Below are 57,671 nucleotides of genomic sequence, written 5' to 3'. Positions count from 1 at the left end.
ACGTCGATATGCGGCGTGACGCGATAGGTGCCGACCACCATGTCCTTGCCGTAAGCGAGGGCAAGCGGCGTCTTGCCGCCGGTGATGGTCAGCGGCGTGACGTTCTGCGCGGTGATCTCGACCAGCGGCACGTCCTGCAACCAGCTGCCCTTGTTGCCCGGCTTCAGGCCCGCCTTGGCGAATTGCTGTTCGAGATAGGCGAGTGTCTTCTCCTCGCCGGCGCTACCCGGCGCGCGACCTTCGAAGGCGTCCGACGACAGCGTCCTGGTGACGGCCTTCATCGTCTCGACCGAGATCGGCGGCGCGGATTGGGCGAGCGCCATGCCGGGCGTGGCAAGCAGGGCCGCAAGAACGAAACGACGCATCGATTACTCCGCATGGATGGCAGCGTGGCCGGTCTTTTGCCGCCGGTGGGCGGGCTTGTCCACGGTCCGGGCCGCGGGACGGTACAGGTTTCGCGCGCAGAGACGCAGAGACGCGGAGGTGTGCCGCAGCCGCGCCGAAGGCGCTTCTCTTCCAGAGGCGAAAAGCAGGCAACGAAGCCTCCCGCGGATCACCTCCGCGTCCCTGCGCCTCTGCGCGCAAAATCGATTCACGCGAAGACGCGAAGACGCGAAGAGAAAGAACGAGGGCCACACCCGCGGTGATCGATGCGTCCACCCCCAAGCGGAACACCGTCGCGTCTTCGCGCCTTCGCGTGAACCAAAAAGAGCGGCCCGCATGGACCGCCCCTTCCAAATCTAAAAATGGCAGCAGGCCGGTCTTCTGCCGCCGGTCGCGTGCTTGTCCACGATCCGGGTCACGGGACGGAGAAGGTTTTGCGCGCAGAGACGCAGAGACGCAGAGGTGTTCCGCCAGCGGCGCCGAAGGCGCTTCTCCTCCGACGCGAAAAGCAGGCGACGAGGCCTCCCGCGGATCACCTCCGCGTCTCTGCGCCTCTGCGCGCAAAATCGATCCACGCGATAACGCGAAGAGAAAGAACGAGGGCCACACCCGCGGTGATCGATGCCTCCACCCCCAAGCGGAACACCGTCGCGTCTTCGCGTCTTCGCGTGAATCAAAAAGGGCGGCCCGCAAGGACCGCCCCTTCCAAATCCGAAACCGGAAGACCCGAAAATCAGCGCGAGTAGAACTCGACGACCAGGTTCGGTTCCATCTTCACCGGGTAAGGCACCTCGTCGAGCGTCGGCACGCGGACGAAGGTGATCTTGGCGTTGCCGTCCGGCGCGACGTAATCGGGGATTTCACGCTCGGCGAGGTTCTGCGCCTCGAGCACCAGCGCCATTTCCTTGGCCTTGCTGCCCAGGGTGATCTCGTCGCCGACGAAGCAGCGGCGCGACGCGATGTTGCACTTCACGCCGTTGACGCGGATGTGGCCGTGGCTGACGATCTGGCGCGCGGCGAAGATCGTCGGCGCGAACTTGGCGCGATAGACGATCATGTCGAGACGCTGCTCGAGCAGGCCGATCAGGTTCTGGCTGGTGTCGCCCTTCATGCGGGCCGCTTCCGTGTAGCAGGCCTTGAACTGCTTCTCGGTGACGTCGCCGTAATAGCCCTTGAGCTTCTGCTTGGCGCGCAGCTGGATGCCGAAGTCCGACACCTTGCCCTTGCGGCGCTGACCGTGCTGACCCGGGCCGTATTCGCGCTTGTTGACCGGGCTCTTCGGCCGGCCCCAGATGTTCTCGCCGAGACGACGGTCGAGCTTGTGCTTGGCGCTATGGCGCTTCGACATGATATTTCCTTGGCAACTGAAACGACGTGATCCCGCCCCATGGCAAGCCATGCGGCGGGGTTGATCCCGGTATCGCTCTGCTGATCCCTTGCGGGGGCAGGCCGTCCGCTTCACCGGGGTGCGGGGGCTGTTGCGAAGGCGGCCGCCTAGATGCTGGCGCTTATCCTGTCAAGGACGCAGCGCCTGCGGGATCGTCATGTTGCGCGCGGCATTGGCCCGGCGCGCCGTGTCCCAATTGTCGCCGTTGCGGGCGTCGATGACGGCCCATTCACCACGGGTGAAACAGGTCTGGTGCGGCATGATCGATCCGATCGGTGCTTCGCGACGACAGATCCGCTTGGCCTTCGCCGTGGGCGCGGGCGACGGCGTCGCCGCTGGCGCGGCATCCTGCGCGCCGGCAGACAGAATCATCGCGGCAATGGCGAAAGCGAACATGGCGACCCTCCCTGATACGGCAGCAAAGGTGACACGATCCGTCCGGCAAGGGAAGATGGCGACGCCACGAACTCGACATCCGTGGCGGCGGCGATAAGGAAGCGCGATGACCACGCCCCCTGCCCCGGCACTGGCCGGCCCCGATTGCACGACGATGATCGAGGTGCGCGCCGGCGTCGACGCGCTCGATCGCGAGCTGGTCGCGCTGCTCGCCCGCCGTTTCGCCTATATGGACGCCGCGGCGCGCATCAAGCCGGAGCGCGGCCACGTCCGCGACGAGGCCCGCAAGGCACAGGTCATCGCCAATGCCCGCGCCGAGGCGGAATCGCTCGGCCTGCCCGGCGCGGTCATCGCCGATCTGTGGGAGCAGCTCGTCGAGGCGTCGATCGCCTACGAACTGGCGTCGTTCGACCGGCGCTGAGCCTCGACCCGGCGTTCCTTGGCGCCGTCCAGCGCCGACAGCACGCCGCGCACCGTCCGCACCTCCTGCGACGACCAGCCCGGCTTGGTCAGCAGCGTGCGCAGCGTCCGCCGCGTCTGGAACACGCGCTCGGGCGGGAAGAAGAAATTGGCGCGCTCCAGCATGTCGTCGAGCTGGAGGATCATCCCCTCCAGTTCCTCATGCGGTGCGGGCGGCTCGATCGGGTTGATCGACGGCTGCGCCAGCGCCTCGCCCTTCGACCATTCATAGGCCACCAGGATCACCGCCTGCGCGAGGTTGAGACTGCCGAACTCCGGGTTGATCGGCACGGTGACGATCGTCCGCGCCAGCGCGACGTCGTCGGTCTCCAGCCCCGATCGCTCCGGGCCGAACAGGATCGCCGACCGCTCCGGCGCGGCGTGAATGTCGCGCGCCGCGATCTCGGGCGTCACCACCGGCTTGGTGATGCCGCGCTTGCGCACCGTCGTCGCATAGACGTGCGCGCAATCCGCCACCGCCTCGGCGACGCTGTCGAACACCTGCGCATCGGCGAGCACGCTGTCGGCGCCGCTCGCCGCCGGCCCGGCCTGCGGATTGGGCCAGCCGTCGCGCGGGCTGACCAGCCGCATGTCGGTGAGCCCGAAATTGAGCATGGCGCGCGCCGCCTTGCCGATGTTCTCGCCCAATTGCGGGCGAACGAGGACGATGACCGGCTTCATTCGGCGCGCCCCGCCTGCTCGACCGTGCCGGCGAATTCCTCGAAGTCGCGCGCCTCGCTGAAATCGCGATAGACGCTGGCGAAACGGATATAGGCGACCGAATCGAGCCCCTTGAGCCCGTCCATCACCATCTCGCCGATCCGCTTCGACGACACTTCGCTCTCGCCCTGCGTCTCGAGCTGGCGCTGGATCCCGCTGACCAGTTTCTCGATCCGCACCGGCTCGATCGGCCGCTTGCGCGTCGCGATCGAGACCGAGCGCAGCAGTTTCTCGCGGTCGAACGGCTCGCGCCGCACCCCGCCGCTGCCGGTGCTCTTGATCACCCACAGGTCGCGGAGCTGGATGCGCTCGAAGGTGGTGAAGCGCGCCGCGCAGCCCTCGCACTGGCGCCGGCGCCGGATCGCCGCCCCGTCTTCCGTGGGGCGGCTGTCCTTCACCTGGCTGTCTTCATGGCCGCAGAACGGGCAACGCATTCAGGCGATCAATCCTTGCGCTTGGCATAAGCGACGCCCGCGCCGACCAGCGCACCGAGCACCGGGCCGACGAAGGGGATCGGGATCGCCACGACCGCGCCGATCGCGCCATATTTGGCCATCTTCTTGCCGAGGCCGGGGGTGTTCTTGACGGTCGCCTGGACCTCTTCGATCTTCGACATGGTGTTATCCTTCGTAGATGGGGAAGCGTGCGCACAGCGTGCGTACACGCTGCCGAACGTTCGCCTCGACCTCGGGGTCCCCATGTTCGCCCTTCTTGGCCAAACCGTCGAGCACGTCGGCGACCATGTTGCCGATCTCGCGGAATTCGGCGGGGCCGAAGCCGCGCGTCGTGCCGGCGGGCGAGCCGACGCGGATACCGCTGGTCTTGACCGGCGGCAGCGGATCGTTGGGAATGCCGTTCTTGTTGCAGGTGATGCCGGCGCGCTCCAGCGCCTCGTCGGCGTCCTTGCCGGTGGTGCCGAGCGGGGTGAGGTCGATCAGCGCGAGATGCGTGTCGGTGCCGCCCGAGACGACGTCCGAGCCGCGCTCCTTCAGCGTCGCGGCGAGCACCTTGGCGTTCTCGACCACCGCGGCGATATAGCTCTTGTAGCCCGGCTGGAGCGCCTCGCCGAACGCGACCGCCTTGGCGGCGATGACGTGCATCAGCGGCCCGCCCTGCAGCCCCGGGAACACCGCCGAGTTGATCTTCTTGGCCAGCGCCTCGTCGTCGGTCATGATCATGCCGCCACGCGGCCCCCGCAGCGTCTTGTGCGTCGTCGTGGTGACGACGTGCGCATGGCCGAACGGTGTCGGATGCAGGCCGGCGGCGACGATGCCGGCGAAATGCGCCATGTCGACCATGAAATAGGCGCCGACCTTGTCGGCGATCTCGCGGAAGCGCGCGAAGTCGATCGTGCGCGGATAGGCGCTGCCGCCGGCGATGATGAGCTTCGGATTATGCTCGACAGCGAGGCGCTCGACCTGATCGTAATCGATCAGATGCGTCACCGGATCGACGCCGTACTGGATTGCGTTGAACCACTTGCCGCTCATCGCCGCGCGTGCGCCATGGGTGAGGTGGCCGCCGGCGTCGAGGCTCATGCCGAGGATCGTCTCGCCCGGCTTGACCAGCGCGAGCATCACCGCGCCGTTCGCCTGCGCGCCCGAATGCGGCTGGACGTTGACGAAGCCGCAGCCGAAGATCTGCTTGGCCCGCTCGATCGCGAGGCTCTCGACCTCGTCCGACGGCGCGCAGCCCTGATAATAGCGCTTGCCCGGATAGCCCTCGGCATATTTGTTGGTGAAGACCGAGCCCTGCGCCTCCAGCACCGCCTTGGAGACGATATTCTCCGACGCGATCAGCTCGATCTGCGTCTGCTCGCGCTCCAGTTCGTGCGCGATGCCGGCGAACACCGCCGGATCGGCGTCGGCGAGCGCTTGGCTGAAGAAGCCGGTGTGGCGGATATCGCTGAAATCGGTGGGCTGGGTGCTCATGGGATCAGTCCTTTCGCGACAATTTGTCGACGCGGTTCTGGTGACGGCCACCCTCGAACGGGGCGGCGAGGAAGGCCTCGAGACAGGCCTTGGCGAGATCGGGACCGATCAGCCGCGCGCCCATCGCGAGGACGTTGGCGTCGTTGTGCTGGCGCGCCAGCGCCGCCGACAGCGGTTCGGAGACGAGTGCGCAGCGGCAGGCCGGCTCGCGGTTGACCGCGATCGAGATGCCGATCCCCGATCCACACAAAGCGACGCCGAAATCGGCCTCGCCCGCCGCGACGGCGCGGGCCAGCTTGTAGCCGTAATCGGGATAATCGACGCGCGCATCAATGTCCGGCCCGAGATCGATCGCCGCATGGCCGAGCGTGCCGGCATGATCGACCAGCAGCGCCTTCAGCGCGACGGCGGCGTGATCGGAGGCGAAGGCGATGCGCAAGGGTGACGTCCCGTGACGATGATGGGCGGTCAGGGCGCCTTAGCGGGGGACACCGGCAAATGCCACACCTGTTGCGGAACGTAGCGCGTCGCTCGCGCGCTAAGCCAACCACGCAATGCAGGATAAGAATATGCCGCAAGTTCCTCGCTCCCGCGCTCGCCGGCATGGCTGATCCCGTCTCCGCCCGCGGCAGCGTCGGCGAATCGCCGCTGATCCTCGGCTATGCCGGGCTGTTCCCGCAGATCGCCGCGGTCGCCACCTGCTTCTTCGCCGCCGAAAGCGATGTCGGGCCGATGTTCGCCTTCGCCTATGCGGCGCTGATCCTCAGCTTCCTCGGCGGCATCTGGTGGGGTTTCGCGATGCGCAGCGGCCGCGATCAGGGCCGGATCGCGACGCTGGCGGTACTGCCGTCGCTGTTCGGCGCGCTGCTGATCCTGCTGTCGATCGCCCATGTGCTGCCGCTGGGCCTCGCGCTGGTGTTGATGGGCTCGGCGGTGATCACCACCCTGCTGATCGACCGCCGCCTGGTCGAGTCCGCCCACGCCCCCACCGGCTGGATGACGCTGCGCGTGCCGCTGTCGATCGGGCTCGGCGGGCTGACGATCCTCTGCGGGATCATCTGCGGCCTGTCGGCCAGCTGATCGCGCGGGCGGCTCCACGCCGTTGCCCGACTTCGCCGAGCTCCGTCGCATGGGCCGGACGCTTTCCCAACCCACCCCGTCACCCCGGACTCGTTCCGGGGTCCGCCGGGCCGCGAGGGTAAGGTGTATTTCTTAGCCGTTCCCCTCGCCGCGGAAGGGAACCTCGACTTGTTCGAAACCTCTACGAAAGTCGCCCAGTGCTCCTGCGAACGCAGGAGCCCAGGAGTCCCGAGCGCCATGAAGCGTTGTTCAGCTTGGCTCTGGGCTCCTGCTTTCGCAGGAGCACTGGGCTGATTCATCTGAGATCGGGACTTTCACAAAAACCTCGACAAGTCCGGGGTAACGGGCCTCATGAGGAAACCGATCGAACCTCGCTGCCGCCGCGATATTGATAGTCCTGAACCCCGCCGAACACCGGCGACTCCCGGACGCCGCGTCAGGCCGCCTTGCGCAAGGCGAGCCGGCTCCAGATCTCGACCAGCGCGTCGGTCAGCTCGCGCATCATCTCGGGCGTGTGGCTCGGGCCGGGGGTGAAGCGCAGCCGCTCGGTGCCGCGCGGCACGGTGGGATAATTGATCGGCTGCACGTAGACGCCATATTCGGCGAGCAGGATATCGCTGATCCGCTTCGCCTTGACCGGATCGCCGACGAGGATCGGCACGATATGCGTGCTGCCGAGCATCACCGGCAGCCCCGCCTCGCTCAGCATCGTCTTGAGCAGCGTCGCCGACGCCTGCTGGCCCTCGCGCTCGACGCTCGACGCCTTGAGGTGGCGGACGCTGGCGAGCACGCCCGCGACCAGAACCGGCGACAGCGAGGTGGTGAAGATGAACCCCGGCGCATAGCTGCGGATCACGTCGATGATCGTCTGGTCGGCGGCGATATAGCCGCCCATCACGCCGAACGCCTTGCCGAGCGTGCCCTCGATGATCGTCAGCCGGTCGGCGACGCCCTCGGCTTCCGAAATGCCGCCGCCGCGTGCGCCGTACATGCCGACCGCATGGACCTCGTCGAGATAGGTCAGCGCATTGTATTTGTCGGCGAGGTCGCAGATCGCCGCGATCGGCGCGACGTCGGCCTCCATCGAATAGACGCTCTCGAACGCGATCAGCTTCGGCACCGTCGGATCCTCGGCGGCGAGCAGTTCCTCGAGATGCGCGAGATCGTTGTGGCGGAAGATGCGCTTCTCGCAGCCGGCGTTACGAATGCCCGCGATCATCGAGGCATGGTTGAGCTCGTCCGAGAAGATCACGCAGCCCGGCAGGATCTTGGCGAGCGTCGACAGCGTCGCCTCGTTCGAGACATAGCCGCTGGTGAACAGCAGCGCGCCTTCCTTGCCGTGCAGGTCGGCGAGTTCGTGCTCAAGATCGACGTGATAATGGGTGTTGCCGCCGATGTTGCGCGTGCCGCCCGAACCGGCGCCGACGTCGTGCAGCGCCTCTTCCATCGCCGCGATCACCTTCGGGTGCTGGCCCATCGCGAGATAGTCGTTCGAGCACCAGACGGTGATCGGCTTGGGCCCGTTATGGCCGGCGAAGCAGCGCGCGTTCGGGAAGGCGCCCTTGTTGCGGAGGATGTCGATGAAGACCCGATACCGGCCCTCGCTGTGCAGGCGATCGATCGCCTGGGTGAAGACGCGCGAATAATCCACGCGTACGTCGGTACCGTCGCTGCTCATGGGCACCATGTACCGATGCGGCGACGGGCTTGCCAGTGGATAAAAGCGCTCAGCGTGATCGTCAGGCTGGACATTTTGTCCCACCCTCGCCGGGCCGGCGCGGCACGACCCGTCGACCGGCACAGGGCTGGATGCTGGTAGAAGGGAAACGCCCGCCCCACGCTCCACCGTTCGCGCTGAGCCTGTCGAAGCGCCCGTGCCACAGGCGGTCGTTCCGTACATGGCACCGTCCTTCGACAGGCTCAGGGCGAACGGTGGGACGAAAAAGCCGGCGCCCAACCCGCCGGCCGGCACGACTCAAAGCCCCTCGATCGTCCCGATCCCGTATCCCGCCAGCGCCGGCGCCAGCGCCCGCTCCGCGTCGCCCAGCCGCGTGAACACCGCACGATGCACCGACCCGTCCGCCGGCCAGCCCTGCCCCTCGGTCAGGAAGGCGATCCGCCGCGCGATCCCCGGGCCGCCATCGACGAAGTGCAGCCCGGCCGGCGCCGCCGCCGCCAGTTCCGCCGCGACCAGCGGGAAATGCGTGCAGGCATTGACGATCACGTCGATCCGCGCCCCCTCTGGCTGATCGAACAGCCCGCCGAGCACCGCGCGATAGCGCGCCGGATCGGCCGTCGCCCCCGCCAGTTTCGCCTCCGCCAGCCGCACCAGCTCCGCCGAGCCGTGCCGCAGCACCGTGCAATCCCCGGCGAACCGCGCCGCCAGATCGTCGACATAGGCCTGGCGCACCGTCGCCTCGGTGCCGAGCACGCCGATCACCCGGCTGCGGCTCAGCGCCGCGGCGGGCTTGATCGCCGGCACCGTGCCGACCACCGGCACGTCGAGTGCCGCGCGCACCACCGGCAGCGCGATCGTCGAGGCGGTGTTGCAGGCGATCACCACCAGCCGCGGCCGGTACCGCTCCACCAGCCGCCCGAGCAGCGCCGGCACCCGCGCCGCAATCTCCGCCTCGCTCTTGATCCCGTACGGGAAGCCGGCGGAATCGGCGGCGTAGACGATCGGTGCGCGCGGCAGCAGCACGCGCGTCGGTGCGACCACCGACAGGCCGCCGACACCCGAATCGAAGAACAGGATCGGCGCATCATCCATCGCCGCGTCCATAAGCCGCCGCCGCGCGACGCGCCAACCTTGATCGAGATCAGGAAGCGCCCATTGGCGAAACCGCCCCGGACCCGCTATGATCCGCCGGGGAGGACGGGGCAGCTTTGGATACGCACATACTCTGGATCGCGCCGGCGTGCGCGCTGCTGCTCGGCTATGTGCTGGGATCGATCCCGTTCGGCGTCATCCTCACCCGGCTGGCGGGCGCGGGCGACCTGCGCAGCATCGGCTCGGGCAATATCGGCGCCACCAACGTCCTGCGGACCGGCCGCAAGGGGCTGGCGGCGGCGACCTTGCTGCTCGATCTCGCCAAGGGCGCGGCGGCGGTGTGGCTGGCGGAATGGCTGTTCCCCGGCGACGGCATGATCGCTGCAGCGGCGGCGTTCGTCGGCCATTGCTACCCGATCTGGCTGCGCTTCAAGGGCGGCAAGGGCGTCGCGACGCTGATGGGCATCGTCCTCGCGCTGCACTGGCCGATGGGCCTCGTCTATGCGGCCGTCTGGCTCGGCCTGCTCGCCAGCCTGCGCATCTCCTCGGTCGCCGGCATGGCCGCGGCGGTCAGCGCGCCGGTCAGCGGCGCGCTGTTCGGGCGGTTCGATCTCGTCATGCTCCTGCTCGCGCTCGCCGCAATCGTGCTCTGGAAGCATCGCGACAATATCGAGCGGCTGCTCGCCGGGACCGAGCCGCGCATCGGCGGCGCGCGCGACGGCGAGGACACGAATGCGCTCCGCGATGGCTGAGCGCGATGTCGCGCGCCTCCGTCTCCTTCGTACCACCGGGATCGGCCCGGTCACCTGGCGCCAGTTGCTCGCCCGCTTCGGCACCGCCGAGGCGGCGCTCGACATGCTGCCGACGCTCGCCCGCCGCGGCGGCGGCGCCCCGCCGCGCATCGCCGAGCGCGCCGCGGTCGAGCGCGAGATGGCGGCGACGACGCGGCTCGGCGCGCGCTATCTGTTCCTCGACGATCCCGACTATCCGCCGCTGCTCGCCCAGATCGACACCGCCCCGCCCGCGCTGATCCTGCGCGGCGACCTCGCGCTGGCAAGTCGAACGACGGTGGCGATCGTCGGCGCGCGCAACGCCTCGGCGGCGGCGTGCCGCTTCGCGCGCAGCCTCGCGCACGACCTCGCCGCGGAGGGTGCGACGATCGTCTCCGGCCTCGCCCGCGGCATCGATACCGCCGCGCACGTCGGCGCGCTGCCACGCACGATCGGCGTCATCGCCAGCGGCATTGACGTGGCCTTCCCGCCAGAAAACGCCGCATTGCAGGATCAGGTGGCAAGCGACGCGCTGCTGATCGCCGAACAGCCGCCCGGCACCCAGCCGCTCGCCCGCCATTTCCCGTCGCGCAACCGGATCATCGCCGGCCTCGCGCTCGGCACCGTGGTGGTCGAGGCGGCGCCGCGCTCGGGCTCGCTGATCACCGCGCGGCTGGCGGGCGAGATGGGCCGCGAGGTCATGGCGGTGCCCGGCAGCCCGCTCGACCCGCGTGCGCAGGGCTGCAACCAGTTGATCCGCGACGGCGCGACCTTGATCCAGACCGCCGCCGACGTCCTCGAACAGCTCCGCCCCATCGATCCCCGCGCCGTCCGCGCGCCCGCGTCGTCCTATGCCGCCCCGCCCCCGGCGGATGCGAGCGACGCCGACCGCACCCGCATCACCGCCTTGCTCGGCCCGGCGCCCGTCCCGGTCGACGAGCTGCTCCGCCAGAGCGGCCTTGCCCCGGCGATCGTCCAGACGGTGCTGCTCGAACTCGAACTCGCCGCCCGGCTGGAACGGCATGCCGGCGGCCGGGTCAGCCTCATCGCCTGACGCCGGCGGCCCCCGCCTCCCCACCCGTTGACGTTTCGCCCCACGCCCCCGACTTGACGCAAGCCCCGACCGCTCGCCACCCTCGCGCGTACACGTAAGGACGCTATTGAACCGCCATGCAGCTCGTCATCGTCGAATCGCCCGCCAAGGCGAAAACCATCGAAAAGTATCTCGGCTCGGATTTCCGCGTCCTCGCCTCCTACGGTCACGTCCGCGATCTGCCGGCGCGCGACGGCTCGGTGAACCCGGACGAGAATTTCGCGATGGAATGGGAGAATTATGCGGACAAGTCCAAGCAGCTGAAAGCGATCGCTGATCTCTCGAAGACTGCCGACCGCCTGATCCTCGCCACCGACCCCGATCGCGAGGGCGAGGCGATCAGCTGGCACGTGCAGGAGGTGCTGCGCGGCCGCAAGGCGCTGCCCAAGGACGTCCAGCGCGTCACCTTCAACGCGATCACCAAGCCGGCGATCCTCGCCGCGATGAAGGCGCCGCGCGAGCTCGATACCGACCTGATCGACGCCTATCGCGCCCGCCGCGCATTGGACTATCTCGTCGGCTTCACGCTGTCGCCGGTGCTGTGGCGCAAGCTGCCCGGCGCCAAGTCGGCGGGCCGCGTCCAGTCGGTCGCGCTGCGGCTGATCGTCGGCCGCGAGCGCGAGATCGAGGCGTTCAAGGCACAGGAATATTGGTCCGTCACCGCGCAGATGGAGCAGGACGGCACGCCCTTCGTCGCGCGCCTCGTGCAATGGGACGGCAAAAAGCTCGACCGCCTGTCGATCGGCACCGAGGGCGACGCGCTCAAGGCCAAGACCGCGGTCGAGGAGGGCCGCTTCTCGGTCCAGACCGTCGAGACCAAGCCGGCGACGCGCAACCCGCCGCCGCCCTTCACCACCTCGACGCTCCAGCAGGAGGCGGCGCGCAAGCTCGGCTTCTCCGCCGACCATACGATGCGGATCGCGCAGGGCCTCTACGAGGATGGCGCGATCACCTATATGCGCACCGACGGCGTGCAGATGGACGGCAGCGCCATCTCCGCCGCGCGCCTCGCCATCGCCAACCGCTATGACGCGAGCTACGTCCCCGATTCGCCGCGCCAATATCAGACCAAGGCGAAGAACGCGCAGGAAGCGCACGAGGCGATCCGCCCGACCGACTTCACCAAGGACCGCGCCGGCTCGGGCGACCACAACCGCCTGTACGAGCTGATCTGGAAGCGCGCGCTCGCCAGCCAGATGGCCTCGGCCCGGATGGAGCGGACCACCGTCGAGATGGCGGACGGCACCGGCCGCAACGTACTGCGCGCGACCGGCCAGGTCGTGCTCTTCCCCGGCTTCCTCGCGCTGTACGAAGAGGGGTCGGACGACACGCAGGATGAGGAGGCGCGCCGCCTGCCCCGCCTGCGCGAGGGCGACGCGCCGGCGAAAAAGGCCGTCGACGCCGAACAGCATTTCACCCAGCCGCCGCCGCGCTTCTCGGAAGCGAGCCTCGTCAAGCGGATGGAGGAACTCGGCATCGGCCGCCCGTCGACCTATGCCTCGATCATCAAGACGCTGAAGGACCGCGCCTATGTGCGCGTCGAGAAGAACCGCTTCTTCGCCGAGGAAAGCGGCCGCCTCGTCACCGCCTTCCTCGAGCGCTTCTTCGAGAAATACGTCGGCTTCGACTATACCGCGGAGCTGGAGGAGGAGCTCGACGACGTCTCGGGCGGCCGCGCGCAATGGCAGGCGGTGCTCGAAGCCTTCTGGCGCGACTTCAAGCCGCGCACCAACGAGGTGATGGATCAGCAGCCCAGCGCGATCACCGCCGAGCTCGACGTCTTCCTCGCGCCCTATCTGTTCCCCGACAAGGCGGACGGATCGGACCCGCGGCTGTGCCCCAAATGCGAGGAGGGCAAGCTGGCGCTGCGCGGCGGCAAGTTCGGCGCATTCATCGCCTGCTCCAACTATCCCGAGTGCAAATACACCCGCCGCTTCGCCCAGCCCGGCGGCGAGGAAGGCGACAGCGGCCCCGAGGGGCTCGGCAAGGACCCGGCGACGGGGCTCGAGGTCGAGCGCAAGTCGGGGCGGTTCGGCCCGTATATCCAGCTCGGCGAGGGCAAGGAGGCCAGGCGCGCCTCGATTCCCAAGGACCTGCCCGGCGAGCTCGACCTCGAATGGGCGCTCAAGCTGCTCAGCCTGCCGCGCACGATCGGCAACCACCCGGAGACGGGCGAGCCGATCACCGCGTCGATCGGCCGCTACGGGCCGTATCTGGCGCACAGCGGCAAATACGCGCGGCTGCAATCGACCGCCGACGTGTTCGAGACGGGGATGAACGCCGCGGTGGTCAAGCTCGCCGAGGCGGCGGCGGGTGGCGGCCGGCCGGCACGTGGCGCCGCGCGTGCGCCGCTCAAGGAGCTCGGCAAGCACCCGCGCACCGAGGCGGAGATCAAGCTGATGGAGGGGCGCTACGGCCCCTATGTCACCGACGGCGAGACCAACGCGACCCTGCCCAAGTCGATCACGCCCGAGGCGCTGACGCTGGAAGAGGCGGCGCAGCTGATCGACGACCGCGCGGCGGCGGCACCGGCGAAGAAGAAGAAGGCGCCCGCCAAGAAGGCCGCGGCGAAGAAGCCCGCGGCCAAGGCGGCGGGGACGAAGACGACGGCGAAGCCCGCGGCGGCCAAGAAGGCGCCGGCGAAGAAGCCCGCGGCGAAGAAAGCCGCGGCGGAGTGAAGCACGGGGGATCGGGGGACTGCCCCGATCCCGTCACGCCTAGAGCTTGACGCTGGCGTTCAACCTGACCGTCCGGGGCTCACCCACGAAAACATAGCCCGACCCGAGATAGCCCCAATGGTGGAGGTTCGCGACGTTGTCGACTTCGGCCCGAAGCGTCACGGCATGGGCGGCGGAGCCGATGTCATAACCGGCCCGCAGATTGATCAACGTCGTCGAGGGAACGCGGAAACTGTTGACCGCATTGCCCCACAATCTGGCGGTATAGGATAGTTCGGCGGTGGCGCTGAAACCGGGCAGACCGGTTGGCCGCTCGGTGACCTGCACGGTGTCCTTGAATCGCGGAACGCCCTCGACCTGTCGCCCTTGCAGATCCCGTTCCGACTTCAGATAGGTTGCCTCCTCGATCGCGACACTGTTGGCGACGAACAGATCGAGCGGTAGCCCGACGCGTCCATTGGCCTCGACGCCCTGATAGCGTTGCGTGCCGTCGGACACGTAGACGTTGGCGGCATTGGCATATTGGGCGCCCCGATCGATGCGGTACAATGCCGTCGAAAGCAACCACGTCGGTCGTTCGACCTTGGCGCCGACCTCGATCTGGTCGGACATCACCGGTGGCAGCGTCTCGCGGGCATTCGCGAAGCTATCGGGGACCGTTATCCCGCTTTCGAGCGCCTGAACGTAGCTGACGTAGACGGTGGCGCCCTGCAAGGGATGGTACAGGATCGCGGCGACGGGCGTCACCGGCGTCTTGGCATAGGTCTTGGCAACGCCCGATTTGCTGTATTGATGCTCGACGTAGCGCGTTACCCGCAGGCCGCCGATCACCGACACGTCGCCGAGGCTGATCGTGTCGCTGGCAAACGCGCCTTCCTGTATCGAATGATAGCTGCGGTAGATCGCATCGGTGAATGCGCTGGGATAGTTCACCGGCGTCACTGGTCGATACAGGTTCTGCGACCCGATGACCGTGTTCAGCCGATCGCGCGGCAGATAACGCTTGAGGTCCTGCCACGTCGCGCCGAGCGTCAGCTGATGGGCGAGCGGTCCGGTGGTGAAATATCCGTCGAGCGTGACCTGTGCCTGATTGTAGCGCGACCATGACCGGGGATTGGTGTTCAATTTCACCCCATAGTCGCCATTGCGGTTGATCAGCGGCATCCATTCCGCCTTGTAGGTCCGCCAGTCCAGGCTGTTGCTATAGTCGGCCTTGACCGTCCAATGCGGGTCGGCGGTCCAGTGCAGGCCGGTGGCGCCGTAGAAGACGTGGCTGTTGAAGAACAGATCGGGATAGGCGGCGAGATTGGTGGTGCCGCTGATCGGTCGCGGCAAGGCGTTCGCGCCATAAGCGACGGGATCGTCGATGAAGAAATCCTCCGTTCCACCCTTGATGCGGCGATCCTGATAGATCAGGTCGCCGGTCCACAGCAGCGTGTCGGTGAGATGCGCATCGAGACCGAGCGATCCCGAATAGCGCAGGACGTGCGACCCGCTGTAGGTGCCGCCCTGTTCGTGCGTCAGGTTGAGACGATAGCCGAGGCCTGCGGCGATGGGGCCGCCGGTGTCGATATGCTGCAGGAAGACCGTGTTCGACGAATATCCCAGATCCGCGGCGACGAAAGCGTCCGGCGTGGGTCGCTTCGTCTGATAGTTGACCAGTCCTCCCGGCGCGTTGAAGCCATAGAGGAAGCCGGAGGCGCCCTTCAGCAACTGCACCGCCTGAAACGATTCGAGGGGCAGCTCCACCGTCGTCATGTAAAACGGATCGCCGTTGATCCGGTAGCCGTAAAGGTCGTCGAGCGGGATGCCGCGGACCGTCTGCGAATAGCTGTTGAACGTATAGGTGTCGCCGTTGGCGACGACCGACGCATCCTGGCTGAATACCCGTGCCAGCGATCTGACCTGACGTTCCTCGATCTCGTCCGCACTCACCACGCGTGCGGAGAACGGCGTATCGAGGTCGGACCGCACGCCCAAGGCTCCCCCCGTCACCGCATCGTGATGTGCCGTCCCGGTAACGACGATGGTCTGTGACGCGGCATTGTCCTCGCTCGTCGTCGAGGCGGTGCGGGATGCCTTGGCCTCCGCATTTGCCCCCACCTTCGATTTGCGATCGGGTGTCTTTTTCTCGACCTGCTCCGCGCCGGCTGGCGAAGCCATTGCAATCGAAACAGAAAGTACAAATGCCCATTTTGCAATTATCACGACTGCATACACCAGTTGACTAGGATTTAACCCGCCTACCTATTCTGCACACGATCTATGCCATTACTTTTTATGGGCTGATCTAAACATTAGATTATATTAGCGGTAACAGGGATAAAAAGCCTTTAGCTGCCATTACTTACCCGCGTGCCGTCGCGGTTAAAGGCCGAATTGCCGTGTGCGGGAGCGTGCGAATGTGTCCGACGGGCGCGCCAGCAGGGGCCGTGTTCCTCCGCCCATGACTGCCGACACCCTGACCCCACAAAAACGTCAGCCTTCCCCACCAATTGCCCGCCCCCTCTTGCACCGCACGCCCGACCCTGCGACGGAAGCGCCAAAGCCGACCAAAGCGGCACGAAGGAGCGAGGATGCGTATCATCGATCATCTCATCGTCGGATCGGCCGGCGGTGATGCCACGCGCTACGGCGACGTGTTCGATCCCAACAGCGGCGAGATCCAGGCGCGCGTGCCGCTCGGCAGCGCGGCCGATCTCGACCGCGCCGTTGCCGCGGCGCAGGCCGCGCAGCTTGGCTGGGCCGCCACCAATCCGCAGCGCCGCGCCCGCGTCATGTTCCGCTTCAAGGAACTGGTCGAGGCGAACATGGACGCGCTCGCCCATCTGCTCTCCTCCGAACACGGCAAGGTGATCGCCGATTCGAAGGGCGACATCCAGCGCGGGCTGGAGGTGATCGAATTCTGCTGCGGCATCCCGCACATCCTGAAGGGCGAGTACACGCAGGGTGCAGGCCCCGGCATCGACGTCTATTCGATGCGCCAGCCGCTCGGCATCGGCGCGGGGATCACCCCGTTCAACTTCCCGGCGATGATCCCGATGTGGATGTTCGGCGTCGCCATCGCCACCGGCAACGCCTTCCTGCTCAAGCCGTCCGAGCGCGATCCGTCGGTGCCGGTGCGGCTCGCCGAGCTGATGCGGGAGGCGGGCGCGCCCGAGGGCATCCTGCAGGTCGTCCATGGCGACAAGGCGATGGTCGACGCGATCCTCGATCACCCCGCGATCAGCGCGGTCAGCTTCGTCGGGTCGAGCGACATCGCGCATTACGTCTACCGCCGCGGCGTCGAGGCGGGCAAGCGGGTGCAGGCGATGGGCGGCGCCAAGAACCACGGCATCGTCATGCCCGACGCCGATCTCGACCAGGTCGTCGCCGATCTATCGGGCGCGGCCTTCGGCTCGGCGGGCGAGCGCTGCATGGCGCTGCCCGTGGTGGTGCCGGTCGGCGACAAGACCGCCGATGCGCTGCGCGAGAAACTGATCCCGGCGATCGCCGCGTTGCGCGTCGGCGTGTCGACCGATGCGCAGGCGCATTACGGCCCGGTGGTCAACGCCGCGCACAAGCAGCGCGTCGAAAACTGGATCCAGACCGGCGTCGACGAGGGCGCCGAGCTGGTCGTCGACGGCCGCGGCTTCACGCTGCAGGGGCATGAGAAGGGCTTCTTCGTCGGCCCGACCTTGTTCGACCGCGTCACGCCCGCCATGTCGGCGTATAAGGAGGAGATCTTCGGCCCCGTCCTCCAGATCGTCCGCGCGCCTGATTTCGAGACCGCGGTGCGGCTGCCGAGCGAGCATCAGTACGGCAACGGCGTCGCGATCTTCACCCGCAACGGCCATGCCGCGCGCGAATTCGCGGCGCGGGTCAATGTCGGGATGGTCGGGATCAACGTGCCGATCCCGGTGCCGGTCGCCTATCACAGCTTCGGCGGCTGGAAGCGCAGCGCGTTCGGCGACACCAACCAGCACGGCATGGAAGGCGTCAAATTCTGGACCAAGGTCAAGACGGTGACGCAGCGCTGGCCCGACGGCTCGGCGCTCCCCGGCGGCAGCGAGGATGGCGGCCCGAGCCGCATCCAGGATGCCTTCGTCATCCCGACGATGGGCTGACCGGCATGCGCAGCACGATCCTCCTCGCCGCCGCGCTCGGCCTCGCCGCCTGTTCGGGCGGCGAATCGGCCAACAACGAATCGTCGGGCGGCAGCGCCGCGGTCGAGCCGACGCCAAACGACCTCACCGTCGATCCGCAGAACAGCGTCGTGCCGATCCCCGCGGTCAGCCCCTCGCCGATCGCCGCGATTCCCGGCGGCTTCCAGGGCCATTGGGGCATGGTGTCGGGCGATTGCGACCCGGCGAGCGGTGCCGACAAGGGCACGCTGACCATCGCCGGCAACCGCCTGTCCTTCTTCGAATCGCGCGGCACCGCGGCCACGATCCGCCAGACCCGCCCGGACCAGATCGCCTTCGACCTGCCGATGAGCGGCGAGGGCATGACCTGGTCCGAACCGACCACGCTCACCCTGCTCGACGACGGCAAGACGCTGGTGCGCGAGGCCAGGGGCGACGCCAATCGCGCCGGCTCGTTCCGCTACAGCCGCTGCCCGGCCTGAGGATATCATGGACAACCAGTTCGACCTGACCCCCCAATTTGATCTCACGGGCGACCAGCGCGAGATCCAGGAGCTCGCGCGCCGCTTCACCGCCGACCGGATCACGCCCCATGCGGCGGAATGGGACGAGAAGCACATCTTCCCGCGCGACACGATCAAGGCGGCGGCCGAACTCGGCTTCGCCGCGATCTACGTGTCGGAGGAGAGCGGCGGCATCGCGCTCGGCCGGCTCGAGGCGGCGCTGATCATGGAGGCGATGGCCTATGGCTGCCCGTCAACCAGCGCGTTCATCTCGATCCACAATATGGCGAGCTGGATGATCGACCGCTTCGGGTCGCAGACGGTGAAGGACAAATATCTCCCCAGCCTCGTCACGATGGACCGGCTCGGCAGCTATTGCCTCACCGAACCCGGCTCGGGCAGCGACGCCGCCGCGCTGAAGACCAAGGCGGTGCGCGACGGCGATCATTACGTCGTCACCGGCTCGAAACAGTTCATCTCCGGCGCCGGCGAGAACGAGGTCTACGTGACGATGGTCCGCACCGGCGAGGAGGGGCCCAAGGGCATTTCGGCGCTGGTGATCGAGAAGGACATGGCCGGCGTGTCGTTCGGCGCCAACGAGCGCAAGCTCGGCTGGCATTCGCAGCCGACGCGGCAGGTGACGTTCGACAACGTCCGCGTGCCGGTGGCGAATCTGGTCGGCGCCGAGGGCGAGGGCTTCCGCATCGCGATGATGGGGCTCGACGGCGGCCGCCTCAACATCGGCGCGTGCAGCCTCGGCGGCGCGCAGCGCTGCCTCGACGAGGCGATCCGCTATACCAAGGACCGCAAGCAGTTCGGCACGGCGATCGCCGACTTCCAGAACACCCAATTCACCCTCGCCGACATGGCGACCGAGCTGGAGGCGGCGCGTGCGCTGCTCTACATGGCGGCGGCGAAGGTGACCGCCAACGCCCCCGACAAGACGCGCTTCGCGGCGATGGCCAAGCGGCTCGCCACCGATACCGGCAGCAGCAGCGTCGACCGCGCGCTGCAATTGCACGGCGGCTACGGCTATCTGATGGACTATCCGATCGAGCGCTTCTGGCGCGACCTGCGCGTCCATTCGATCCTCGAAGGCACCAACCAGGTGATGCGGATGATCGTCGGCCGCGACCTGATCCGGCAATAGGAGAGAGACATGGCACGCGTCGCCTTCATCGGCCTCGGCAACATGGGCGGCGGCATGGCCGCCAACCTCGCGAAGCACGGCCATGACGTCCGCGCCTTCGACCTCAGCGCCGCGGCGCTCGACAAGGCGCAGGCGGCCGGCTGCCTGCCCGTCGCCGGCGCTGCCGAGGCGGTTGCGGGTGCCGAGGCGATCGTCACCATGCTGCCCGCCGGCGCGCATGTCGAAAGCGTCTATGCCGATGCGGTGTTCGGCCACGCCGAGCCGTCCGCGATCCTGATCGACTGTTCGACGATCGACGTCGCCACCGCGCGCCGCGTCGCCGGGACCGCGGCGGCCAAGGGCCTCGCCGCGGTCGACGCGCCGGTGTCGGGCGGGATCGGCGCCGCCAATGCCGGCACGCTCACCTTCATGGTCGGCGGTCCCGACGATGCGTTCGAACGCGCGCGCCCGTTCCTCGCCGACATGGGCAAGGCGGTGATCCACGCCGGCGCGAGCGGCGCCGGCCAGGCCGCCAAGATGGCCAACAACATGCTGCTCGGCGCGACGATGATCGCGACCTGCGAGGCGTTCCGGCTCGCCGAACGGCTGGGGCTCGATGCGCAGACCTTCTACGACATCTCGTCGGTCAGCTCGGGCCAGAGCTGGTCGATGACGAGCTATTGCCCCCTCCCCGGCGTCGGCCCGGAGACGCCCGCCGACCACGATTATCAGGGCGGATTCGCCGCCGCGCTGATGCTCAAGGACCTGCGGCTTGCGATGCAGGCGGCCGACGGCGCGGGCGCGACGACCCCGCTCGGCGCGCATGCTACCGCCTTGTACGAGGCGTTCGTCGCCGCCGGGAACGGCGGAACGGATTTCTCGGGGATCATCCGGACGCTGTGATGTGCGGAGGGCGACGGCGCCCGCCAAACACTCCGCTTTCATTGTCATCCCCGCGAAGGCGGGGATCCATACACGCCGCCGTCGCGGCTCAAGCGAAGATCCGCGCGTCTGGATCCCCGCCTCCGCGGGGATGACGGTGGAGGGGCGCGCAACCCCCGCCCTTATCGTCATCCCGGCGAAGGCCGGGACCCATGGACACGCGCGGCGGATGGCAGCACGCACCACTGGCCGCACCGTAACCATGGGTCCCGGCCTGCGCCGGGATGACGAAGGGGGCTACCCCCCAAACCTCAACCCTCGCCTCGCCCACGCCGCCCGCGGCGCACCGCGCCCACCGCGGCGGACCACAGCAACGTCTCGCCGCCCGCATAGCCCAGCCCGAGGTGCGCCGGCCGCGCCGCCAGCACGTCGCGCAGCCGCACCGCGCCCGAGCGCAGCCCCGCCCGCCCGATCCGCGCCCAGCGCCGCGCCGTCTCCCAGCGGATCAGCTTGCGGCTCTCCGCATCGGGCCGCTCCTGCGCGAGGAACGCCGCCTGCAACGTCGCGATTCCCGCGCCCAGCCGCTGCAGCGTCGCGCGGTCGGGCACCGGCACGCCGCCCATATTGTGCAGCACCAGCAGCCGCGCCATCGCCGCCGCCTCCTCGACGCCGAGCACCCCCGCATGCCGCTCGGCCAGCACCCGCATCGCCGAATCGCGCATCGTGTCGGTGAACCGTTTCGAGGCGCCGCCGGCATGCTGGCGATAGCGCAGCAGCGGCACGTCGATCCGCGCGATCCGTCCGAATGCGCCGACGCGGTGATACAGGTCGAAATCCTCGGCATAGAGGATCTCGGGCCGGGTGAACGGATCGAGCGTCCGCGCCACCTCGGCACGCACCATCACCGTCGACCAGACCAGCGGATTTTCGATCCAGCTCAGCCACGCGATCAGCTCGGGCGTGGTATGCGGCGCATAGTGCATCGCCGAGACCTTGCCGTCGCGCAATTGCTCCGCCTGCGTGCCGACCAGCACCACGTCGGGATGCGCGTCGAGATAGGCGACCTGCCGCGCCAGCCGCTCGGGCAAACAGAGGTCATCCTGGTCGAGCCCGGCGATGAACCGCCCGCGCGCCGCGGCGACGCCGCGGTTGCGGGTGCGCACCGGCCCGCCGTTGACCTCGTTCTCGATCAGCCGCACGCGCGGGTCGGGCCAGCCGCGCACCAATTCGCGGGTGCCGTCGCTCGAGCGATCGTCGACGACGATCGCCTCCCACGCCGCCAGCGTCTGCGCGGCGAGCGACTCCAGCGTCGCGCCGATGAACGCCTCGCCGTTATAGCCGGGGATGACGACCGAGACGACCGGCGTGGTCATGCCGCCTCTTGCGCCTCCCGGTCGAGCAGCTGGTCGACGATCATCTGGCCGACGTCGTTCTGCCACAGCCACAGGCCGTTGGCCTGGCCGCGGAAGCTCGCCTCGCCGCCCAGCCGGCCCCATGGCACGAAGCCCGCCGACAGGCCGATGCCATAGGCGCCCGGCACCGGCCGGTCCTGTGCGTCGAGGATGCGGCAATGGCGATCGACCATCGGCCGGCCGGCATGATGCGCCAGCGCCAGCGGCGCGCCGTCGACGCCGAGCAGCGACACCGCGCGCGGCCGGTAGCCGAGCGCGCCGATCACCAGATCCGCCTCCGCGATGATCGCCCGCGCCGCCGCATCCTCGTCGCCGGCGATGCGGTGCGAGGCGACGCGCGGATCGGGCGTGCGCCCGCCGAGCGACAGCATGCGCAGCACCAGTTCGCGCGATTCGAGCCGCAGCCCGGCGAGCCGCAGCACGAAGCCGCTGACCGGGCAGATGTCGTTGTCGTCGAAATCGTGGAAGCCGTCGGCATGCGCCGCGGCGACGTTGGGATAGAAGGGCTTGAGCGGCTGGCGATGCAGCAGCGTCACCGCCCCCGCGCCGAAGGCGAAGCCCGGCTGGCTCTTGAGCAGCAGCACCGCTGCGGCGATCGCGCTGGTCGAGGCGCCGATGATCGCGACCCGCGGCGACGGGATGCCGCGCAGCCGCTCGTGCACCTGCTCGACCCCGCCGAGCCGCAGCACCGTATCGGAGCGGATCAGCCGCTCGCCCGCCAGCGCGCCGAGCGCGACGCCGGCGACGCGCTTGGCGGAGACCTGGTCGTCGGTCTGCACCCCGCCGGTCGCGACCACGACGTTGCGCGACACCAGCGCGCGCGTGACGCCCGCACCGTCGCTGACCGTCGTCTGCCAGCGGCCATCGGAAGTGCGCTGCACGCGCTGCGCCGCATGGCCGGTCAGCACCGCGCCGCCGTGCCGCACGACGATGTCGCGCAGCCGGTCCGCGGTCGCCGACAGCAGCGGCGCGGTATCGACCAATGGCGCGCCGAGTTCGGCGACGTAGCGGCCCATCAATTGCCCGGCGGGGTGATGCTCCAGCTCGGCGAGTTCGGGATGCGGATTGTTCTTCACCGCCGACAGGAAGGTCTCGGCGGTGGTGTCCGAGCGGATCGCATAGGAGCCGAGCTCGCCGGCGCCCATCCGCGCCCTCTGCTCGACGATCGCGAACCCCGCCTCGACCAGCGGCGCCAATTTGCCCTGTTTGCTCGCCGAGGTCAGCATCGCGGTGCCGGCGGGGCCGCCGCCGATCACCACCGTCGTCAGATCCTGCATCGCCGTCCCCATCTGCCGCGTCGCGCCGGTCGCGGACACCCGCGCGACCGCGCCCGCCAGCCGCGCGGCGATCACCGGCGCGTCGGCGGGGGTCATCGCATCGGTGATCGGCAGGCTCAGCATGCGGCCGCCGATCGCGTCGGCGACCGGCGTCGGCTCGATCAGCGCGCTGTCCCGGAACAGCGGCTGTTCGCCGAGGTGCGGGCTGAAATACTGGCCGACGCCGACGCCGTCCGCAGCGAGCGCCGCGACGATCGCGTCGCGCTCTCCCGCCAGTTCGGGCGGCAGCAGCACCGGCATGAACTGCGTCGCCTGCCGCCGCCCCGATGGCCGCTGCATCGCGAAGCCGGGCAGCGCAGCGCGATAGGCGGCGTCGATCGCGGCGCGATGGTCGCACACCGCATCGATCTCGGCGAGCTTGGCGCGCGCCATCAGCGCGATCACCTCGGGCAATTTGCCGTTGATGCCGGGCAGCGTCGCGCTGCGCCCGCGTTCGAAACCGAAATTGATCATGCCGCGCAACTGGTCGATCCTGGCGACGTCGCCGCTGTGGATCAGCCCGCCCTCCGCGACCGAGAAGGTCTTGGTGGCATGCATCGAATAGACGAGGGTGAACGGCGCGCCGCTGCCGAACCCGCGCCCGTCGCCGTCGCGCGTGCCGAGCGACGCCGCCGCATCGATCACCACGCCGACGCCGTGACGGTCGGCGAGCCAGGCATAGCGGTCTAGGTCGATCGCGGTGCCGAACGTCGCATAGGGCACGATGACGCCGATCCGCGCGCCGTACCGCGCGAGCAGCGCCTCCTCCTGCCGCGGATCGGCGGTCCAGCCGTCGGCCTCGATGTCGCAGATCAGCGGCGTCAGTCCCGCCCAGAGCGCCGCCTGCGCGGTCGCCGCGAAGGTCAGCGCCGGCATCAACGCCAGCGTCCCCGGTCGCAGCTGCATCCCCGCGGCCTGCCGCAACGCGACGATCAGCCCCAGCGTGGCATTGCCGACCGCGAGGCAGGCGCCGGTGCCGCCGAACAGCCGCTCGGTCGCCTCCGCCTCGAACGCGCGCACCTCGGGCCCGTTGTTGCTGAACACGCCCGACGCCTCGATGCGGCGCAGGCCCTCGGTAAGCTCGCTCAGCCGCGGCGGCCGCGGCGCGATCAACGGAAATTCCATGAGATGCCGTCCTGACAATCGAACCGCGGAGGTACCCCACCCCCCCTAAGAACCGGTTAGCGCGCGTCATTCTCTACGCAGGACGCAGTCGCGACCGGCGATGAAATACCGTTCGGAGAAACACTTCGCAACATTCGATTGACTGCCGAAGCAACCATTGCCATGGCAACGACATGGATTATTATTCCGAGTCGAACTTCACTCCGGAAAACTCGATCGGCTATCTCCTGCGCCGGTCGGAGCAGCTCGGCGCGGCCGTGCTCGAGCCGATCTTCGTCGCCGCCGGCATCACCAAGACGCAGTGGAGCGCGCTCGCCGCCCTCCACTTCAACCGCGCGTCGACCTGCGCCGAGATCGCGCGCGACCTCTGTCACGACAAGGGTGCCACCACCCGGCTGGTCGACACGCTGGAGGAGCGCGGCTGGGTGATGCGCGACCGCGACGGCGGCGAGGATCGCCGCGTCGTCCGGCTCACCCTGACGCCTGCCGGCGAACACATCGCCGGCACCGTCCGCGATGCCGTCATCCGCGTCTGGAACCACTGGCTAAGTGATTGGGAGGAAAGGGATATTTTGGACCTGATCCGCCTCCTCCAGCGGCTCCGCGACACCGTCCAACAGACCCCCGACGAAGGCGTCTTTGCGTGAAGATAGCGAATTTATCCCCCGCCGCGCTGCTGCTGCTCAGCGCCTGCGCCATTCCGGCCAGCCCCCCCGCGGTCGCGCCCGTCGCGCCCCCGACGCTCGGCCTCACCGGCGCCGCGACCCCGGCGATCGCCGACGATTGGTGGACCGGCTTCGGCGACCCGCAGCTCGACCGGCTCGTCGCCGATGCGACCGCGGGCAATCCGACGCTCGACGCCGCGCTCGCCCGCATCGCCCAGGCGCAGGCGGTGCTCTCCAGCCGCCGCGCCGACACCGGCCCCGACGTGACGCTGGATGCCAACGAGCAGCTCCAGCGCCTGTCCGGCCGCTACATCATCCCGCCGCCCTATGGCGGCTCGGTCCGCTTCGTCGGGCAGGCGCAGGCCAATCTGACCTGGAACCTCGATTTGTTCGGGCGGCAGAAGGCGGCGATCACCGGCGCCCGCGCCTCGGCGCGCGCCGCCGCGCTCGACCTCGCCGCCGCGCGCCTCGCGATCGCCGGCTCGGTCGCGCAGACCTATATCGACCTCGCCCGCGCCGAGGCGGAGGCGACGATCGCCCGCCGCACGATCGCGACCCGCCAGGACTCGCTACGCCTCGTCAACATCCGCATCCGCAACCGCCTCGCCAGCAATCTGCAGGCGACCGCGGCGCAGACGCTGCTGGCGCAGGCGCAGACCGCGTTGGTCCGCGCCGACGGCGCCCGCGCGCTCGCGACCAATGCGCTCGCCGCGCTCGCCGGGCGTGGCCCCGATTATGCCGCAACGATCCGCCCGGCGATGCTGCGCCTCGACGCGGCGCTGCCGCTGCCCGCGCAGGTCCCCGCCGACCTGCTCGCCCGCCGCCCGGACATCGCCGCGGCGCAGGCGCGGATCGAGGCCGCCGCCGCCGGCCGCCAGGTCGCGCGCCGCGCCTTCTATCCCAACGTCAACCTCACCGCGCTCGCCGGTTTCCAGGCGATCGGGCTCGGCAATCTGGTCAGCCTCGATGCCGGCACCGCCGGCGCCGGGCCTGCGATCCATCTGCCCCTGTTTGACAACGGCCGGTTGAAGGCCGACCTCGCCGGCGCAACCGCGGCGCTCGATCTCGCCACCGCCGACTATAACGACCGCGTCATCGGCGCGGTGCGCGACGCGGCGGACGCGATCGCGCTCGTCGCCAACCTCGGCGAACAGCGCGCGCGCACCGCCGAGGTCGTCCGCGGCTTCGGCGAGACCAACCGCCTCAACGCGATCCGCGTCTCGAGCGGGCTCGATAGCAAGCTCGACCTCGTCGACAACGACGTCCGCCTGCTCGATGCCGAACTGACGCAAGCCAATCTCGTCGCCGATGCGGCCCGCCAGCGCGTCGCGCTGGTGCTGGCGCTCGGTGGCGGCTTCTCCTCCTCCCAGGAACCCCGCCGATGACCGACACGCAAGCCCCAACGCCCCAACCCGCGAGCGCCGGCGGCAAGCCGCGCACGCGTCGCCGCGGCTTCCTGATCCTCGCCGTGATCGTCGTGATCGCGCTGATCGTCTGGGCGGTGTTCCACTTCCTGCTCGCCAAGCCCGAGCAGGAGACCGACGACGCCTATGTCGCCGGCGACGTCGTCGCGATCACCGCGCGCGATCCCGGCCAGATCACCGCGATCCATGCCGACAATACGCAGACGGTGAAGGCCGGCGCGCCGCTGCTCGACCTCGATCCCGCCACCGCCGACGTCGCGCTCGCCTCTGCCGAGGCGGAACTCGCCCGCGCCGTCCGCTCGACCCGCGCCGACATCAGCAAGGTCAGCGAGAGCGGCGCCGCGGTCGTCCAGGCGCAGGCGCAGCTCTCCGCCGCCACCGCCGACTATGCGCGTCGTCAGGGCGCCGCGGCGCAGGGCGCGATCTCGGGCGAGGAACTCGCGCATGCCGCCGACGCGGTGAAGGTCGCGCGCGCCAACCTCAACCTCGCGCGCAGCCAGCAGGCGCAGTCGCGCTCGACGGTACAGGGCACCGACACCACCACCAATCCGGCGGTGCTCGCCGCCGCCGCCGCCTATCGCCGCGCCGCGATCACGCGCAGCCACATGCATATCGTCGCGCCGATCGACGGCGTCGTCGCGCAGCGCACCGTGCAGATCGGTCAACAGGTCGCCGCCGGCACGCCGCTGATGGCGGTGGTGCCGCTCGCCAAGGTGTGGGTCGACGCCAATTTCCGCGAGACGCAGCTCAAGGACCTCCGCATCGGCCAGCCGGCGACGGTGACCGCCGACATGTACGGCGACGACGTGGTCTTCCACGGCCATGTCATCGGCGTCGGCGCCGGCTCGGGCAACGCCTTCGCGCTGCTGCCGCCGCAGAACGCCAGCGGCAACTGGATCAAGATCGTCCAGCGCGTGCCGGTGCGCATCGGCCTCGACCCGCGCGAGCTGACCCGCAATCCGCTGCGCGTCGGCCTGTCGGTCAACACGACGGTGGACACCGCCAACCGCTCGGGCGCGCTGCTCGGCAAGCCCGCAGCGCAGGCCTATGCCGGCGGCGGCGGCGATGGCCGCGACCCCGCGGTCGAGGCGCGCATCCGCCAGATCATCGCCGCCAATCGTTGACGCCCGCGTCGTCCTCACCCCTCGCCGCCTGCGGCGGAGGGTGAGGACGAACCGATATCCCGGAAGATACGCTGATGGCCGCCCCCACCCAAGCCCAAGGCCCCGCCCCGCTCGTCGGCGGCCAGCGCGCGCTGATCGCCTTCGCGCTCGCGCTCGGCACGTTCATGATGGTGCTCGACAGCACGATCGCCAACGTGTCGCTGCCGACGATCGCGGGCAATCTCGGCGTCTCGTCCGACAATTCGACCTGGGTGATCACCGCCTTCGCGGTCGCCAACGGCGTCGCGGTGCCGCTGACCGGCTGGCTGATGGGCCGGTTCGGCGTGGTGCGCACCTTCTGCACCGCGGTGGCGGCGTTCACCGTCGCCTCCTTCCTGTGCGGGATCGCCTGGGACCTGCCCTCGCTGATCGTCTTCCGCATCCTGCAAGGCGCCTGTTCGGGGCCGATGATGCCGGGCAGCCAGGCGCTGCTCATCTCGATCTTCCCGCCCGACAAGCGCTCCACCGCGCTCGGCGTGTGGTCGATGACGACGCTGGTCGGGCCGGTGATGGGGCCGATCCTCGGCGGCTATATCAGCGACAATTACCATTGGAGCTGGATCTTCCTGATCAACATCCCCTTCGGCATCTTCACGACGCTGATCTGCTGGAACGGATTGAAGAGCCGCGAGACGCCGACGCGCAAGCTGCCGATCGACACCGTCGGGCTGCTGCTGCTCGTCGTCTGGGTCGGCTCGCTGCAGATCATGCTCGATCTCGGCAAGAACGCCGACTGGTTCAACGACCCGGCGATCTGCGTGCTCGCCGTCGTGGCGGCGGTCGGCTTCGTCGCGTGGATCATCTGGGAATTGACCGACGCCAATCCGGCGGTCGACCTGTCGCTGTTCGCCAACCGCAATTTCGCGATCGGCACGCTCGCCTTCTGCCTCGGCTATGCGGTGTTCTTCGCCAACACGCTGATCCTGCCGCTCTGGCTGCAGACGCAGCTCGGCTATACCGCGACCTGGGCGGGGCTGATCGCGGCGCCGAGCGGGGTGGTGGCGGTGCTCATCTCGCCGCTTGCCGCGCGCCTGTCGGGCAAGGTCGATGCGCGCATCCTCGCGACGATCTCCTTCCTCGCCTTCGCCGTCTCCTATTGGATGCGCTCCAACCTCGTCACCGGCGCGACGGTGTTCGACTTCATGGCGCCGCTGCTGGTGCAGGGGATCGCGATGAGCATCTTCTTCCTCGCGATGGTGACGATCCTGCTCGACGGCATCGCGCCGCCGCGCATCCCCTCGGCGACCGGCATCTCGAACTTCGCGCGGATCGTCGCCGGCTCGTTCGCCGCGTCGATCATCACCACCGCCTGGGACCGGCGCGAGGCGATCCACCAGAGCCGCCTCGCCGAGGCGATCGGGCAGGGCATGCCCTACCAGATGGCGAGCGAGGGCATCCAGAAGCTCGGCGCCACCTCGACGCAGGCGGCGGCGGCGATCACGCGGCAGATGGTGGGGCAGGCGTATCTGCTCGCCTCGACCGACCTGTTCCGCGTCTCGGCGTGGCTGTGCGCGGCGATGGTGGTGATCGTCTGGTTCACGCGGCGTCCCAAGGGCGGCCACGGGCCGGTCGCGGCGGACTGATCGGCCGGGCCGCGGTTGACCGCCCCGGCCGCCTTGCCTACCTCTCGGGCCATGACCGCCCCCACCATCCTCCTGGTCGAGGACGATCCCGCCCTCCGCACCCTGACCACCAGAGCCTTGCAGGAAAACGGTTATCTCGTCCGTCCCGCCTCCGCCGCGCCCGAAATGTGGCTCGCGCTGGAAGCCGGGCCGGTCGATCTGATCCTGCTCGACATCATGCTCCCCGGCACCAGCGGCATCGACCTGTGCCGCGCGCTGCGCCAGAAGAGCGAGGTCCCGATCATCTTCATCAGCGCCAAGGGCAGCGAGACCGACCGCGTCGTTGGGCTCGAGCTCGGCGCCGACGATTATATCGCCAAGCCGTTCGGCAGCCGCGAGCTGATCGCGCGTATCCGCGCGGTGCTGCGCCGCGGCCAGCTCGAACGCCGCCCTGGCGAGCGCGAGGAGGGCGTGCTGACCTTCGACGGCTGGCAGGTGACGCTGCCGCGGCGCGAGCTGACCTCGCCGACCGGCGCGGTGGTCGACCTGACCGGCGCGGAATTCGACCTGCTCGTCAGCCTCGCCGAACATGCCGGCCGCGTTATCGCGCGCGAGCGGCTGATCGAGCTGTCGCGCACCCGGCTCGGCGACAGTTCGGACCGCAGCATCGACGTGCTGATCAGCCGGCTGCGCCGCAAATTGTCGAGCGCCGGCAAGGACGCGCCGATCATCACCGTGCGCGGCGTCGGCTATATGCTCAACACCGAGGTGACGCGCCGGTGACGGCTGGCGCCGCCATCTCCCATCTCTCCCCGTTCGCCCTGAGCCTGTCGAAGGGCTGGTCGCCCCAAACCCGGTCATCGCCTGCGGATCCCCGTGCTTTGACAGGCTCAGCACGAACGGGGAAGAGGGACAGGGCGCCTCGCCCATGAGGCGCTTCGTCCGCCCCTCGATCGGCCTGATCGGCCAGATCGTCGCGATCCTGCTGCTGACGATGGTGATCGAATTCGGCGTCAGCACGATCCTCTACGAACGTGCCAGCCAGTTCGCGGTCCGCGACGACGAGGCACGCCGCCTGGCGGAACATCTCGTCATCGCACGCCGCCTCGTCGCCGAGCAGCCGCCCGAACGCCGCGATGCGATGGCGGAGGATCTCACTACCGAACGCTACGCGCTTCATTGGCAGCGCAACCTGCCGCCGCCGCCGCCGATCGCGCCGGCGCTCGACGGCATGCGCCATCAGGTGATCGAATGGGAACCGTCGCTCGCCGCCAGCGACCTGCGGCTGAAGCTCACCTCGCCGGGGCGCAGCTCGGTGGTCACCGGCGGGTTGCGGCTGCCCGACAATAGCTGGCTCTATTTCCGCACGCTCGAACCGCTGCACAATCTCGAACTCGCTACCGAACGCATCCTGCTCGCGCTGATCCCGGCGCTGGCGCTGATGGTGATCGGCGGGCTGCTGATCCGCCGCGCGCTCCGCCCGATGCGCCAGCTTGCGATCGCCGCCGACACGCTCGGCGACGCCGAACACGATCCGATCCCCGAGGCGGGGCCGGGCGAGGTGCGCCGCGTCGTGGCCGCGTTCAACCGGATGGCGGCGCGCATCCAGCGTCTGATCGTCGACCGCACACAGGCGCTCGCCGCGGTCGGCCACGATCTGCGCACGCCGCTGCACCGGCTGAAACTGCGCGCCGACGCGGTGGAGGACGAGACGACCCGCGCGGCGATCCAGCGCGATATCGGCGAGATGGAGGCGATGGTGAATTCGCTGCTCGCCTTCCTTGGAGGCGGCAGCGATCCCGAGGCCCCGGTGCTGACCGACGTCGCGGTGCTCTGCGCGACGCTGATCGACGATGTCGAGGACCGCGGCCTGCCCGGCGTCTACGACGGACCGTCGCATTGCGAGGTCACCGTCCGTCCGGTCGCGCTGAAACGCGCGCTGGGCAATCTGATCGAGAATGCGCTCCATTATGCCGGCAACGTCGTACTGCGGCTGGAAAGCGAACCCGCCGGCGTGACGATGATCGTCGAGGACGACGGCACCGGCATTCCGGAAGACCAGCTGCGCCGCGTGCTCGAACCCTTCGTCCGGCTCGATACGTCGCGACCGCGCGACACGGTCGGTTTCGGTCTCGGCCTGCCGATCGTCGGCCGCATCGTCGAGGCGGAGGGCGGCGTGCTGACGCTCGCGAACCGCCCCGAAGGCGGCCTGCGCGCGGCGATCTTCCTGCCGCGGTAAGCGCATTTACTTCGTCTGCGAAAGTGTTCCCCGGCAACATTTTAAAACACGCGCGCCGCGCCCCGGCAAATTCGTTTCAGTACTGTTTCCGATGGTCCGGCTTCCGCCGCGACCGGGAGGATACCCCGTGAACGAGCTGCTCGGACGCGTCGTGAGTTTCGGCAAGACGGTCTTCCACGGCCAGCATGCGCTCTATTCGACGCTGGCGCAGGGGCAGAGCCCCAAGGCGCTGATGATCTCCTGTGCCGATTCACGGATCGTGCCGGAACATCTCATGCAGGCACAGCCGGGCGACCTGTTCGTCTGCCGCAACGCCGGCAACATCGTTCCGCCGTTCGCGCTGCAGACTGGCGGCGTCTCCGCCACGGTCGAATATGCGGTCGCGGTGCTCGGCGTCCACGACATCATCGTCTGTGGCCATTCCGATTGCGGCGCGATGAAGGGCCTCGCCGGCGATCCCGCCGCGCTCGCCGCGATCCCCACCGTCGCCAACTGGCTGAAACATGGCGCCGCCGCGCGCCAGATCGTCGACCAGACTTATCCCGACCTCACCGATGCCGAGCGCATCCGCGCGCTCAGCCTCGAAAATGTCGTCGCGCAGCTCGCGCATTTGCGCACCCACCCCTCGGTCGCCGCGGGCATCGCACAGGGCAAGATCGCGCTGCACGGCTGGTTCATCGACATCCACGACGGCACCGTGCTGGCGCTCGACGGCATCACCGGCCGCTTCCGACCGCTCGACGAAGGCGGCGATTTCCCCGTCGCCCAGCCCGCCGCGCCGCGCCAGGCCTCCGACGTCGAATTCCTGGCGGCCGCGGAATGAGCAACCTCCGCGCCCTGCTGCCGAGCGGCCCGGTCATCACGCGTGACCTCACCGCCTCGATCGTCGTCTTCCTCGTCGCGATGCCGTTGTGCATGGGAATCGCGGTCGCCTCCGGCGTGCCGGCGGAAAAGGGCCTCATCACCGGCATCATCGGCGGCATCGTCGTCGGCGCACTCGCCGGATCGCCGTTGCAGGTCAGCGGCCCCGCCGCCGGCCTCGCCGTCGTCGTGTTCGAGCTGGTCCGCGATCAGGGCCTGTCCGCGCTCGGCCCGATCCTCGTCCTCGCCGGGCTGATCCAGGTCGTCGCCGGCATCGCCCGCCTCGGCGGCTGGTTCCGCGCCATCTCGCCCGCGGTCGTCCACGGCATGCTCGCCGGGATCGGCGTGCTGATCGTCGTCGGCCAGTTCCACGTCCTGTTCGACGCCAAGCCGCTGCCGAGCGGCCTCCAGAACCTCGCTGCCGCACCCGGCCGCCTGTTCGGCCTGTCGCCGAGCAACATCGAAGCGACTGAGATCGCCTTCGCCGTCGGCATGCTGACCATCGCGGCGATGCTGTGCTGGGAGAAGTTCCGCCCCGCCTCGCTGCGCCTCGTCCCCGGCGCACTGGTCGGCGTGCTCACCGGCACGTTCGTCGCGCTCGCCTTCGACCTCGACGTCGCCCGGGTCAACGTCCCCGAATCGATCGCCGGCGCGGTCAGCTTCCCGGGCGTCGGCATGGTCGCCAAATGGGCCGATCCGTCGATCCTCGCCGCCGCGCTCGCCATCGCCTTCATCGCCAGCGCCGAGACGTTGCTGTCCGCCGCCGCGGTCGACCGCATGCACGATGGCGTACGCACCAACTACAACAAGGAACTGCGCGCGCAGGGCATCGGCAACCTGCTCTGCGGCCTCGCCGGCGCGCTGCCGATGACCGGCGTCATCGTCCGCTCCTCGGCGAACGTCCAGGCCGGCGCGACCACGCGCATGTCGACGATCTTCCACGGCATCTGGATCCTCGGCTTCGTCGCGCTGCTGCCCTGGGTGCTGCGCGAGATCCCGATGGCGGCGCTCGGCGCGATCCTCGTCATCACCGGCTGGCGGCTGGTCAGCCTCGCCCATGCCCGCCACCTCCTCTCGCATTACGGCCCGCTGCCGGCGCTCATCTGGCTGGCGACGCTGGTCACCGTCGTGGTCGAGGATCTGCTGACCGGCGTGCTGGTCGGCATCGGCCTCTCGATGCTCGAGCTGGTGCCGCATCTCAAGCGGCTCGGCCTCAAGGTGTCGGAAGGGCCGCAGGGCGGCGCGCATGCGATCAACCTGTCGGGCGCGGCGACCTTCGTGTCGCTGCCGAAACTGTCGGACACGCTGGAGCGTGCGCCTGCCGGCATGCCGGTGCGGCTCGACGTCACCGGACTGTCGACCGTCGATCATACCTGCGCCGAGCTGATCAAGGACTGGTTCCAGCGGCGCCGCGCCGCGGGTGACGTCGTCGAGCTGCTCGGCGCGCGTGGCAAGACTGCCGCACTCGCCCACTGAACCCCGCCCAGCAATGTTTCGTTACAAAAAAGAAGCTTTTTGGCCATAATGCTGCGGTAGCGAATGGGCGTCAGGGAAAGACTGGTGCCCGTCCGCCACCGCGGAGCGAGCGCGCCGGCGGCCCGGACGCAGGAGGGACCCATCCATTCGAAAGGGGTCCCATGAAATATACTCTGCTCGCGGCCGCGACTTTCGCCGCCGTTACCGCCCTCCCCGCCGCCGCGCAGGAGACTGCACCGCCCAAGCCGGTCACCGTCACCGGCAGCGTCGCGCTCGTCTCCGACTATCGGCTGCGCGGCGTCTCGCAAACCGACAAGGAAATGGCGGTTCAGGGCGGCATCACCGTCGCGCATGAAAGCGGCCTCTACGGCGGCGTCTGGGCGTCGAATCTCGCCGGCTGGGGCACGTTCGGCGGCTCGAACATGGAGCTCGACCTGATCGGCGGCTACAAGCATGCGGTCGGCGGCGGTGCGATCGACGTCGGCCTGACCTGGTACATGTATCCGGGCGGCGCGTCGAAGACCGACTTCGCCGAACCCTATGCGAAATTGTCGGGCACGATCGGCCCGGTCAACCTGCTCGCCGGCGTGGCCTATGCACCCAAGCAGCAGGCGCTCGGCAAATGGTACAACAGCGGCGCCTCGGCGCAGACCGGCATCTACGACAATCCCGGCAAGAAGAACGACAACCTCTATCTGTGGGGCGACTTCGCCAGCGCGATCCCGACCACGCCGCTGACCGCCAAGGCGCATATCGGCTATTCGAAGGGCAATTCGGGCCTCGGCCCCAACGGCACCTCCGCGGCGCCGACCGGCGAATATTGGGACTGGCTGCTCGGCGCCGATTACGCGATCAAGGGCACGCCGCTGACGCTCGGCGTCGCCTATGTCGATACCGACATCACCAAGCGGCAGGCGGCCTATCTCCAGCCGAACTTCTCCTCGACCAAGAACGGCAGCAGCATCGCGGCGAGCCAGGTCGTGTTCGCGGTGACCGCGGCGTTCTGACGAACCGCGAAATCCTCCCCCGCCAGGGGGAGGGGGACCGCCACGCGCCAGCGTGGTGGTGGAGGGAGAGGATATGGCGCACTATAAAGTTGCTCCACCCTGTCCTCCCCTTCCGTCACGCCCTGCGGGCGTGCCACCTCCCCCTGGCGGGGGAGGAATTTGGCGATGGAACCACTCCCCCATCCCCGCGCTAACGCCATCATGCACGATGCGCTGATCTTCACGCCCGATCATGTCGATCTCACCCGCTCGCCGCTGCGCCGCGGGATCGCCGAGCCGACCTATGTGCTCGGCGCGTTCAACCCGGGCTTCACGCGGCTGCCCAACGGCAATCTGCTGCTGATGGTGCGCATCGCCGAGGCGCTGTCGGAGCCGGTCCGCGACGGCCACGTCCATGCGATCCGCTGGACCCCCGCGGGCTATGTGCTCGACGCCTGGCCACTGGAACAGGTCGACATGACCGATCCGCGCCAGTTCGAGCTCAAGGGCAGCCGCCATCGCATCCTCGCGCTCACGTCGCTGTCGTGGCTCCTCCCCGTCGAGCTCGACCCCGCGGGCGAGCGGATCGTCGCCGTCCATTACGACGCGGCGATCGAACCCGCCGCCGGCTACCAATGCTACGGGGTCGAGGACGCGCGCATCACCTGCATCGGTGATATCTGGTACATGACCACCTGTTCGGTCGGCGCCGAGCGGCATTGCACGACGCTCCACACCTCGCGCGACGGGCTGCACTATCGGCTGGAGGGGATCGTCCTCGACCACCAGAACAAGGACATGATCCTGTTCGAAGGGCGGGTTGGCGACAAGTTCATGGCACTGACCCGCCCGCTCGGCGAGGTCTATTTCGCCTATCCGCCCGACAGCCCCTGGGTCGGCGGCCCGTCGATCAATTTCGCGCAGAGTCCCGATACGCTGCACTGGCAGCCGCTCGACGCCCCCGGCTTGCGCGCGCGCAAGGGCTCGCGATCGGCGATGAAGATCGGCGGCGGCACCCAGCCGGTGCTGACCCGCGACGGCTGGCTGATGATCTACCACGGCGTCGAGGCGCGCGAGAGCGTCGGCATCTACCGCAGCTTCTGGGCGCTGCTCGATCGCGACGATCCCGCGCGCATCCTGCGCGTCGAGGACGAGACGCCGCTGCTCGAGGCGGACCCGGCGCTCACCGCGCCGATCGCGCACCAGATGTACCTGCCGACCCCGGTGGTGTTCTCGACCGGCCTGGTCGATACCGGCGACGATTATCTGATCGCCAGCGGCGAGGCCGATCTCGCCTGCCGCATGACCCGGCTGCCGAAGGGAATGTTCGCATGACGTGGTGGCGGACGGGGACGATCTACCAGATCTACCCGCGCTCGTTCCAGGACAGCGACGGCGACGGCGTTGGCGATCTCAAGGGGATTGAGGCGCGGCTCGACCATCTCGTCGCGCTCGGCGTCGATGCGATCTGGATCTCGCCGATCTTCCCCTCGCCGATGCGCGACTTCGGCTATGACGTCGCCGATTATTGCGGGATCGACCCGCGCTTCGGCACGCTCGTCGATTTCGACAGCCTGCTCGCCGCCGCGCATGCGCGCGGGCTGAAGCTCCTGCTCGACTTCGTCCCCAACCACAGTTCGACCGACCATCCCTGGTTCCAGGAAAGCCGGTCGTCGCGCGACAATCCCAAGCGCGACTGGTATATCTGGCGCGATCCCGCCCCCGACGGCGGCCCGCCCAACAATTGGATCAGCGATTTCGGCGGCTCGGCGTGGGAATATGACGCCGCCACCGGCCAATATTACTACCACGCCTTCCTCAAGGAACAGGCCGACCTCAACTGGCGCAACCCCGATCTGCGGCGTGCGATGATGGATGCGCTGCGCTTCTGGTTCGACCTCGGCGTCGACGGCTTCCGCATCGACGTGCTCTGGCACATGGTCAAACACGCCGACTTCCCCGACAATCCCGCCAACCCCGACTATCGCGCCGCGATGGGCGAGATGCACGCGGTGCTCCAGCTCCATTCGACCGACCAGCCCGAGGTCCATGCCATCGCCGCCGAGATGCGCAGCATCGCGGACTCCTATCCCGGCGACCGCGTGCTGATCGGCGAGATCTATCTGCCGGTCGAGCGGCTGATGCACTATTACGGGCTCGACGCACCCGAAGTGCATCTGCCCTTCAATTTCCAGCTCATCGACGCGCGCTGGGATGCGCGTCATCTCGCCGGGCTGATCGCCGAATATGAAGCGGCGTTGCCGGCGGGGGGCTGGCCGAACTGGGTGCTCGGCAACCACGATCGCCCGCGCATCGCCAGCCGCGTCGGGGCCGCGCAGGCGCGCGTCGCGGCGGTGCTGCTGCTGACGCTGCGCGGTACGCCGACGCTCTATTACGGCGACGAGCTCGGCCTCGCCGACGTCGCCATCCCCGCGGCCCGCGTGCAGGACCCGCGCGAGCTGCGCGAACCCGGCCTCGGTCTCGGCCGCGATCCGGTGCGCACGCCGATGCCGTGGAACGCCAGCGCTTATGCCGGCTTCTCGACCGCCGAGCCGTGGCTGCCGCTCAACCCGGACTGGCCGACGCGTAACGTCGCGGCGCAGAGCGGCGATGCGCAATCTATGCTGGCGCTGCACCGCGACCTGCTCAACCTGCGCCGCAAGCATGAGGCGCTCGCGATCGGCGACTTCGCGCTGATCGAGGCGGCCGGCGACGTGCTCGCCTACGAACGCCGCCACGGCGACGAGCGGATCGTCGTCGCGCTCAACCTCGGCGCGACGCCGCAGCCGGTGACACTGCCGGCCGGCGACGTTCTGCTCGGCACCCTGCCGGGGCGCGGCGAGCCCGGCCTGCTGCGCCCCGACGAAGCTATCATCCTGCGCGTAACCCGCTAAGCCGGCGTCATGAAGATCGCGATGCTCGCCCCCATTTCGTGGCGCACCCCGCCGCGCCATTACGGCCCGTGGGAGTTGGTCACCAGCCTGCTCACCGAAGCGCTCGTCGCGCGCGGCGTCGACGTCACGCTGTTCGCGACGCAGGACAGCCTCACCGCCGGAACCCTTAGCGCAGTGGTGCCGGCGCCCTATTCGGAAGACCCGCGCATCGACGCCAAGGTGTGGGAATTCCGCCATCTCGCGCATCTGTTCGACCGCGCCGGCGAGTTCGACCTGATCCACAACCAGGCGGACTTTCCCGCCCACGCCTTCTCGCATCTGGTGGCGACGCCGATGGTCACGACGATCCACGGCTTTTCGTCGGACCGTATCCTGCCGATGTACCAGCCCTATCAGGACCGCGTGCATTATGTCGCGATCAGCGACGCCGACCGCTCGCCGCAGCTCCGCTATGCCGCGACGATCCACCACGGCATCGTCCTCGACGATTTCCCCTTCGACGCAGGGGGCAGCGACGACCTGCTGTTCTTCGGCCGCATGCACCCCGACAAGGGCGCCGCCGAGGCCATTGCGGTCGCGCAGGCGACGGGCCGCGACCTCGCCATGTACGGCATCGTGCAGGATCAGGGCTATTACGAGCGGTCGGTGGTCCCGCATCTCGGCGCGCATATTCGCCACCCCGGCGCGGTCGGCGGCGACGACCGCACCGCGGCGCTCGGCAAGGCGGCGGCGCTGCTCCACCTCATCAATTTCGACGAGCCCTTCGGCCTGTCGGTGATCGAGGCGATGGCCTGCGGCACGCCGGTGATCGCGATCAACCGCGGCTCGATGCCCGAGCTGATCGACGACGGCGTCACCGGTTTTCTGGTCGACAGCGTCGACGCGGCGATCGCCGCGGTCGCGCGCCTGCCCGAGATCGACCGCGCCGCCTGCCGCACCGCGGTGGCGGCGCGCTTCACCGTCGAGCGGATGGCCGACGCCTATATCGCGCTCTACCGCGACATTCTGGGTGGCTGAACGACCCGGCGATTGCTTGTCGCCGTCCCGCGTGGCGCAGCCCATCGCCACGAACATCCCGTCACCCCGGACCCGTTCCGGGGTGACGGTGTGGGGGAGGAAGGGTTTCCGTGGAAGCGCCCGCCCCTGCGCAATCGCCCCGGTTGAACCGCCCGCCCCGATCGCGCGTATAGGCGGGTCATGATCGCCCGCCTGCGCCGCTTCCTGTCCGAGGAAGACTGGACCTTTGCGCCGCACGAGGTTCCCGTCCTCCCCGGCTCGCCGGGTACGGTCGAGCATCGCACGCGCCATCGCATCGCCTATGGCGTCATCTCGGTACTGCTCGGCCTGACCGGCGGCTTCGGCAACGCGCTGATCTCGGCCAACACCTATACGTTGCAAGGCGCGCTGGGGCTCGATCCCGCCGAAATCGCCTGGCTGCCGACGGTCTATGTGATGACCAACGTCAGCATCAACCTGCTGCTCATCAAGTTCCGCGCGCAATTCGGCCTCAGGCCGTTCGCGATGATCTTCCTCAGCGTCTATGCGGCACTGACCTTCGCGCATTTGTTCGTGCGCGGCTTCGACACCGCGATCCTCGTCCGCGCCGCGAGCGGCATGGCCGGCGCCGCGGTGTCCAGCCTGTGCCTTTATTACATGATGCAGGCGCTGCCGACCAAATGGCGGCTGAAGGCGGTGGTGGTCGGCATCGGCATCCCGCAATGCGCGACGCCGCTGGCGCGCCTGTTCTCGCCCGACCTGCTCGCCATGTCGCAATGGCGCACGCTCTATCTGTTCGAGCTCGGCCTCGCCTTGCTCAGCCTCGCCGCGGTCGCCTGGCTGCGGCTGCCGCCGACCACGCGGTCGAAGGCGTTCGAGCGGCTCGATTTCGTTACCTTCGTGCTGTTCGCGGGCGCGATGGCGCTGTTCGCCGCGGTGCTCGGCCAGGGCCGCTACGTCTGGTGGACCAACGCGCCGTGGCTGGGCTGGGCGCTGATCGCGGCGATCTCGATGCTCGCCGCCGCGCTCGCGATCGAGCATCACCGCGTCAATCCGCTGCTCAACACGCGCTGGCTGGGCAGCGCCGATATCGTCCGCTTCACGATCGTCACGATCATGGCGCGCATCGTCCTGTCCGAACAGACCTATGCCTCGGTCGGGCTGCTCACCGTGCTCGGTCAGAACAACGACCAGCTCGTGCCCTTCTTCACGATCATCTTCCTCGCCTCGGTCGCCGGAGTGGTGCTGAGCGCGGTGACGCTGGACGTCAGCCGACCGGCGCATCCGATCATGCTGGCGATCGGCCTCGTCGCGATTGCCGCCTTCGCCGACAGTCACGCGACCAACCTGACTCGCGCGCCGCAGATGTACGCCAGCCAGGCGCTGATCGCCTTCGCCGCGACCTATTTCCTGGGGCCGGCGCTCCTGTTCGGCATGACCCGCGCGCTGCAACAGGGATCGGGCCATATCATCAGCTTTATCGCGCTGTTCGGGATGATCAATTCGATCGGCGGGCTCGCCGGCACCGCCTTGCTCGGCAGCTATCAGCAGATCCGCGAGAAGGCGAACAGCGCCGCGCTGGTGCAGGCGATCGACCCGACCGACCCGATTGTCGCACAGCGGCTGCAGGCGGGCGGCGCGGCGGTGTCGCGCGTCGTCGGCGATCCCGCGCTGCGCAGCGCCGAGGGCGGGGCGATCCTGTCGCAGACGACGACGCGCGAGGCCAACGTGCTGGCGTTCGACGATGTCTTCCGGCTGATCGCGGTGCTCGCCGCGCTCACCTTCTGTTATCTCCTGTTCCTCATGATCCGCCGGACGCGCCGCGAACGCCGTGCCGCGCTCAGCCAGAGTTCCGCATGACCGATAGCCGCAGCCCCGTCGATCCCATCCCCGCGACCGAAGAGGCGCAGGCCGAGGTTGCGCCGCCGTCCGCCGTCCCTGTCGGCTCGGGCTGGCGGCCGCAGCCGCCGAGCCGCACCGCGCTGATCGTCATCCTCGTGCTGATGGTCGGCGGCGTGCTCGCGGTGCTCGCGGCATGGCGGCTGCCGCCCTTCGCCAATGCCGATCAGTCGACCGACAATGCCTATGTCCGCGGCCGCACCACGGTGATCGCGCCGCAGGTGTCGGGCTATGTCACGCAGGTGTTCGTCCGCGACTTCATGGACGTGCAGCCCGGTCAGGCGCTGGTCCAGATCGACGACCGCATCTATCGCCAGCGCGTCGATCAGGCGCAGGCGCAGGTCGACGCGCAGGCGGCAACGCTCGCCAACGCCCGCCAGACCGAGCGCAGCCGCACCGCCAGCCTCGCCGCGCAGACCGCCGCGGTCGCCAATGCCGAGGCGCAGTTGATGCGCGCGCAGGCCGACATGAACCGCGTCAACGACCTCGTCACCGATGGCTCGGTATCACTGCGCGAACGCGACCAGACGCTCGCTGCACTGCGTCAGGCGCAGGCGGCGGTGCAGCAGGCCCGCGCCGCACGCGAGATCGCGCGTCAGGACATCCGTACCGTCCAAGTCGGCCGCGGCGGCCAGCAGGCGGGCGTCTCCGGCGCCGAGGCGGCGCTGCGCCTCGCCCAGATCGACCTCGCCAACACCGTCATCCGCGCGCCCGAACGCGGCCGGCTGAGCGAGGTCGGCGTCCGCGTCGGCCAGTATGTCACCGCCGGGTCGCAATTGATGTTCCTCGTGCCGCCCGAAACCTGGGTGATCGCCAATTTCAAGGAGGCGCAGACCGCGCGGATGACCGTCGGCCAGCCGGCGAGCTTTACCGTCGACGGCCTCGCCAATGCGCGGCTGACCGGCCATATCGAGCGCATCTCGCCCGCGGCGGGATCGGAGTTCGCGGTGCTCAAGGCGGACAATGCGACCGGCAATTTCACCAAGGTGCCGCAGCGCATCGCGGTGCGCATCCGCATCGATCCCGGCCAGCAGCTCGCGGCACGGCTGCGCCCCGGCATGTCGGTACAGGCGCGCGTCGACACCTCCAGCGGCCCGGTGGTGAAGTGATGGGCTTCCGAAAATTCCTCCCTCGCGTCAGCGGGGGAGGGGGACCGCGGCCGCAGGCCGTGGTGGAAGGGGCGTCTCCGCATACGACGCAGTTCGCCGTAACCTCCCCCTCCGTCACGGCTTCGCCGTGCCACCTCCCCCTGGCGGGGGAGGATTTTGATCGAGCATCCGCTTTAAGCGCAGCATCTCTGCGCCTCTGCGCCTCTGCGCGAATCAATATCCGGCCTCTCTCCGAAAGCGCCGATGATGATCGCGCGAAGACGCGAAGACGCGAAGATGTTGCGCTGCTGGAACCCGCAGCACATTCGATCATCCGTATCGATAAAAGGACCACGACCGCCGCAAGCGCACCCCCTTCGCGCCTTCGCGCCTTCGCGTGCACCACCTTGCTCAGCCTCACGCTGGCCGCCTGCATCGGCCCTCGCCCGCAAACCCCCGCCGCCAGCGCCGTCGTCCCGCCGCCCGCATGGCGCACCGCGCTCGGCAATGGCGAGCCGATCCGCGCCGACTGGTGGAGCGCGTTCGGCGATCCCGTGCTCACCCGGCTCGTCGGTCAGGCGCTTGCGGACAACGTCGACCTCGCCGCCGCCGCGTCGCGGATCGACGAGGCGCGCGCCGCCGCGCGGCTCGCCCGCGCGCAGCAGACACCGACGCTCGGCGGCAACCTGCCGAGCACCACCGGCCAGACGGTCAGCCCGTTCGGCACCCCCAGCGACGCGATCGGCGCACAGCCCGCGGTCACCGCCAGCTACGATCTCGACCTGTTCGGCCGCCTCCGGCAGGCGAGCCGCGCCGCGCAGGCGCAGCTTCTCGCCAGTGAGGGCGCGCGCGACACCGTCCGCCTCGCCATCGCCAGCGGCGTCGCGAGCAATTACGTCACGCTGCGCGCGCTCGACCTGCGCCTCGCGGTCGCGCAACAGACGCTCGCCGCGCGCACCGAGGCGCTGCGCATCGCCCGCCGCCGCGCCGAGGCGGGCTATACCTCCAACCTCGAACTGCGGCAGGCCGAGGCCGAATATCGCGCGACACAACAGCTCGTCCCCGCCGCGCAGCTCGCGATCAACCGGCAGGAGAATGCGCTCAGCCTGCTGCTCGGCACCAATCCCGGTCCGATCCCGCGCGGCCTGCCGCTCGACCGGCTGCTCGCCCCCGCGATCCCCGACGGCCTGCCCGCCGATCTGCTGCGCCGCCGCCCCGACCTGTTCCAGGCTGAGCAGACGCTGGTCGCCGCCGACCGCACGCTCGACAGCGCGCGCGCGGCGATGCTGCCCAATCTTGCGCTCACCGGCTCGGCGGGGGTGGTATTGTCGACCGCGCTCGCCAATCCGATCGGCGTCTTCTCGGTCGGCGCCAGCATCCTCTCGCCGATCTTCGACGGCGGCCGGCTGCGGGCGCAAAGCGACGTCGCCACCGCGCGCCGCGATCAGGCCGCCTTCGCCTATCGGCGTACCGCGCTGGTCGCCTTCCAGGAGGTCGACAATGCGCTCGCCGGGGTGCAGCGGTCGGGAGAACAGGCGGTGGCGCTCGGATTGCAGGTCGATGCGCTCGCCGCGGCGCTGCGCAACGCCAGCAACCGCTATCGTGCCGGCTATACCTCGTACATCGAACAGCTCGACGCGCAGCGCGGCCTGCTTACCGCCGAGCTGGCGCTGGTGCAGGCGCGCGCCGACCGGATCACCGCTTATGTCGCGCTGTATCAGGCGATGGGCGGCGGCTGGTCGCGCGACGATGTGGCCGCGACGCAACGCTGACATGCTCCTGCATCGCAATATGTCATGGTGTCGGATCGCTCCCGGTCGCAACGCGTTCTCGCAACCCATGTTACTTTTACGAGCCCTTCGCCGCCGATGGCCGACGACGATTTGAAGACCGCCGGCCAGATCAGCGTCGGCAGTTGGGATTGGGACGTGGTCGCCGACCGCGTCACCGCCGACCCTGAGTTCGCGCGCCTCTACGGTGTCGATCCCGACGAGGCGCAGGCCGGCGCGCGACTGGAACGGTTCTTCACCGCGATGCACCCCGACGATCGGCCGCGGGTGCAGGCGGAGATCGCCGCGGCACTCGCCAGCGGTGATCCGTTCGAGAGCGACTACCGCCTGCAACAGCCCGACGGCCGCGCGCGCTGGGTCGCCGCACGCGGCCGCGTCACCTATGATGACGACGGGCGGCCGCTGCGCTTTCCCGGCATCAGCTTCGACATCGACGCGCGCAAGTCCGCCGAGCTGCGTCTCAAGGCGCTGGTCAAGCTCAACGACCGGCTGCGCGATCCCGGCGACCCCGCCGACCTCGCTTATGCCGCCGCCGAGATCCTCGGCCGCCTGTTCGACGTCAGCCGCTGCGGCTATGGCACGATCGACCGGGCCGCAGAGACGATCGTCACCGAACGCGCGTGGTGCGCAGGCGGCATCGCGCCGCTGCCCGGCATCCTGCATTTCCGCGATTATGGCTCGTATATCGAGGACCTCAAGCGCGGCGAGACGGTGGCGATCGACGACGTCTACGAAGATCCGCGCACCGCCGCCACCGCCGAGGGGCTGAAGAGCCTCGCCGCACTGTCGTTCATCAACATGCCGGTGACCGAACAGGGCGGCTTCGTCGCGCTGCTCTACCTCAACAACGCACAGCCGCGCCGCTGGCTGCCCGAGGAGGTCGCCTTCGTCCGCGACGTCGCCGAACGGACGCGCGACGCGGTCGAGCGCCGCCGCGTCGAGCACGAACTCGCCGCGCTCACCGCCTCGCTCGAACAGCAGGTCGAGGCGCGTACCCGCGAGCTGATGACCGCCGAGGCGCATCTGCGCCAAGCGCAGAAAATGGAGGCGGTCGGCCAGCTCACTGGCGGGTTGGCGCACGATTTCAACAATATGCTTACCGGCATCTCGGGCGCGATCGAGATGATGCAGGTCCGCATCCGTCAGGGCCGCGTCGACGAGATCGATCGCTACGCCAATGCCGCGCAGGGCGCGGCGCGGCGGGCGGCGGCGCTGACCCACCGGCTGCTCGCCTTTTCGCGGCGTCAGACGCTCGATCCCAAGCCGACCGACGTCAATCGGTTGATCGACGGGCTGCGCGACCTGATCCAGCGCACCGTCGGCCCGGGCGTGACGATCGAAGTGGTCGGTGCCGGCGGATTGTGGCCGGCGATGGTCGATCCCAACCAGCTCGAAAATGCGTTGCTCAATCTGTGCATTAACGCGCGCGACGCGATGCCCGACGGCGGCCGCATCACGATCGAGACCGCCAACCGCTGGCTCGACGAGCGCGCCGCCAAAGAGCGCGATCTGGAACCCGGCCAATATCTCTCCTTGTGCGTCACCGACACCGGCACCGGCATGACGCCCGAGGTCCAGTCGCGCGCCTTCGACCCCTTCTACACCACCAAGCCGATGGGCGAAGGCACCGGCCTCGGCCTGTCGATGATCTACGGATTCGCGCGCCAGTCCGGCGGGCAGGTGCGCATCTATTCGGAGCTCGACCAGGGCACGACGATGTGCATCTATCTGCCGCGCCACTATGGCGATGCCGAGCAGGATGGCGATCCCGCCCCCGCGACGATCCCGGTCCCCGGCGAAGGCCGCCACACCGTTCTGGTCGTCGACGACGAACCGACGATCCGCATGCTGATCGTCGAGATCCTCGAGGAAATGGGCCATAACGTGCTGGAGGCGGGCGACGGCGCCGCCGCGCTGCGGCTGCTGGGTACCGGTGCGCCTGTCGACCTGCTCGTCACCGACGTCGGTCTGCCCGGGCAGATGAACGGCCGTCAGGTCGCCGACGCCGCGCTGGTCCAGTTGCCGGCGCTGAAGGTGCTGTTCATCACCGGCTATGCCGAGAATGCGGTGATCGGCAACGGCCCGCTCGCCCCGAACATGGCACTGGTCACCAAGCCCTTCACGATGGACGCCATCGCCGACCGCATCCGCGCGATGCTGGAGGGTTAAGCCGCCGCGGGGCGGATCACCCCGCCAGCGCCAATATCCGCTCCGCCTCGGCGAGGTGGAGGCGTTCGACCATTGCGCCGTCGAGCCGGATCGCGCCACGGCCCGCTGCGTCGGGCGCGGCGAAGGCGGTGACGACGGCCCGCGCCCAGGCCAGTTGCTCGGCGCTGGGGCCGAAGGCGGCGTTGGCGGCGTCGATCTGGGCGGGGTGGATCAGCGTCTTGCCGTCGAAGCCTAGCATCGCGCCCTGCGCGCATTCGACGGCGAGCCGGTCGGGGTCGCCGATCGCGTTGCAGACGCCGTCGAGCGCGACCAGCCCCGCCGCGCGCGCCGCGATCACCAGCTGCGTCAGCGCCGGCAGCAGCGGCGTGCGGTCGGCGTCGGGGCGACAGCGCATCTCCTTGGCGAGATCGTTGGTGCCGGCGATCAGCAGCGCGGTGCCCGTCGTCGCTGCTGCCGCCGCGATCTCGGGCAGGCGCAGGATCGCGCCGCACGTCTCGATCATCGCCCAGATCGGCGGCCCGTCGGCGCCGAGCGCGGCCCGCACCGCGACCAGGTCGGCGGCGCTCGCCACCTTGGGCACGACCACCGCCGCAACGCCGCGCACCGCGGCGGCATCGTCCTGCCCCCAAGGCGTGTCGAACGCGTTGATCCGCACGGCGCACGGCCGCGCCCCGAACCCTGCCGCCGCGGCGACCGCGGCCGCCCGCGCGTCCGCCTTCGCCTCGGGCGCCACCGCATCCTCGAGGTCGAGGATCACCGCGTCGCAGGCGAGCCCCTGCGCCTTGGCGATCGCTCGGGGATTGGAGGCCGGCATGAACAGCACGCTGCGATGGCGGGTGGCGGGATGGTGGTCGCTCATGGCACCCACCCTAACCCGGCGATCAGGCGCTCACCAGCCGCGCGAGATCGATCAGCGCGCGCGGCATCGCCGCTCCGGTGGGCGTGGCGACGTAGCGCGACACCCAGACGGGGCCGAACTTGGCCTTGAACGCGCGCAGCCCGGCGAAGCCGTAGAGCCGCTCGCCATTGGCGAACAATGCATGGCCGAGCCGCGCCCATACCGGCGCCAGCCGTCCGCTCGGCATGCCCGACAGCGGCGCCATGCCGAGGTTGAAGCGGTCATATCCCTCGCTCCGCGCCCATTCGATCAGCCGCACCAGCATCATCTCCATCGTGCCATAAGGCGCGTCGGGATGGTGGCGCATCAGGTCGACCGACGCTTCGTCGCCGTCGCCCGAGACCCAGATGTTGGCGAAGGCGACGATCCGCCCCTCGACCCGCACCAGCGCGATCGGAAAGCGCGTCAGATAGGCGGCATCGAACGCCCCGAGGCTGAACCGTTTCTCGCGCCCCGCCTTGGCGGCGAGCCAAGCCGCGGAGACTTCGCCCAACTCGGCCATCAGCCCCGGCACCGCGCTCGCCGGTTCGACTGAGAACACCCCGCCCGCCGCCTCGGTCCGCCGCACCGCGTGGCGCAACGGCTTGCCGCGCGGACCGGCGGTGGTGAAGTCGGCGAGCACGACATGCGCCTCCTCGCCATATTTGATCGCCTGCAACCCCAGTTCGACGAACAGCGGCAGCATCCGCTCGCTCGCCTGATAGAAGCACAATCGCCCGGCGCGCGCGTCGCAGGCGCGGCGGATGCTCCAGACCAGTTCGCTCCACGCCGCCGCCGGGCCGACCGGGTCGCCCATCACCACCCAGCTGCGCCCCTGCACGCGGTACATCAGGAAGGCGTCGCCGGCGGCGGAGACGATGAAGCTCTTGTCGCCGGTGAAGGCGAGCGCGGCGTCGGTGCGCGGGCAATGCGCCAGCGCCGCCGCCAGCACCGGCTCGGGCGGCAGGGCGTCGGGCATCGTCCGCGTCCGGCTGGCGGTGAGCAATTGCCACGCCGATACCGCGGTGAGCAGCACGCCCGCGGCGAAACTGGCGCGCAGGAAGCGCGGCGCATTGGCGTCGAGCGCGAACCGCCACCACAATTCGTCGCTGTACGGCGTGCGCTTGTAGGCGAAGAAGCCCGCCCAGATGCTGAGCCCCAGCGCCGCGGCGGCGGCGACCAGCCAAGGCCAGCGCGGCCGGTCGGTGAGGATGCCGCCCTCGCGATAGAAGCTCGCCTTGCAATATTGCAGCACCCCGGCGACGACCAGCTGGAGCGATGCCTCCTCGTAATCGAGGCCCTTGAGCAGCGAGAAGATCGCGCCACCGACGAGCAGGATGCGCGCCGCCGCCCAGCCCGAGCGCAGCCGCGCGGTGAGCGCCGGCGCGACGAGCAGCATCGCGGTGCCGATCAGGCTGCCCGCCATGTGCGACCCCTCGATGAACGGCAGCGGCACCAGATCGGTCAACTCGGTCAGCCGCCCCTTCACCCCCGGCAGCGCGCCCGAGACGAGCAGCACGAAGCCGGCGACGAAGACCAGCACGGTGACCGCGCTCGGCGCCAGCAACTGCCCGGCGCGATCGACATAGGAGAGGCCGCGACGGATCGGATGGCGCAGCCGCCAACCCTCGCTTGCGGCGATGCCGATCGCGGCGACGAGCAGCGGCAGCAGATAATAGATCAGCCGGTAGAGCAGCAGCGCGGCAAACAGCGTCGGGCGGTCGCCGGGTACCGTCGCCAGCACCACCGTCTCGAACACCCCCAGGCCGCCGGGGACGTGGAGCAGCAGCGCGACGACCACAGCGACGGCATAAGCGACGACGAAGCCGGGAAAGGCGCCGGGCGCGGTGCCCGGCACCAGCACGAAGAGCGCGGCCGAGGCCATGGTGAGATCGGCGAGCGAGAGGCCGGCGAGCGCGCCCATCTGGCGCAGACTGGGCAGCGCGATGCCGAACCGCGCCGGGCCGAGCGTCGTCGCGCCGCGCAGCCGCAGCACCGGCAGCACCGCGAGCAAGGCGAGCAACAGGACGCCCAGTCCCTGCGCAGCGACCGGCGACAGCGTCACCGGACCGAGGACGATGCCGTCGCCGATGATCAGCCCGATCCCCGCCGCCCCGGCGACGCCCGCCCAGAAGGCGATCGCGCAGATGCCGGCGACCTGCGCGATCTCGCCGAACGCGAGTCCGGCGGCGCCATAGAGGCGTAGCCGCGCCGAGCCGCCGGTGATCAGCGACAGGCCGAGATTGTGGCTGAGCGTATAGGAGGTGAACGATCCCGCCGCGGCGACCCGCCACGGCAGCGGGCGGCCGATCGCGCGCAGCGCCACCCAGTCGAGACCGGTGAGCAGCAGATAGCTGGCGGTGGTGAGCGCGAGGCTGGCGGCGATCCGCACGTCGGGGATCGCCGCCAGCGCCTTGCGCACGTCGCTGAGATGCACCTCGCGCAGTACCAGCCGCAAGGCGGCGAAGCCGATGCCCGCGACGAGCAGCACCGCGGCGACCGTCAGGCTGCGGCGGTGATGCTGCGCGAGCGCCATCACCGCATCCAGACGGCCGGTCGTCACGCCACCCGATGCCAGGTCTGCGACTTGCACAGGAAGGTGCCGACGACGCAGCCGGTGATGGTCAGCGTCGCGGGCGAGCTCTGGTGGATGCGCGAGGAGAAGGTGCGGCCCATGTCGGGCACGAACACCTTGCCCTCCCAGGCGCCCGATTTGTTGCGGCGATAGCCGCGCAGCAATTGCGTGCCGACGAGGTCGGGCAGGCCGGCGCCGCGCGCCTCGGCGCGTGCCTGCGGGCTGGCCCAGACGATCTGGCCGCACAGCGCGCCGTCGGCGCAACGCCCGGTCTGCACCGCCAGCGTGCCGCGTGGATTGGCCCAGCGGCCGATCACCGCCGGCGCCCCCGGACGCAAATTGGCCTGCGCCGCCGACGCCCCCGCCGCGACCGCCAGCATCCCCGCCACGACCGTCGTGATTCGTGCCATCGTCATGATCGTATCCCCCACCATCATACGATCATAGACGGCACGCACGCCCCGGAACCGCAGCACCATCGCGAATCAACGCGCGAATGCGTCGGGCGCGGCGTGGCGGATCGCCGCGAGGATGTGCGCGAACAGGCCGGCGCGGTCGTCGTTGAGGAAATGGCCGCCGGGCATCGCCACCACCGTCGCCTGCCCAGCCCGCCCCGCCCGGCGCCCTGCCAAAAGGTCCGGGCAGGCGCTGTCGACCTCCGCCGCGCCGTAGATGCAGGTAAGGTGCGTCCAGCCGAGCCGGGCGAGCGTCGTGCGGCTCTCGCTGTCGGGGGTGCCGCGATAGACGAGGCCGGACGGGTCGGCGCGGAAGAACACGGTCTCGCCGGGCACCACAAGCACCACGCCGGCGACGTGGCTGCGCAGCGCCACCGGCAGATCGGCGAGCCCGGTCTGCAAGACGTCGGCGCCATACGATTGGCCGATCAGCATCAGTCGCGCCGCGCCGGTCCGCGCCAGCGCGGCGCGTACGCCGTCGGCGACGATCCGGTCGACCTCCGCCCGCGTCCGGCGCAGGCCGAACAGGGCCGGCGAACTCAGGGCGACGACCGGGAACCCCTGCCCGGCCAAAGCGCGTACGGTATGCGGATTGGGGCCGTAGCGCAGCCCCATGTCGCCCGACACGTAGAGCACGCCGATCGGCCGCGCGATCCCCTGCGGGCCGAACAGATGCGCGGCATCGCGGTCGAAGAAGCCGGCGCTGGCGGCGATCCCGGCGAGGAGCGCGAGCACGCCGCCGGCGATACCGGCGATCCAGGCGAGCCGCCACCGCAGCGATCGGAAGCGTTGCGATGCCATCCCGCCGTCCTGCACGCCTCCCGCTGTCCCGGCGATGGCGCGGTCATGAACTTTTCGTCACCTGATGCGGCAAGAGACTGATAGGCTGATGAAAGATCTGGATATCGAGGGTGCTGCCATGTCGCCGATCCTGCTGCCTATGTTGCTCGCCGCGCAGGCGGCCATCGCCCCGCCGGCGACGCTCGGCGCGACCGACCAGCGCGTCGACCGGCCGATCGCAGCCCCCGCGCGCGCACCCGACGTCGCCGACGAATTCGACGGTCCGCGCATCGATCTGACCCTGTGGCGGTTCGACATGGCCCAGAACAAGACGGGCTGGTTTAACCACGAGAAGCAATATTACGACCCCGCCAACGCCCGCATCCGCGACGGCGCGCTGGTGATCGAGGCGCGCGCCGAGCGGGCGACCGCACCCGACAGCGGCGGCCAGGCCTATACCTCGGCCAAGCTCGTCAGCCGCCGCGCCTTCGGCTATGGATTCTACGAAATCCGCGCACGCCTGCCCTGCGGCCGGGGGACGTGGCCGGCGATCTGGCTGCTGCCGTCGTCGGGGCGGTGGCCGGCGGCGGGCGAGATCGACGTGATGGAGATGGTCGGCTGGGACCCGAACGTCGTCCATGCGACGGTGCACAGCGCGGCCTACAATCACGTCAAGGGCACGCAGCGCGGCGCGCAGGTGACCGTGCCGACCGCCTGCACCGCTTATCATCGCTACCAGCTCGACTGGCGGCGCGATGCGATCCTGATCGGCGTCGACGGCCGCGCCTATATGCGCGTCGCCAACGATCGCCCCGGCGGTGCGGCGGCATGGCCGTTCACCCGGCCGTATCAGCTGATCCTCAACCTCGCGATCGGCGGCGACTGGGGCGGCGTGAAGGGCGTGGACGATGCCGCGCTGCCGCAGCGGATGGCGGTGGACTATGTGCGTTTCTGGGCGCGGTGATAGCGGCTAGAACGACGGTGATGGAGGCAGTTACCCGATGAAACAGACATGGATCGCGGCGGCATCGTGGTGCGCGCCGCTGCTGCTCGCCGGCTGCGGCAGCGCCGATGGCCGGACCGAACGGGCCGCGGGTGATGGCGTCGCCGCGACGACCGCCCCTGCGTCGCGACCGGCCGCCGCCGCGCCGGTCGCCGCGACGACGCCGCGCCGTACCCGCCCGCTGTCCTGCGCCGCCGAGATCGGCGCCGCCGCGGCCGCCCGCCGCGTCGCGATCTGCCGCAACGTCTCGCCGGCGACGCATCCGCCGTGCAACGCCGTCAACAGCTGCGCGCTGATCGACGACGAGATCGCGCGCAGTTGCGCGCTGTTCGATGGCAAGGGCGCGCCGATGCCGGGCTGTACGCCGCCGCCCAAGAGCGCCGCCGCCGCGGCGGCGGTGGTGCAGCGTTATTACGCCGCGCTCAACGCCGGCGACTATGGCACCGCCTGGCAGCAATGGGGCGACGACGGCCGCCCCGGCCAGACCTACGCCGCTTTCGCGAGCGGCTTCGCGCATACCCGCACGACGCGGGTGACGATCGGCACGCTGCCGCCGGGCGACGCCGGGGCGGGATCGCTCTACCAGCCGGTACCGGTCACCATCGACGCGACGCTCGACGATGGCCGTCACCAGCGCTTCCGCGGCCGCTATGTCGTGCGCCGCGTCAACGACGTCGACGGCGCCAGCCCCGGCCAGTTGCGCTGGCACATCGATTCGGCGCAGCTCAAGCCGGGCTGAGCCGCGCCGGGCGTCATCACGCTGTCATCATCGCCGCGCAACGCGGGACGATAGCGCGGCGATGCGGGACCTTATCCATGGTTGAGACGAGCAAGACCGCGCCGGTGCTAAGCCGGCGCGCGCTGATCGGCGGCTCCGCCGCGCTGCTGACGGTGGCGGCGCGCGGGGCGGAGCGGCTGCCCGCCGGAGTGTTCGCGCTCGGCGTCGCCTCGGGCGATCCCTTGCCTGATTCGGTGATCCTGTGGACGCGGCTGGCGCCGCAGCCGCTCGACGCGGCGGGCGGCATGCCGCCGCTCGCGGTGCCGGTGCGCTGGCAGGTCGCGACCGACGAAGGCTTCACGCGGATCGTGCGCACGGGGGAGGCGCGCGCCGAGCCGCGCTGGGGGCATAGCGTCCACGTCGACGTGCGCGGGCTGCGCCCGGCCAGCCGCTATTTCTACCGCTTCCTCGCCGGCGGCGAGACGAGCCCGGTCGGGCGGACGCGCACCGCACCGGCGGCGGGGGCGCCGGTCGAGCGGCTCCGGCTCGCCTACGGATCGTGCCAGAAATACGAATCGGGCTTCTACGCCGCCTATCGCCATCTGGTCGCCGACGACCCGGATTTCGTGCTGTTCCTCGGCGACTACATCTACGAAGGCGCACCGACCACCAAGGATGCGGTGCGCCTGCACCAGAATCCGGAGCCCAGGGACCTCGCCGGCTATCGCGTCCGCTACGCGACCTACAAAAGCGATCCGCTGCTGCAGGCGGCGCATCACGCCGCGCCGTGGGTGCTGACCTGGGACGATCACGAGGTCGCCAACGATTATGCGGATGCGCTCGACCAGAACAACACCGACCCCGCCGCCTTCCTGCTGCGCCGCGCCGCCGCCTATCAGGCGTGGTACGAGCATCAGCCGGTCCGCGCCGCGCCGCCGCTGGGACCGGCGATGCGCATCTACCACACGCTCGACTGGGGCCGGCTGGCGCAATTCCAGATCGTCGACGATCGCCAGTATCGCGGCGCCCGCGCCTGCCAGCCGCCGGGGCTGGTCGCGGCGCACGCCCGCTATCGCACGCTGATCGAGCCCTGCCCCGATCTCTATGCCACCGACCGCACGATGCTCGGCGACGCGCAGGAAGCCTGGCTGATGCAGGCGCTAGGCGACAGCCGCGCGCAATGGAATCTGCTCGCGCAGCAGACGCTGATGCACCAGCAGGGCCGCATCGACGCCGACCATCCCGAGCGCGGCGTGCAATATTCGGCGGACAATTGGTCGGGCTATCCCGCCGCGCGCGATCGCATCTACCGCCGCTGGGTCGAGGCGCGCACGTCGAACCCGGTGGCGCTCGGCGGCGACATCCACGCCTTCGCTGCCGCCGACGTCCACGATCCCGCGCAGCCCGATGCGGCGCCGATCGCGGCGGAGTTCGTCGGCGGATCGATCACCTCGCTGTTCCACGACGCCAGCTTCAAGCAGCAGGCGGCGGCGAACGGCCTCGTCTTCGCCGAGAACGAGGTGCGCGGCTATGGCCTCGTCGACCTGTCCGCGAAGGAGGGGCGCGTCACCTTCCGCGGGCTGGACGACGCGCGCGATCCGCAATCGGGCATCCGCGACCTCGTCCGCTTCGCGCTCGAACCCGGCCGCCCCGGCATCCGCGACCAGCGCAGTTGATGTCCGGATTGTAACAGCGACGTAACGGATCGTGGCTAGCCCAGCCGGATAAGATCACGGGGGTTCAGCAATGACGATCGAACGCAAGGCGACGCTTCGTCGCCGGATGACGCTTGCCTGGCTGGCGAGCTCGGCGCTGTTGGCCGCCGTGCCGGCGCTCGCGCAGACCGCGACGGCCGACAATCCCGGCACCCCCGACGCCGCCGCGGTGGAGGAGGGCGAGGATCGCGAGATCACCGTCGTCGCACGCAAGACCAGCGAGAATGCGCAGCGCGTGCCGATCCCGATCACCGTCATCGGCGCCGCGACGCTGACGCGGCAGAACCTCACAAATTTCACCAACTTCCAGTTCAAGCTGCCCGCCTTCTCGGTCTATCTGACCAATCCGAAGCAGCTCAACCTCGGCATCCGCGGCATCGGCAACAACGGCTTCAACACCGATGGCATCGACGGGTCGGTCGGCGTGTTCGTCGACGGCGTCTACACCGGCCGCCAGGGCATGGTGTCGAACGATTTCAACGACCTCGCCGACGTCGAGGTGCTGCGCGGGCCGCAGGGAACGCTGTTCGGCAAGAACACCACCGCCGGCGCGGTGCTGATCAACACGCTGAAACCCAGCTTCACGTCCGGCGGCACCGCCGAGGCGAGCACCGGCAATTTCGGCTTCACCGAGGTAAAGGGCAGCGTCACCGGCCCGTTGATCGCCGACAAGCTCGCGATCCGCCTGTCGAGCTTCTACAGCAACCGCGACGGCACCTATAAGAACCTCTTCAACAACCAATATCAGAATGCGCGCCAGGGCATCGGGGTGCGCGGCCAATTGCTCGCGACGCCGACCGACGATCTCGCCATCCGGCTGATCGGCACGCACGCGCGCCAGTTCTTCCCGACGATCTCGCCGGTGATCCTGTCGGTCTACAATCCGGCGGCGTTGCAGGCGCGGATGGCGGCGGCGGGCTATCCGCTGCTGACCAGCAACGCGCGCGACCGCTACGTCAATATCGACGGCCGGCTCGATGCGCGCACCAGCCTCGACAGCGCGAGCGGCCAGATCGACTGGTCGCCCGCCGATCTCGGCACCTTCACGTCGATCACCGGCTGGCAGCGGTGGAGCTGCTTCACCAACAACGACAATGATTACACGCAGCTCGACGCGATCAGCGACTATGGCTCCTGCAACGTCGAGAAGCAGGTGTCGCAGGAGCTGCGCTGGGCGACGCCGCGCGACCGGCCGATCGAGGCGACCTTCGGCGGCTTCCTCAGCCGCCAGCGGCTGCAGGTCGATTCGCGGGTCCGCTTCGGCCGGCAGTACAATATCTGGGCGGCCAATCCCTCGGCCAGTGCCTTCCCCACGGTCGGCGGGCGCAACTGGGCACAGGGCGCCTATGCCGCGCGCGTCGCCGGCTTCGGCATCCGCAGCCAGGCGATCTTCCACACCGATACCGACGCGCTGTTCGGCAACGTCACCTGGCATCCCGAGGCATCGCGCCGGCTGGCGATCGATGCCGGCCTGCGCCAGACGTGGGAGCGACGCAGCCAGTTGTACGACGGTGTCGTCGCGTCCAATCCCGGCGCGCTCAACGCCGCGCAGATCGCCGTCCTGTCCGCCGCGGGTGCCAATGCGCAGCTCGGCCATGTCGACACCAGCCTGAAGGACAGCGCGCTATCGGGCGAGATCGGCGCCAATTACCGCGTGACGCCCGACGTGTTCGTCTACGGCAAATATGCGCGCGGCAACAAATCGGCCGGCTTCAACCTGTTGCCATTCAACGCTGGTCCCGACCTGCCGCCCGGCACCGGCCAGACGGTGAAGGGCGAGACCGCCGACAATTTCGAGGCGGGGATCAAATCGACCTTCCTCGACCACCGCATCCTGTTCAACCTCACCGCTTTCCACACCAAGGTGCGCAACTATCAGGCGAACCAGTCGGTCGGCGTCGGCAATACCGCGCTCAAATTCCTCGCCAACGTCGGCTCGCTGACCTCGCGCGGCATCGAGCTCGAGAATGAGACGTGGCTGGTGCCGGGCCTGCATACCAAGGGGTTCATCGCCTATGACAAGGCGACCTATTCCTCCTTCCCCAATTCGGTCTGTCCGGGGCAGGTGACCGACCGGGTGACCTGCGACCTGACCGGGCGGCAGGTGGCATGGGCGCCGGCATGGACCAGCGATCTCACCGTCGACTATACGCAGCGGCTCGACGCCACGACCAAGGCCTATGGGCTGATCGACGTCAACTGGCGCTCGAAGCAGAATACCACGATCACGCTCGATCCCTCGGCGGAAATTCCCGCCTATGCGCTGGCCAGCGCGCGCGTCGGCGTGCTGCTCGACAACGAGCGGCTCGAGATGCAGCTCTGGGTCGAGAATCTGTTCGACAAGGCCTATTTCATCAACCTGCTCGGCTACACCAAGTCGACCGGCATCATTCAGGGCTATCCCGGCAATCCGCGCACCTATGGCGGCACGGTGCGCGTGCGCTTCTGAAGGGGCGCACCGGGCGACCGCATAAGGTCGCGGCAGGGAGGCTCGCACGGCTTCCCCATCAGACCCGGCACCCCTTATTCGTTGGAGACCTCTGCGAAAGTCGCCCAGTGCTCCTGCGAAAGCAGGAGCCCAGGAGTACCGAACGCCATACGGCGTTGTCTTGCTTGGCTCTGGGCTCCTGCGTTCGCAGGAGCATTGCGTTGATTTGAGCGATGGGACTTTCGCAGAGGTTTCGACTCACTCCGGGGTGCACCGGGCTGCGAAGGTACGGCGTCCTCGCACGCTGCACCCCCCGCCGCGTCAGTCGTTGCCCGTCGCGGTCGCCGGGCGCACTTTGTCCGGGGTCGTTCCCTCGCCGGTGAAGGGCGCGAGGCGGAAGGCGACGCGGGTCGGCGCCACCGGTACGCGATAGTGCGGCAACGGCTTGCCGAACTCGCTCCATTGCGTGTCGCCCCCGACCCCCCATTGCGCCGCGTCGACCAGCAAGGTCACCTGCCCGTGCGGCACGACGTCGGTCGACTTCCACGTGCCGGGTTCATGCCGGTCGAGATCGGCATAAGGAAAGGCGAGCGCGTTCATCATCAGCGGCGTCGCGCCCTGCACGCGCAGCCCGCGCCCCGCCCCAGACAATTCCATCCAGCGCACGTCGACCTTGTTGCCGGTTTCCTGCGGGCGGATGTAATCGTGGTTCTGCGCGGCGATCGCGCCGCGCCACAGGCCGATCGGCGCCGAGGTCTTGCGGTCGACATAGCTTTCATGCGGCCCGCGGCCATACCATTCGACCGTCGTGATATCGGTCGGTAGCGCGAAGGCGAGACCGACGCGGAACGGCGAGGGCAATTTGGTCTTCACAGGGGTCAGCGCGCCCTGCACCTCGACCGTACCGTCACCCGCCATCGTATAGATGGTGGTGAAGGTCGCATCACCATCGCCGAGCGCATAGTCGACGGTGACGCTCGCGCCCGCGTCGGTCTTCGCCTGACGCACCGCGGTGACGCGGCGCGTGTCGCTCATCGTCTTCCAGACCTTAAGCTGCTCGGCGGTGCCGATGCCGAGATCGTTGTCGGTGACCGCCCGCCAGAAATGCGGCGCGCCGCCCGCGGCAAGCTCGCGCCCGTCCGCGGCGTAGCGGCGCACCAGACCGGTCGCGCGATCGATCTCGAGGCTCGCCCCGGCCGCCGCCAGCGCGATCGCGCCGCCCGACTGGCGCACGTCGACCTTGCCCGCAGCCGGCGGCGTGCCGAACGACGCGGCGCCGCCGAGCGCGAATTGCTCGAAGCCGAGCGTCGTGCCGCCCGCCACCGCGGGGATCGCATTGGCCTTGGCGCGGACCCGCACCGTCACGAAATATTCGGCATCCGGCTTGCGCGTCCAGCTCGCCACCGGCAGCGTCAGCGAACCGGCGGCACGCGGCCCGACGCTTTGCGGCGGCAGCGCCCCCTGCGCGACGACGACGCCGTTCTCGGCCAGCTCCCAGTCGAAATCGAAGCCAGACAGGTCGCGGAAGTCGTGGCGGTTGCGCACGGTGACGCGCCCGCTCGCCGGGTCGAAGCCGTCGAACTGCACCGGTGCATAGACCTTGCGCAGCTCGAACAATTGCGGGTTCGGCGTGCGGTCCGATTGCAACAGGCCGTCGCCGAACTCGATATCGCCACCCGGATTAGGGCCGTATTCGCCGCCGTCGCCCCAATAGCGCCGCCCGTCCTTGGTGTAGCGGTACATCGACTG

47 protein-coding genes and 1 pseudogene (2 of these 48 cut by a window edge) are annotated in these 57,671 nt (G+C 69.3%); 30 read left to right on the top strand and 18 right to left on the bottom strand.

Annotation, left to right across the window (positions count from 1 at the left end):
* The 3 genes from AC07U4_RS11075 to AC07U4_RS11065 form a co-directional block, all read right to left on the bottom strand.
* On the bottom strand, positions 1-365 hold the start of the coding sequence (locus AC07U4_RS11075) for a M28 family metallopeptidase (RefSeq protein WP_495195438.1). It extends 1,276 nt beyond the left edge of the window; 365 of the gene's 1,641 nt are visible here — the first part of the coding sequence; its start codon is at positions 363-365; the stop codon falls past the left edge of the window.
* A gap of 752 nt (positions 366-1,117) precedes the next feature.
* Positions 1,118-1,732 carry a 30S ribosomal protein S4 gene (gene rpsD, locus AC07U4_RS11070; RefSeq protein ID WP_038663797.1) on the bottom strand — a complete coding sequence of 205 codons (615 nt, stop codon included), beginning with the start codon at positions 1,730-1,732 and terminating at the stop codon, positions 1,118-1,120.
* Between the two features lie 168 nt (positions 1,733-1,900).
* Positions 1,901-2,167 (bottom strand): hypothetical protein, encoded by a 267-nt coding sequence (locus AC07U4_RS11065; RefSeq protein ID WP_495195437.1) that lies wholly within the window; start codon positions 2,165-2,167, stop codon positions 1,901-1,903.
* A gap of 106 nt (positions 2,168-2,273) precedes the next feature.
* Between AC07U4_RS11065 and AC07U4_RS11060 the strand changes: the two genes are divergently transcribed.
* Entirely contained in the window at positions 2,274-2,588 is a 315-nt protein-coding gene (locus tag AC07U4_RS11060; RefSeq protein ID WP_038663803.1) for a chorismate mutase, read from the top strand.
* Here AC07U4_RS11060 and AC07U4_RS11055 read toward each other — a convergent pair.
* Genes AC07U4_RS11055 through rpiB form a run of 5 tightly spaced genes read right to left on the bottom strand, consistent with a single transcriptional unit; the run spans position 2,558 to position 5,716 of the window.
* Complete coding sequence (locus AC07U4_RS11055) at positions 2,558-3,307, bottom strand: RNA methyltransferase (protein WP_495195436.1); 750 nt, start codon at positions 3,305-3,307, stop codon at positions 2,558-2,560. The genes AC07U4_RS11060 and AC07U4_RS11055 overlap by 31 nt on opposite strands.
* Positions 3,304-3,780, bottom strand: coding sequence for a transcriptional regulator NrdR (nrdR, locus tag AC07U4_RS11050; RefSeq protein WP_038663810.1), 477 nt, complete (start codon positions 3,778-3,780; stop codon positions 3,304-3,306). The genes AC07U4_RS11055 and nrdR overlap by 4 nt, the downstream gene beginning before the upstream one ends.
* 8 nt (positions 3,781-3,788) lie before the next feature.
* Entirely contained in the window at positions 3,789-3,962 is a 174-nt protein-coding gene (locus tag AC07U4_RS11045) for a small multi-drug export protein (RefSeq protein WP_166753199.1), read from the bottom strand.
* A 4-nt stretch (positions 3,963-3,966) separates the two neighbouring features.
* Positions 3,967-5,277, bottom strand: coding sequence for a serine hydroxymethyltransferase (glyA, locus tag AC07U4_RS11040; RefSeq protein WP_495195435.1), 1,311 nt, complete (start codon positions 5,275-5,277; stop codon positions 3,967-3,969).
* 4 nt (positions 5,278-5,281) lie between these two features.
* On the bottom strand, positions 5,282-5,716 hold the full coding sequence (rpiB, locus tag AC07U4_RS11035; RefSeq protein WP_495195434.1) for a ribose 5-phosphate isomerase B: 435 nt from the start codon (positions 5,714-5,716) through the stop codon (positions 5,282-5,284).
* Between the two features lie 164 nt (positions 5,717-5,880).
* Here rpiB and AC07U4_RS11030 point away from each other — a divergent pair, with 164 nt between their 5' ends.
* Entirely contained in the window at positions 5,881-6,357 is a 477-nt protein-coding gene (locus AC07U4_RS11030) for a DUF3429 domain-containing protein (RefSeq protein WP_495195433.1), read from the top strand.
* A gap of 436 nt (positions 6,358-6,793) precedes the next feature.
* Here AC07U4_RS11030 and hemA read toward each other — a convergent pair whose 3' ends face one another.
* The gene (gene hemA / locus AC07U4_RS11025) at positions 6,794-8,035 is read right to left on the bottom strand and encodes a 5-aminolevulinate synthase (protein ID WP_038667350.1); all 1,242 of its coding nucleotides are present in this window, start codon (positions 8,033-8,035) and stop codon (positions 6,794-6,796) included.
* Positions 8,036-8,332: 297 nt separating this feature from the next.
* Positions 8,333-9,127, bottom strand: coding sequence for a glutamate racemase (gene murI, locus AC07U4_RS11020; RefSeq protein ID WP_495195432.1), 795 nt, complete (start codon positions 9,125-9,127; stop codon positions 8,333-8,335).
* 116 nt (positions 9,128-9,243) lie between these two features.
* Here murI and plsY point away from each other — a divergent pair, with 116 nt between their 5' ends.
* The 3 genes from plsY (at position 9,244) to topA (ending at position 13,668) form a co-directional block, all read left to right on the top strand.
* Positions 9,244-9,879: a glycerol-3-phosphate 1-O-acyltransferase PlsY gene (plsY, locus tag AC07U4_RS11015; protein ID WP_495195431.1), complete on the top strand. Its 636-nt coding sequence runs from the start codon at positions 9,244-9,246 to the stop codon at positions 9,877-9,879.
* Positions 9,872-10,951 (top strand): DNA-processing protein DprA, encoded by a 1,080-nt coding sequence (dprA, locus tag AC07U4_RS11010; protein WP_495195430.1) that lies wholly within the window; start codon positions 9,872-9,874, stop codon positions 10,949-10,951. Before plsY ends, dprA begins: the two co-directional genes overlap by 8 nt.
* 116 nt (positions 10,952-11,067) lie before the next feature.
* Entirely contained in the window at positions 11,068-13,668 is a 2,601-nt protein-coding gene (topA, locus tag AC07U4_RS11005; protein ID WP_495195429.1) for a type I DNA topoisomerase, read from the top strand.
* Between the two features lie 39 nt (positions 13,669-13,707).
* Here topA and AC07U4_RS11000 read toward each other — a convergent pair whose 3' ends face one another.
* Complete coding sequence (locus tag AC07U4_RS11000) at positions 13,708-15,831, bottom strand: TonB-dependent siderophore receptor (protein ID WP_495195428.1); 2,124 nt, start codon at positions 15,829-15,831, stop codon at positions 13,708-13,710.
* Positions 15,832-16,244: 413 nt separating this feature from the next.
* Here AC07U4_RS11000 and AC07U4_RS10995 point away from each other — a divergent pair, with 413 nt between their 5' ends.
* Genes AC07U4_RS10995 through mmsB form a run of 4 tightly spaced genes read left to right on the top strand, consistent with a single transcriptional unit; the run spans position 16,245 to position 20,327 of the window.
* The gene (locus tag AC07U4_RS10995; protein ID WP_495195427.1) at positions 16,245-17,774 is read left to right on the top strand and encodes a CoA-acylating methylmalonate-semialdehyde dehydrogenase; all 1,530 of its coding nucleotides are present in this window, start codon (positions 16,245-16,247) and stop codon (positions 17,772-17,774) included.
* A 5-nt stretch (positions 17,775-17,779) separates the two neighbouring features.
* The gene (locus AC07U4_RS10990; protein WP_137899861.1) at positions 17,780-18,274 is read left to right on the top strand and encodes a hypothetical protein; all 495 of its coding nucleotides are present in this window, start codon (positions 17,780-17,782) and stop codon (positions 18,272-18,274) included.
* Between the two features lie 7 nt (positions 18,275-18,281).
* Positions 18,282-19,445: an acyl-CoA dehydrogenase family protein gene (locus AC07U4_RS10985; protein WP_495195426.1), complete on the top strand. Its 1,164-nt coding sequence runs from the start codon at positions 18,282-18,284 to the stop codon at positions 19,443-19,445.
* A gap of 9 nt (positions 19,446-19,454) precedes the next feature.
* Complete coding sequence (mmsB, locus tag AC07U4_RS10980; protein WP_495195425.1) at positions 19,455-20,327, top strand: 3-hydroxyisobutyrate dehydrogenase; 873 nt, start codon at positions 19,455-19,457, stop codon at positions 20,325-20,327.
* Positions 20,328-20,617: 290 nt separating this feature from the next.
* On the opposite strand, the gene AC07U4_RS10975 is transcribed toward mmsB, so the two are convergent.
* Together AC07U4_RS10975 and AC07U4_RS10970 are read right to left on the bottom strand one after the other, a co-directional pair.
* Positions 20,618-21,679 carry a glycosyltransferase family 2 protein gene (locus AC07U4_RS10975; RefSeq protein ID WP_495195424.1) on the bottom strand — a complete coding sequence of 354 codons (1,062 nt, stop codon included), beginning with the start codon at positions 21,677-21,679 and terminating at the stop codon, positions 20,618-20,620.
* Complete coding sequence (locus tag AC07U4_RS10970; protein WP_495195423.1) at positions 21,676-24,159, bottom strand: DegT/DnrJ/EryC1/StrS family aminotransferase; 2,484 nt, start codon at positions 24,157-24,159, stop codon at positions 21,676-21,678. Before AC07U4_RS10970 ends, AC07U4_RS10975 begins: the two co-directional genes overlap by 4 nt.
* 173 nt (positions 24,160-24,332) lie before the next feature.
* Here AC07U4_RS10970 and AC07U4_RS10965 point away from each other — a divergent pair, with 173 nt between their 5' ends.
* The 17 genes and pseudogenes from AC07U4_RS10965 to AC07U4_RS10885 all read left to right on the top strand — a co-directional run bounded on the left by AC07U4_RS10965 (position 24,333) and on the right by AC07U4_RS10885 (position 45,371).
* Positions 24,333-24,806 (top strand): MarR family winged helix-turn-helix transcriptional regulator, encoded by a 474-nt coding sequence (locus tag AC07U4_RS10965; RefSeq protein ID WP_495195422.1) that lies wholly within the window; start codon positions 24,333-24,335, stop codon positions 24,804-24,806.
* Between the two features lie 2 nt (positions 24,807-24,808).
* Complete coding sequence (locus AC07U4_RS10960) at positions 24,809-26,209, top strand: efflux transporter outer membrane subunit (protein WP_495195862.1); 1,401 nt, start codon at positions 24,809-24,811, stop codon at positions 26,207-26,209.
* On the top strand, positions 26,206-27,372 hold the full coding sequence (locus AC07U4_RS10955; RefSeq protein WP_038663849.1) for an HlyD family secretion protein: 1,167 nt from the start codon (positions 26,206-26,208) through the stop codon (positions 27,370-27,372). The genes AC07U4_RS10960 and AC07U4_RS10955 overlap by 4 nt, the downstream gene beginning before the upstream one ends.
* Positions 27,373-27,446: 74 nt before the next feature.
* Positions 27,447-28,994, top strand: coding sequence for a DHA2 family efflux MFS transporter permease subunit (locus AC07U4_RS10950; protein ID WP_038663852.1), 1,548 nt, complete (start codon positions 27,447-27,449; stop codon positions 28,992-28,994).
* A 51-nt stretch (positions 28,995-29,045) separates the two neighbouring features.
* Entirely contained in the window at positions 29,046-29,756 is a 711-nt protein-coding gene (locus tag AC07U4_RS10945) for a response regulator (RefSeq protein WP_038663855.1), read from the top strand.
* A 145-nt stretch (positions 29,757-29,901) separates the two neighbouring features.
* A complete protein-coding gene (locus AC07U4_RS10940; protein ID WP_495195421.1) occupies positions 29,902-31,212 on the top strand; it encodes an ATP-binding protein in 1,311 nt (436 codons plus the stop codon).
* A gap of 127 nt (positions 31,213-31,339) precedes the next feature.
* Positions 31,340-32,035, top strand: a complete 696-nt coding sequence (locus AC07U4_RS10935; RefSeq protein ID WP_495195420.1) for a carbonic anhydrase — start codon at positions 31,340-31,342, stop codon at positions 32,033-32,035.
* Positions 32,032-33,549: a SulP family inorganic anion transporter gene (locus AC07U4_RS10930; protein WP_495195419.1), complete on the top strand. Its 1,518-nt coding sequence runs from the start codon at positions 32,032-32,034 to the stop codon at positions 33,547-33,549. Before AC07U4_RS10935 ends, AC07U4_RS10930 begins: the two co-directional genes overlap by 4 nt.
* A gap of 161 nt (positions 33,550-33,710) precedes the next feature.
* Positions 33,711-34,556 (top strand): TorF family putative porin, encoded by an 846-nt coding sequence (locus tag AC07U4_RS10925; protein WP_495195418.1) that lies wholly within the window; start codon positions 33,711-33,713, stop codon positions 34,554-34,556.
* A 201-nt stretch (positions 34,557-34,757) separates the two neighbouring features.
* Positions 34,758-35,870, top strand: a complete 1,113-nt coding sequence (locus AC07U4_RS10920) for a glycoside hydrolase family 130 protein (RefSeq protein WP_495195861.1) — start codon at positions 34,758-34,760, stop codon at positions 35,868-35,870.
* Positions 35,867-37,429 (top strand): alpha-amylase family glycosyl hydrolase, encoded by a 1,563-nt coding sequence (locus tag AC07U4_RS10915; RefSeq protein ID WP_495195417.1) that lies wholly within the window; start codon positions 35,867-35,869, stop codon positions 37,427-37,429. Before AC07U4_RS10920 ends, AC07U4_RS10915 begins: the two co-directional genes overlap by 4 nt.
* A 9-nt stretch (positions 37,430-37,438) precedes the next feature.
* On the top strand, positions 37,439-38,446 hold the full coding sequence (locus tag AC07U4_RS10910) for a glycosyltransferase family 4 protein (RefSeq protein WP_495195416.1): 1,008 nt from the start codon (positions 37,439-37,441) through the stop codon (positions 38,444-38,446).
* Between the two features lie 180 nt (positions 38,447-38,626).
* Positions 38,627-40,285 carry an MFS transporter gene (locus tag AC07U4_RS10905; protein ID WP_495195415.1) on the top strand — a complete coding sequence of 553 codons (1,659 nt, stop codon included), beginning with the start codon at positions 38,627-38,629 and terminating at the stop codon, positions 40,283-40,285.
* Positions 40,282-41,433 carry an HlyD family secretion protein gene (locus tag AC07U4_RS10900; protein WP_137898236.1) on the top strand — a complete coding sequence of 384 codons (1,152 nt, stop codon included), beginning with the start codon at positions 40,282-40,284 and terminating at the stop codon, positions 41,431-41,433. Before AC07U4_RS10905 ends, AC07U4_RS10900 begins: the two co-directional genes overlap by 4 nt.
* 386 nt (positions 41,434-41,819) lie before the next feature.
* Positions 41,820-43,184 (top strand): efflux transporter outer membrane subunit, encoded by a 1,365-nt coding sequence (locus AC07U4_RS10895; RefSeq protein WP_495195414.1) that lies wholly within the window; start codon positions 41,820-41,822, stop codon positions 43,182-43,184.
* A 24-nt stretch (positions 43,185-43,208) separates the two neighbouring features.
* A pseudogene (locus AC07U4_RS10890) lies at positions 43,209-43,652 on the top strand (PAS domain-containing protein); the annotation flags it as partial.
* Positions 43,632-45,371: a GAF domain-containing hybrid sensor histidine kinase/response regulator gene (locus AC07U4_RS10885; protein ID WP_495195860.1), complete on the top strand. Its 1,740-nt coding sequence runs from the start codon at positions 43,632-43,634 to the stop codon at positions 45,369-45,371. The pseudogene AC07U4_RS10890 and the gene AC07U4_RS10885, both read left to right, overlap by 21 nt.
* A gap of 16 nt (positions 45,372-45,387) precedes the next feature.
* Here AC07U4_RS10885 and AC07U4_RS10880 read toward each other — a convergent pair whose 3' ends face one another.
* The 4 genes from AC07U4_RS10880 to AC07U4_RS10865 all read right to left on the bottom strand — a co-directional run bounded on the left by AC07U4_RS10880 (position 45,388) and on the right by AC07U4_RS10865 (position 50,079).
* Positions 45,388-46,230, bottom strand: coding sequence for an HpcH/HpaI aldolase/citrate lyase family protein (locus AC07U4_RS10880; protein ID WP_495195413.1), 843 nt, complete (start codon positions 46,228-46,230; stop codon positions 45,388-45,390).
* A 22-nt stretch (positions 46,231-46,252) separates the two neighbouring features.
* Positions 46,253-48,811: a bifunctional lysylphosphatidylglycerol flippase/synthetase MprF gene (mprF, locus tag AC07U4_RS10875; protein WP_495189853.1), complete on the bottom strand. Its 2,559-nt coding sequence runs from the start codon at positions 48,809-48,811 to the stop codon at positions 46,253-46,255.
* Complete coding sequence (locus AC07U4_RS10870; protein WP_052075819.1) at positions 48,808-49,239, bottom strand: DUF2147 domain-containing protein; 432 nt, start codon at positions 49,237-49,239, stop codon at positions 48,808-48,810. Before AC07U4_RS10870 ends, mprF begins: the two co-directional genes overlap by 4 nt.
* A 69-nt stretch (positions 49,240-49,308) precedes the next feature.
* On the bottom strand, positions 49,309-50,079 hold the full coding sequence (locus AC07U4_RS10865) for an AcvB/VirJ family lysyl-phosphatidylglycerol hydrolase (protein WP_495195412.1): 771 nt from the start codon (positions 50,077-50,079) through the stop codon (positions 49,309-49,311).
* A gap of 88 nt (positions 50,080-50,167) precedes the next feature.
* On the opposite strand from AC07U4_RS10865, the gene AC07U4_RS10860 reads away from it, so the two are divergent.
* From AC07U4_RS10860 to AC07U4_RS10845, 4 genes are all read left to right on the top strand, one after another.
* A complete protein-coding gene (locus tag AC07U4_RS10860; RefSeq protein ID WP_495195411.1) occupies positions 50,168-51,022 on the top strand; it encodes a glycoside hydrolase family 16 protein in 855 nt (284 codons plus the stop codon).
* 37 nt (positions 51,023-51,059) lie between these two features.
* Positions 51,060-51,800 (top strand): hypothetical protein, encoded by a 741-nt coding sequence (locus tag AC07U4_RS10855; protein WP_495195410.1) that lies wholly within the window; start codon positions 51,060-51,062, stop codon positions 51,798-51,800.
* 77 nt (positions 51,801-51,877) lie between these two features.
* Positions 51,878-53,455 carry an alkaline phosphatase D family protein gene (locus tag AC07U4_RS10850; protein WP_495195409.1) on the top strand — a complete coding sequence of 526 codons (1,578 nt, stop codon included), beginning with the start codon at positions 51,878-51,880 and terminating at the stop codon, positions 53,453-53,455.
* A gap of 70 nt (positions 53,456-53,525) precedes the next feature.
* Entirely contained in the window at positions 53,526-55,943 is a 2,418-nt protein-coding gene (locus tag AC07U4_RS10845; RefSeq protein ID WP_495195408.1) for a TonB-dependent receptor, read from the top strand.
* A 300-nt stretch (positions 55,944-56,243) separates the two neighbouring features.
* On the opposite strand, the gene AC07U4_RS10840 is transcribed toward AC07U4_RS10845, so the two are convergent.
* A protein-coding gene (locus tag AC07U4_RS10840; protein WP_495195407.1) for a glycoside hydrolase family 2 TIM barrel-domain containing protein crosses the window boundary here: on the bottom strand, positions 56,244-57,671 show its 3' end. 1,800 nt of this gene lie beyond the right edge of the window; the window shows 1,428 of its 3,228 coding nt (coding positions 1,801-3,228); the start codon falls outside the window, past its right edge; the stop codon is at positions 56,244-56,246.

The sequence above is a fragment of the Sphingomonas sp. GW821-FHT02B09 genome, from assembly GCF_059421875.1.
This window is presented reverse-complemented; position numbering and strand designations above follow the sequence as displayed.

Coding starts and splice junctions, on each gene's coding strand:
- AC07U4_RS10975 (WP_495195424.1), bottom strand. CDS start 21,679: ATGACCACGCCGGTCGTCTCGGTCGTCATCCCCGGCTATAACGGCGAG.
- AC07U4_RS10865 (WP_495195412.1), bottom strand. CDS start 50,079: ATGGCATCGCAACGCTTCCGATCGCTGCGGTGGCGGCTCGCCTGGATC.
- AC07U4_RS10990 (WP_137899861.1), top strand. CDS start 17,780: ATGCGCAGCACGATCCTCCTCGCCGCCGCGCTCGGCCTCGCCGCCTGT.
- hemA (WP_038667350.1), bottom strand. CDS start 8,035: ATGAGCAGCGACGGTACCGACGTACGCGTGGATTATTCGCGCGTCTTC.
- AC07U4_RS10950 (WP_038663852.1), top strand. CDS start 27,447: ATGGCCGCCCCCACCCAAGCCCAAGGCCCCGCCCCGCTCGTCGGCGGC.
- AC07U4_RS11055 (WP_495195436.1), bottom strand. CDS start 3,307: ATGAAGCCGGTCATCGTCCTCGTTCGCCCGCAATTGGGCGAGAACATC.
- AC07U4_RS11060 (WP_038663803.1), top strand. CDS start 2,274: ATGACCACGCCCCCTGCCCCGGCACTGGCCGGCCCCGATTGCACGACG.
- AC07U4_RS10945 (WP_038663855.1), top strand. CDS start 29,046: ATGACCGCCCCCACCATCCTCCTGGTCGAGGACGATCCCGCCCTCCGC.
- AC07U4_RS11000 (WP_495195428.1), bottom strand. CDS start 15,831: ATGGCTTCGCCAGCCGGCGCGGAGCAGGTCGAGAAAAAGACACCCGAT.
- AC07U4_RS10970 (WP_495195423.1), bottom strand. CDS start 24,159: ATGGAATTTCCGTTGATCGCGCCGCGGCCGCCGCGGCTGAGCGAGCTT.
- AC07U4_RS10850 (WP_495195409.1), top strand. CDS start 51,878: ATGGTTGAGACGAGCAAGACCGCGCCGGTGCTAAGCCGGCGCGCGCTG.
- dprA (WP_495195430.1), top strand. CDS start 9,872: ATGGCTGAGCGCGATGTCGCGCGCCTCCGTCTCCTTCGTACCACCGGG.
- AC07U4_RS10880 (WP_495195413.1), bottom strand. CDS start 46,230: ATGAGCGACCACCATCCCGCCACCCGCCATCGCAGCGTGCTGTTCATG.
- murI (WP_495195432.1), bottom strand. CDS start 9,127: ATGGATGATGCGCCGATCCTGTTCTTCGATTCGGGTGTCGGCGGCCTG.
- topA (WP_495195429.1), top strand. CDS start 11,068: ATGCAGCTCGTCATCGTCGAATCGCCCGCCAAGGCGAAAACCATCGAA.
- AC07U4_RS10845 (WP_495195408.1), top strand. CDS start 53,526: ATGACGATCGAACGCAAGGCGACGCTTCGTCGCCGGATGACGCTTGCC.
- nrdR (WP_038663810.1), bottom strand. CDS start 3,780: ATGCGTTGCCCGTTCTGCGGCCATGAAGACAGCCAGGTGAAGGACAGC.
- mmsB (WP_495195425.1), top strand. CDS start 19,455: ATGGCACGCGTCGCCTTCATCGGCCTCGGCAACATGGGCGGCGGCATG.
- AC07U4_RS10915 (WP_495195417.1), top strand. CDS start 35,867: ATGACGTGGTGGCGGACGGGGACGATCTACCAGATCTACCCGCGCTCG.
- AC07U4_RS11065 (WP_495195437.1), bottom strand. CDS start 2,167: ATGTTCGCTTTCGCCATTGCCGCGATGATTCTGTCTGCCGGCGCGCAG.
- AC07U4_RS10905 (WP_495195415.1), top strand. CDS start 38,627: ATGATCGCCCGCCTGCGCCGCTTCCTGTCCGAGGAAGACTGGACCTTT.
- AC07U4_RS10995 (WP_495195427.1), top strand. CDS start 16,245: ATGCGTATCATCGATCATCTCATCGTCGGATCGGCCGGCGGTGATGCC.
- AC07U4_RS11030 (WP_495195433.1), top strand. CDS start 5,881: ATGGCTGATCCCGTCTCCGCCCGCGGCAGCGTCGGCGAATCGCCGCTG.
- AC07U4_RS10985 (WP_495195426.1), top strand. CDS start 18,282: ATGGACAACCAGTTCGACCTGACCCCCCAATTTGATCTCACGGGCGAC.
- AC07U4_RS10910 (WP_495195416.1), top strand. CDS start 37,439: ATGAAGATCGCGATGCTCGCCCCCATTTCGTGGCGCACCCCGCCGCGC.
- AC07U4_RS10955 (WP_038663849.1), top strand. CDS start 26,206: ATGACCGACACGCAAGCCCCAACGCCCCAACCCGCGAGCGCCGGCGGC.
- rpsD (WP_038663797.1), bottom strand. CDS start 1,732: ATGTCGAAGCGCCATAGCGCCAAGCACAAGCTCGACCGTCGTCTCGGC.
- AC07U4_RS11045 (WP_166753199.1), bottom strand. CDS start 3,962: ATGTCGAAGATCGAAGAGGTCCAGGCGACCGTCAAGAACACCCCCGGC.
- AC07U4_RS10855 (WP_495195410.1), top strand. CDS start 51,060: ATGAAACAGACATGGATCGCGGCGGCATCGTGGTGCGCGCCGCTGCTG.
- glyA (WP_495195435.1), bottom strand. CDS start 5,277: ATGAGCACCCAGCCCACCGATTTCAGCGATATCCGCCACACCGGCTTC.
- AC07U4_RS10920 (WP_495195861.1), top strand. CDS start 34,758: ATGCACGATGCGCTGATCTTCACGCCCGATCATGTCGATCTCACCCGC.
- AC07U4_RS10925 (WP_495195418.1), top strand. CDS start 33,711: ATGAAATATACTCTGCTCGCGGCCGCGACTTTCGCCGCCGTTACCGCC.
- AC07U4_RS10940 (WP_495195421.1), top strand. CDS start 29,902: ATGAGGCGCTTCGTCCGCCCCTCGATCGGCCTGATCGGCCAGATCGTC.
- AC07U4_RS10900 (WP_137898236.1), top strand. CDS start 40,282: ATGACCGATAGCCGCAGCCCCGTCGATCCCATCCCCGCGACCGAAGAG.
- AC07U4_RS10870 (WP_052075819.1), bottom strand. CDS start 49,239: ATGACGATGGCACGAATCACGACGGTCGTGGCGGGGATGCTGGCGGTC.
- AC07U4_RS10965 (WP_495195422.1), top strand. CDS start 24,333: ATGGATTATTATTCCGAGTCGAACTTCACTCCGGAAAACTCGATCGGC.
- AC07U4_RS10930 (WP_495195419.1), top strand. CDS start 32,032: ATGAGCAACCTCCGCGCCCTGCTGCCGAGCGGCCCGGTCATCACGCGT.
- AC07U4_RS10860 (WP_495195411.1), top strand. CDS start 50,168: ATGAAAGATCTGGATATCGAGGGTGCTGCCATGTCGCCGATCCTGCTG.